Below are 56825 nucleotides of genomic sequence, written 5' to 3' on the forward strand. Positions count from 1 at the left end.
TACGCTTAGACGCGGCGCGCAAATGAAGATCCGCGTGCCGCACACGTACACAGCAGGGAGCATCGTTGGCGCAGCAGCCGGTTGGAACCAAGGGGCCCGGCCCCGGCCTGAAGAAATCGCTGACCCCTGCCCAGATGGCGATGATCGCCCTGGGCAGCGCCATCGGCACCGGACTGTTCGCCGGCAGCAAGCTCGCCATCGCGATGGCAGGCCCCTCGGTCATCTTCAGCTACGTGCTGGGGGGAGTGATCGCGCTGCTGGTCATGGGAGCGCTCGCCGAAATGACCGTGAAGCAGCCGGTGGCCGGCTCCTTCGGCGTGTACGCCGAACGCTACCTCGGCCGCTACGCCGGCTACCTGACCAAATACATGTACTGGTCAGCGCTGATCTTTGCGGTCGGCACGGAGGTCAGCGCCATCGGCGAATACATGCAGTTCTGGTTCCCCGAGGTGCCCGGGGTGCTGTGGGTGCTGCTGTTCTCCGCCGCCCTGCTCGCGGTGAACTTCTCCAGCGTGAAGGTCTTCGGCACCACCGAATACTGGTTCTCCGCCATCAAGGTCTTCGCGGTCATCGCCTTCATCGTCATCGCCGCCTGGCTGGTGTTCCACGACCCGGCCGACGGCTTCGGGTTCGCGAACTACAGCGTTGATTCGGGCTTCTTCGCCAACGGCCTGTCGGGCACCTGGAGCGCGGTGATCGTGGCGATCTTCTCCTACATGGGCATCGAAGCGATTTCCATCGCGGCCGCCGAGGCCCGCAACCCGCAGCTCGCGGTGCGCAAGGCCTTCAAGGTCTCCTTCCTGCGCCTGCTGCTGTTCTACGTGCTGACCATGGCGCTGATCCTTGCCATTGCGCCGACCAGCGAGCTGATCTCCGGCGGTTCGCCGTTTGTCACCGTCATGGATCAGGTGGGCATCCCCTTTGCCAGCTCGGTGCTGAACTTCGTGCTGATCATCGCGGCCCTGTCGGCGATGAACGCCCAGCTCTACGCGGCGACCCGCATGCTGCACTCGCTGGCAGATGCAGGCCATGCCCCGAAGCTGGCGCACCGCACCAGCCGCAACGGCTCCCCGGTGCATGCAGTGTGGATGTCAGGCGGAGGCATCGCCGTGGCGGCGATCGCCGTTGCGGTGCTCCCCGAGGGAGGCTTCGGCCTGATGATGTCGCTGGCCACCTTCGGCGCGCTGACCACCTGGTTCATGATCCTGTTGACCCACGTCAGCTTCCGCCGTCAGGCCGCCCGCGAGCGCAGCCCGCTGGAATTCAAGCTGCCGGGCTACCCCGCGGCTTCCATCCTCGGGGCGGCGCTGCTGGGCGGGCTGCTGCTGACCACGTTGTTCGTCGAGGAATTCAAGTTCACGCTGGTCTTCGGCCTGCCGTTTGTGGTCGTGATGTCGCTGCTGTACTGGCTGGTTTTCGCCCGCCGGCAGCCCGTGGCGCGCAGCTGACTACGCGCGCAGCCGGAAGAACGAGCTGCCCGCCACCAGATGCGATCCGGGGATCAGGGCGATCTTCAAATCGGGATTGAACTGGCCCACGATCTGGGTTCCCGGATCTACGGCGGCGCCCAGCGCCGTCGGATCGAGCGGTTCCAGGATCCATTCGCGCGGGCCCGCGCCGATATGCAGCAGCCCGGTGCCGCCGTCCAACTGCAGCCAGGCGCTGATCCAGTCATTGGCGAAGCGGGGCAGGGGGTTGGCTGTCAGCGGCTTCGCGGCCAGGCCGAGATGGGTTTGCTTGCTCATGAGTCCACGCCTTTGCAGGTTGTTGTCCTTGCCCGAAGCGCCGGATGCGCCGCGAGCCGCTTCGTCATCCGAGCCACCCGCCGTACAACTGTGTGGGGTTGGCGCCTGATCGGTCGGAGCCTTGCCGGAACCCGTGGGGTTCCCAGCGATCAGATCTCGTGAAGCTGGCTCCATGCTATAAAACCGTTTCGGTGCAGGGGAAGCGGCGGCGGCGATCCGCACGCCGCTCGGTCACAATTGGTCGCGGAACGACATGCAGTGTCATGGAGGAATGGGCCCCGGGCGCTAAAATCGTAGGTGGTCTGCCGTTGGCAGGCCGATGGATTCGACAAGGGGCGACTGTGGCCAAGCTGTATTTCCGATACGGGGCAATGAACTCGGGCAAATCGACGAGCTTGCTGCAGGCCGCCTTCAACTACGAAGAGCGCGGGCAGCGGATCCTGCTGGCCAAGCCCGGGGTGGACACCAAGGGGGAGAGCTCGATCGTTTCCCGGCTCGGGCTGAGCCGTGCGGTGGACCTGATTGTGTCGCCCTTGGACAACGTCCGCGAGCAGTTCGCGGCACTGGCTTCGGGCGACGACCCGGACGCGCTCGTCCCGCACATCGACGCTCCGCCCGTGGCCTGCCTGCTGGTGGACGAAGCCCAGTTCCTGAGCCGGCAGCAGGTCGACGACCTGTTGCGTATTGCAGTGCTCGATGACGTTCCGGTGCTGGCCTACGGCATCCGCACGGACTTCCGCACCCATGCGTTCCCCGGCTCGGCCCGGCTCATGGAGCTGGCGCACTCGCTTGAAGAGTTGAAAACGATTTGCCGCTGCGGGCGCAAGGCCATGTTCAACACCCGGCGCATCGGCCAGAACGTGGTGTTCGACGGGGACCAGGTGGCCATCGACGGCGAGGACGTTTGGTACGAATCGCTGTGCGCGGCCTGCTATTTGGAGCTTTCCGGGGGAACGCTCGGTTAATCCTGCGCGGGGGCTGGCGCCGGGGAAAGCAGCCCGGCGACGGCCCGCTGCAGGCCCCAGTCGTAGCCGTCGCTTTCCTCCGAGTCCACGTCCAGCTGGATGAGGTTCTGGCGGTAGGCGACCGAGCCCAGCACGTGGTTGAGCAAAAGCTGCTGGCCGAAGCGCGCCTGCTCGGCAGTCAGCCCGGCCCGTTGCAAGAGGGCACGCAGGAGCAGCACCGGCTGAAGGTCCTTCACCTGCATGGCGCTGGCAACCTCGATGACCTCGGGGCTGTCCTGGATGGGAAGCAGCGCCAGATAGAGCTTGCGCATCAATTGCAGCACCGCCTCGCCCGGCGAAGCGAAGTCCTCGGCCCGCACCGCGAGCGCCGGGGTGTTCAGCAGCTTCGCCGCGACCTGGGCCAGCAGCTCCTGCTTGTTCTTCACGTGCCAGTACAGGGCGCCGACCTGGACATCCAGTTCCTTGGCCAGTCGACGCATCGACAAATCAGCCAATCCGAACTGTTGCAGGATGTCGACCGCGGTATCCACGACCGTTAACTGAGTCAATGCCATGCCTCAAGTCTAGACGTACGCCCTGTCCCACGGACCGGCGGCTATGCGCCGGCGAACTGGTGCTGCAGGATTTCAGCCTCCCCTGCGGCCGGTTGCGCGTGCTGGTGCGCCAGCCGCCGGATTAACGGACCCAGCTGGGCAGCAGCAGTCTGCGAGTGCTCCGGGTGCCACTGCACCGCTGTGGCCTTGGCGGAGTCGTGGACCACTGCCTCGATCACGCCGTCGCTGGACATGGCCGCGATCTGCAGCCCCGCCCCGAGGGCGTGGATGGCTTGATGGTGCGAGCATAGGTGGAGGTCCCCGGACGACAAGTCTTCGGCCAGCGCTTCGGCGACAAAGCCCACACGGGTCTGCGCAAACGGATCCGTCCCTTCGCACCGGTGGTCCTGCACGTTGTGCAGGTGCTGCACCAGGGTTCCTCCCAAGGCGACGTTGAGCAGCTGCATGCCCCGGCAGATGCCCAGCAGGGGAGTGCCGGTGGCCATTGCGTAGCGGATGGCGGCGATCTGAATGCGGTCGGCCTGCGGCTCGTGGGTTCCGGATCCCGGGTAGTCTTCAGGGCCGTTGTAGAATTCCGGGTCCACATCTTCGCCGCCCATGATGATGACGGCATCCGAACAGTCCACGAGCTGCTGCACCTGTTCCAAGGACAGCTGCCAGGTCGCGACAAGGTCCGGTTCATGCCCCTCCGCGAGGATCTGTGTGGCGGCGCTGGCATTGAGCTCGTCCAGCTCCAGCTGGAATCCGGGGTCGTGCTCGCGAGTGTCGCGGATATGCAGGACGGCAATTTTCATCGGTTCCATGTCGGGCTCCATTTGGCTTTGGCCGCTCCCGGCAGATGCGTCGGAGCGGTAAATTCGCGGGTGCCCTGCCAGTGTAAAACCGCGTGATTTCGTGATTAGGTCAGGATTGTTTCATCGGGATTTCCGGAAATTCTTCAATAGCCTTCCGTTAACAATCCCGTGCTGGCGTGTATGAATGTGCTCTCGAAAATACTCCCGGAGTGAATGCGAGGCAAAAATTATTTCGGGCAGCGACGCGCAATTTACATAAATGTCACGACCGCGATATGTGGCTCGAATAATGAAACATTCTGTTTCTTCGCAGAAACAAAATCGAAAGCACCGCGGAATCTCACGTCGATAGTTTGAACCCACTCGCACTCAAACTCTTCGAAAGGGGTCCCGAGATGGAAGCTGCTGACATGGCTTGGCTGCTGGCTGCATTCGCCATGGTCCTGCTGATGTTTCCTGGGCTGGCAATGCTGTACGGCGGCATGCTCAACGGACGCAACGTATTGAACATGATGCTCATGGTGCTCAGTTCACTGGCCGTGACCGGCGTCGTCTACGTCGTGGTCGGCCACGGGCTTGTACTCGGCGACTCGGTCGGCGGACTGGGGCTCATCGGCAACCCGCTGGACTTCTCGTTCTACACCGACTTCATGAGCGATGACGAGGCCGGCGGAACCTTCTGGGCGGCGTTCTACGTCTTGTTCGCCGCGATCTCCGCCGCCCTGGTGGCCTCGGGCGCCGCAGGCCGCATGAAATTCGGATCCTGGCTGGTTTTCGTGGCGTTGTGGGTTCTGGTGGTCTACAGCCCGCTGGCGCACTGGGTCTTCGCCTTCGACAATCCGGAAGCCGGGACCGTGGGCGGTTGGATGCGCAACCAGCTGGACTTCCATGATTTCGCCGGCGGCACCGCGGTGCACATGAACGCCGGCGCCGCCGGCCTGGCGCTGGCGGTGGTGCTGGGCCGCCGCAAGGCGCAGGCCGGACGTCCGCACAACCTCCCGTTGATGATGATCGGCGTGGGCCTGCTGGCCACCGGCTGGATGGGCTTCAACGGCGGCACGGCCGGGGGCGCGAATTTCCTGGCCCAGTACGTGGTGCTCACCACCTTGCTGTCGCTGTGCGGCGGCATGCTCGGATTCATCGCGATCGAACGGATCCGCGACGGGCATGCCACCATGCTGGGCCTGGGAACCGGCGCGATCGCCGGCATGGTCGGCATCACCCCGGTGGCCGACGTGGTCGGCCCGGTCGGCGCCATCATGGTCGGCTTCTTGGCTGCGGCGGCCGCGGCCTGGGCCATCACCTGGAAACGCCGCCACCGCATCGACGACTCGCTGGATGTCTTCGCGGTGCACGGCATCGCGGGCATCACCGGCTCGCTGTTCGCCACGTTCTTCGCCAACCCGGCGGCTCCCGGCGAGATGGCGGGCATCGTCTTCGGCGGGGCGTTCTCTGAGCTGGGCAGCGAGCTGATCGCCATTGCGGTCACGCTGGGCTACAGCTTCGGCATGACCTTCGCGATCCTGTGGGTCATGAACAAGATCCGCCCGATCCGTGTGGACGAGGCGGACGAGGAAGCCGGACTTGACCGTTCGGTCCATGCCGAAACCGCCTACGACAGCCGTCCGTTCTAAGTCCCGCATCGAAAGGCAGGCAAATGAAACTCGTCACCGCAGTGATCAAGCCGATCCGGCTCGAAAGCGTGTGCGCCGCATTGGAGAAAGCCGGATTCACAGGAATGACCGCCACCGAGGTGCAGGGCCGCGGCGTCCAGGGCGGGCGCACCGAATACTACCGGGGCCAGGAATACTCGGTGAACTTCCGCACCAAGATCCGGCTGGAACTGCTCGTTCCGGACGCGAAGGTGGACAGCGCGCTGGACACCATTCTGGAGGCCGCGCGGACAGGCCCGGATGGCGAAATCGGCGACGGCAAGGTCTGGGTTGCCTCGCTGGAGCAGATCATCCGCGTCCGCACCGGCGAAACCGGCGAAGCGGCCATCTAGAAATCCACCAACCACCAGCTTCCGCACTTCATTCACGAAAGGTCCACCAATGACCGCAATCAACTTCCGCTACCTCAGCGAACAGGACATGATCGCCGCCGGCGTCACCGACATCGCCCGCTGCACCGACGTCATGGAAGAGGCATTGATTCTGCTCCGCAACGGGGACTACATGATGGCCGGCGAAAACGGCAACTCCCACGGGGCGATGATCACCTTCCCCGAGGTGCCGGTCCACGAGGGCATGCCCTGCGACGGCCCGGACCGCCGCTTCATGGCGATGCCCGCCTACCTCGGCGGCCGCTTCGGCACCACCGGGGTCAAGTGGTACGGCTCCAACACCGCCAACCGCGCCAAGGGCCTGCCCCGCTCCATCCACCTGTTCACCCTGAACGACACCGATACCGGGGCGCCGATGGCGATCATGAGCGCCAACCTGCTCAGCGCCTACCGCACCGGGGCGGTGCCGGGCGTGGGCGTCAAGCACCTGGCCAGGGAAGATGCGAAGATCGCCGCCGTGGTGGGGCCGGGGGTGATCGCCAAGTCCGTCATCGACGCCACGCTGACCCTGCGCCCGGGCATCGACACCGTGCGCATCAAGGGGCGTTCGGCCGCCGGCGTGGAAACCTTTGCCGCGTACATCCGCGAGAACTTCCCGCAGGTGGCCAACGTCATCGCAGCGGAAACCATCGAGGAGGCCATCAAGGACGCGGACATCGTCATGGCTACCACCAGCACGGACATCGAGGGTTCCGGGGCCTTCCCGTACTTCCCGGCCTCCGCCATCAAGCCCGGGGCGCTGTTCCTGCTGCCGGCCGCGGCCAGGTTCGACGACGACTTCGTGATCAACCAGGCCCGCCTGGTGCTCGATGCCCGGGGGCTGTACGACGCCTGGGCCGAGGAATACGACACCCAGGCCTACGAGCTGCTGGGCATCCCCGGTACGCACTTCCACGACCTGATGCGCGAGGGCAAGCTGCCCGAGTCCAAGCTGGAGGAAATCGCGGACGTGGCCACCGGCAAGGTCCCCGCGCGCCGCAATGACGAGGAGATCATCCTCTACTCGGTCGGCGGCATGCCGATCGAGGACGTGGCGTGGGCGACGGACCTGTACCGTTCGGCGGAGCAGAAGGACCTCGGCCAGGTGCTGAACCTGTGGCAGGCCCCGGTGCTCGCGTAGCGGCACCCGGCAAGAGACCCGGGCTTCGGAAACGGAGCCCGCATGGATGTAGTTCCCCGGACGGCGGAGTGTGGCCCCCGTCCGGGGAACTGCTATTTAACTGCTATTTAACGTCCGCGCCCGACCGCGTGGCGGGTGGGGCCGGATGCGCCGGGCGGCCGATAGCATGGGGTCCTAGTGATGCACGGGGAGGTGCTTGTTGATGAGGCCAGCGGCCGAAGTTCTGGTTTTTGCGGCATCCGGCGCGGGGATTCTTTTGCTGCCGGGCTATGCAGCGGGCTGGCCGCAGCTGGCCCTCGCGGTGGTGTACTGGCTGGCGACACGCAACGCGGCGCGTTCCCAGCCGCGGTCGGTGGCGAGAGTCTACCGCCGCAACACGCTGATCCTCTTTGCCGCATGCTTGGCGGCCCTGCTGGGATTCACCACGGCCGCGGGGCTGCTGCTGCTCGTGCTCGGCCTGGTGGTCGCGGTACGTGCACGAAACTACGGGCACCCGAATCCCGACCGGAACGATGTCCCGGCGCTGTTGAAGTCCTTCTGACTGGAACGAGCCTCGGGTTGCCGGTGGCAGCTTCGGCGGCGCGGGCGAAAGCCCGGGGCCGCATCCGGAATTCTCCGGATGCGGCCCCGGGCTTTCGCGCAGGGGGTTCGTCTGGCGCGGGGATCAGCTCAACAAGCCCTGCAGCGCGTCAGCCAGTGCCAGCGCGCCGAGCTCGGCATCCGCATCCTCGACGTATTCCTCGGGGGAGTGGGAGATGCCGCTGGGATTGCGGACGAACAGCATGGCGCTGGGAACGTGCCCGGCGAGCACGCCCGCATCATGGCCCGCTCCGGTGTCCAAGACGGGAGCGTTGCCCAGCGACGCGCCCAGCTTGCGGGACAAGTCGGCGTCGAAGCCGACGGTCGGACTGAGCGACTCCTGCGAGAATTCGAAGCCGCAGTCTTCTTCCGCCGCGATCTGCTGCGCGGCGCGGTGGATGTCCTGGACCACGGCTGCGGTGACCGCGTCGTCCGGGTGCCGGACATCCAGCCAGAAATCCACGCGCGAGGCAATGACATTGGTGCCGCCGGGAACGGGGTGCAGCCTTCCGACGGTGGCGCGGGCGTTGTCCTGGGCGCGGGCAATCTGCTGCACGGCGGCGATGGTCCGGCCGGCGGCGACCATGGGGTCGCGGCGGTCGCGCATGAGCGTGGTGCCGGCGTGGTTGCCCTGCCCGGACATGGACAGCTTCCAGCGCCCGTGGCCCAGGATGGATCCGCCCACGGCCACCGGATGCTGCAGCTGTCCAAGCCCGAGCCCCTGTTCCACATGCAGTTCGACAAAGGCGCCGAGCTGTCCGAGCAGCGCCGGATCCGCTCCGATGCGCCGTACGTCCAGCCCATGGTGCGCGGCGATTTCGGCGAAGGTGTTGCCGTCCGGATCGCGCAGGTTCAGCGCCTTGTCCCGGTCGAGGGCGCCGGTCAGCAGCCGTGAACCCAGGCAGGCCACCCCGAAGCGGGATCCCTCCTCCTCGGGAAAGACTGCCAAGACCAGTGGGCGGGTGGGTTTCAGGTTCCTGGACCGCAGGATGTCCACGGCGGCCAGCGCGCTGGCTACCCCCAGCGGCCCGTCGAAGGCCCCGCCGCCGGGGACCGAGTCCAGATGGCTTCCGGTGGCCACGGCGTCCGCGCGGATCCCGGAGGGAAGGTCCCACCAAGCCCACAGCGCGCCGTTTCCGTCCTGCTCCACGCTCAGCTGCCGCGCGGCGGCCTGCTCGGTGAACCAGCCGCGCAGGTCCAGCTCTGCAGTGGAATACACGGGACGGGTGTAGCCGCCGCGCAGCCGGTCCCGCCCGATGCCGGCGATCTGCCCCATCAGCGAGGCGACGGTGGAAGCGGGGATGGTGCTGGCGGTGTCAAGATGATGCATGCGATTTCTCCTGCGGGTTCGCTCTAGGCCAGGGCCTTGGCATGGGAGGACAGACGGAAGAGCTCCGGAACCGTGCCGGTTCCGGTGGCCAGGTCTGCGGCCAGGTCACCGAGCAGCGGGCCGAACTTCGCCCCGTGTCCCGAGCAGGGGGACATGATGGTGATGCCCTGGGTTTCGTCCATGATGAAGTCCTCGGTGGGCGTGGACGTGAAGATGCAGGTGGTCTCCGCATACGGGGTCGGGTCCAGACCGGGCAGGTAGCGCTTGACGTAGTCGATGACGCGTTCGCGGTTGGCCGGATCGATGCGCCCGTCCTGCGCCGCGGCGCTGTCCATTCGGCGCCCGCCCATGTATTCGGCGACCTTTTGACCGCGGAACCCGGCATCGCGTCCGCCAGGCAGGCCATAGGACTTGAATGCTGGATCCTTGTGAATATACGTGGGCCAGGCCAGGCGGGCCTCGGGATCCTGGTTGCGGTAGGGGAAGTGGTATGCGTTTTCCTGGTAGACGTCCATCGTCGGCACGCTGCCTGCGAAGCCCGCGGGCAGCGGCAGGTTGCCCAGCAGCCCGGGCAGCCACCCTCCGGCGGCCACGACGATTCTGGACCCGAGGTAGGAGCGCCCGTCCGCGCTGTTGACCCGGTAGCCGCTGCCGGCTGCTTCAACGGATGCGACGGGCCAGTTGGTTTCGATCCGAGCACCATGCGCCTTGGCCTGGGCGACCATGGCCTGCACCGACCGTTCGGCATCGATGACGCCGGCACCCGGATGCCAAAGCACCTCGGTGTCGAAGTCGATGCCCGCGAAGCGGTCGCGCGCTTCGGCTGCGCTGAGCAGTTCGTGCTCGACTCCCGCGGATTCCAATACCGACGCCAAATGGCGGGGGTTGCGCAATGCCCCGTAGTCGACCGAGCCGTGCGGGGAGATCAGCTGCTGCCCGCTGGCCAGCTCAAGTTCGTCCCAGGCGGTCCGCGCCCTGCAGACCAGATCCGTGTAGAAGCTGTCAGGGTAGGCGTAGCGGAAGATGCGCGCCGAGCCATGCGAACTGGCATCGGCCGCGGCGGGAACCTTGCGCTCGAGCAGTGTGACTTCGTGGCCGCGCTGGGCGAGCTTCCATGCGGCTGCGGCACCGCTCAAGCCCGCTCCGATGACAATGTATTCGGCGGATGGGGCGTGGGTCTTCTGGCTCATTGTGTGCTCCTGGACGGCGGTGTGCGATTGTTCCGCTTCCAGTAACCCACAAAAATTATTATCTAGTCCAATACTATTTTCAAAGAAATTATTAGTGTTCGTGCAACAATAGATGCATGGAACTTCGACAGCTTCAGTACTTTCTCGTGGTGGCCGAGCACCTGCACTTCGGGCGCGCCGCCGACTCGCTGCGGATGTCGCAACCGCCCTTGACCGTGGCGATCAAGAAGCTTGAGCAGGAGCTCGGGGTGCGGCTTTTCAGCCGCACCACGCGCAGCGTCGAGCTGACCCCTGCGGGGCGCGCCTATCGCGATCGGATAAGCCCGCTGTTGGCGGATCTTGAGCGGGCCAACCATGAGTTGACCGAGGCCGGGCTTGGGCTGCGGGGCAGGATCGCCGTGGGTTTCGTCAGTTCGGCCAGTTATGCGGCCCTGCCCGGTGCCATTAGGCTATTTCGCGAGCTGCGGCCCAGTGTGGATCTTGCGCTGCGCCCGTTGACCACCGATGAGCAGATTGACCAGCTGCTGGATGGGAAGCTGGATCTGGGAATCCTGCGTGACCCGGCTCCGGTTCCGGGACTCGTGCTCACCGAGGTGCTTGCCGAGCCGCTGGTAGCGGTGATCCAAGCGGACCACCGCCTCGCGGGGCAGGCGGAGCTGGAGATTGAGCAGCTTTTGGGTGAGGACTTTGTGCTCTTCCCCTACAAGTACATGAATGGTTTCTACACCTTGGTGCATTCGTTGTTCGAAGGCTTTTCCCCGCCACGCATCGTCGAACGCGCCATCCATCAGGAAACCATCCTGGGGCTCGTGGCCTCCGGGCTCGGGGTGTCGATCCTTCCGGCCTCGGTGTCGCGTTTCCAGATGCCGGAGGTGGTGTTCCGGCCGATCGCCGGCAATCCGCGCAGCGCCCTCTATGCGGCGGCGAGCTCGGATAATCCCGCGGCGGACGTGTTTCTGCGATGCCTGAAGGAAGCCGCGGGAACAACCTAGACTGATCGGTCTAACTAGACTAGTCTGTCTATTTAGACCGACCTGTCTACTTGGAGGTTCCCTTGTCCCCGCGCCTTGATGCCAGATCCAAGCTCCTGGATGCCGCGGCGCGGCTCTTCTATGCCCACGGCATTTCCGCCACGGGCATCGATGCAGTCATCGCGGAAGCCGGAGTGGCCAAGATGAGCCTCTATAACAATTTCGAATCCAAATCGGGGCTGGTGGCGGCCTACCTGCAGGCCCGCCACGAGGAATGGCTGGAACTATATCGCGCCCGCCTCGGTGCGTCCTCGGATCCGGTCGGCGGCGTGCTGGCCATCGTGGACGCCTACCTCGACCATGCCGAGGCCGGTTATGAGCATGGTTTCCGCGGCTGCGGGCTGCTGAACGCGGCCGCGGAGCTGCCGGCGGGAGACCCCGGACGGTCCATCGTGGCCGGGCACAAGGCCCAAGTTGAAGACCTGCTCCGCGAACATCTTGAATCGCTGACCGATTCCAGGCAGGCCGCCGCGCTCGCCGAACAGATCTCTTTCCTGCTTGAGGGCGCCATCTCGCGGGCCGGCCTGGAAGGCCACAGCGAACTGCTGCACCGAGCCAAGTCGCTGATCACCAGCATGGTGCGTGCCCTGTGAAAAATCCGGCCGGCGGTGCGCAGGGCACAGCGGTGCTGATGCTGCTGGCGGCTTCGGTGCTCTGGGGAACCACCGGCACCGCCGCGGCGCAGGCCCACGGCGTCTCGCCCCTGGCCATCGGGGCTGCGTCGCTCGGCATCGGCGGGCTGCTCCAAGCGGTGCTCGGCGCACGTTCCCTGAAGGCAGCCCGAGTCCCGTTGGTGATCAACCGACGCCTGGTCATGCTCGGGGCCGTGGGCATCCTGGTTTATCCGCTGGCCTTCTATTCGTCCATGCATCTGGGCGGCGTCGCCCTGGGAACCGTGATTTCGCTGGGGACCGCACCGCTGTTCTCCGGACTTCTTGAGCGGCTCATCGACGGAATCAAGCTCACCACCCGCTGGTACCTGGCCGCGGCGCTGGGCATCTCCGGCAGTACGCTGCTGGGATTCGCCAGGGCCGCGGGGGACAACGCCAATGCCGAAACGGTCTTTGCCAGCTGCCTGCTGGGACTTGCCGCCGGTGCCAGCTACGCAGTCTATTCCTGGGCCGCCGGACGGCTGATGGCCAACGGGATTCCACGGAAGGCAGCGGTGGGAGCGGTTTTCGGCCTGGGAGGTTTGCTGCTGATGCCGGTGTTGCTGGCCACCGGGGCGCCGCTGGTACAGGATCCGCTGAATTTCGCGGTCGCCGCCTATCTGGCTTTGGTCCCGATGTTCCTGGGATACGTCCTGTTCGGGATCGCCCTGTCCCGGGTCCCGGCCAGTACCGCAACCACCGTCACGCTGAGCGAACCTGCCGTTGCCGCGGCGCTCGCCGTGTTCCTGCTGGGCGAGCGCGTGGGCCTGATGGGGTGGATTGGCATGGTGCTGATCGCCGCGGCGCTGGTTGTCCTGCTTCTGCGGCCCCGGTCCCGGGTGCCGCTGCGAGCCGGCGTGCTGCTGGACGTCGACTAGCTCCGCGCGTAGGGCTGCTGCAGTTCGGTGACCCAGTCGGACTGGTCCTCCGGTTCCGAGCGTACGTACAGTTCCCGGCACGGGCCGCTGGGGGCCGAACCCCGGTCGAGGATTTCCTGGTGCACCGCCTGCCAGCTTTCGTGGATGCGGTCCATGGACCCCAGATGCACCCCGCATAGCGCCGCCGGCTGCGCGCCAAGCTCAACGATGTCGCATCCGGCCACCGCCGGCCCTGCATATTCGAAACCCGCCGTGACTTCCAGCCCGTCTTCGACCGGACGGTACTGGGCAATGGCCATGGAGTCGGGAATTTCGGGAAGCGCGGCCTCGACTTGGGCGAACATGCCGCCGATGACGGTCGCGATTTCGGGCTGGGACTGCACGGTACGTGTCAGCGCGGCGAGTCGCAGCGCCGGCAACGGCTTGTCGATCAGTTCGATCCTGGACATGTGGTGCTCCTGTTCGATGAGATCCAACCGGCGTTGGACATCCGCCAGCCGGGTGGTTGCCAGTTCGTACTCGGCGGCGACATCAGACCTGCGGGCTTGAAGCAGGTCCTTGAGCCGTTCGAGATCTGCTGCGCCTTCGAGCATCAACGAGATTTCGGCCAGGCCGAACCCCAGCTGCCGCAGCGCGACGATCCGGTGCAGCCGATGCAGCTGCGAGGGATCGTAGGATCGATAGCCGCTGGCCCGGTCCACGTGAGCGGGGACCAAGAGGCCAGCGGTGTCCCAGTGCCTCAGCATGCGGTGGGTCACCTGGCCGATCTGCGCGAACTGCCCAATGGTCAACATGTCTTCAGTTATCCCATCTGACACGGTGTCAGGGTCAAGAATGAGGCAGATTTTCTTGCTGTCACTTGACGGAGACGCTGAGCATCATCGCCTTCAGGGTTCGGTATTCCTGCGATTTCATGATTTTCTTGGCCGCTTCGATTGTTACGTGGTCGTCGTCGATGCCCAATGCCTCTGGCAGATCGCCATCGGACTCGAAGATGGTATAGAAGTCGGCGACGGGCATGAAGTAGGACAACGCAGGGTCCGTGCCGCGGTCCTCGGCCCTTTCTTTGGTGCTCAGGAACATGACGAACTTTTCGTCATTCGAGTCGTCTCCGGATTCGGTCTGGACGAAGTGCTCCGCCACGAACACTGCGGGGGTGTGCAGCTTCGCCGGAACCTTTTCGGTTTCCAAGGTGGTGCGCTTGTAGGTGGCAAGATCGCCGTCGGTGTCCTTGGCTGAATTCGCCTCGAACGTGGCGATGGAGTGGCCTTTTTCGGTGACGATGTCCCAATCCTGATAGGGATTATCCGGATCGGGAGACGGGTCGTCCAAGTCATCCACGCGGATGGTCCAGTTGCTTGGATACTTGAAGGAAATGCCGTGGACGGCAAAGGTCTTCCAGTCGCGGGTGTCGACCTCGGCGGCTGACTCGGTTTCGGTGGTGCTTGGCGATTGCCGCGCTGGCGTAGCGCTCGGGCTATTTGTCATGGTCGGGCTTGATGATGCGGCCGTAGGAGTGCTGGAAGCCGTGGCCGAATCGCCCGCCGGCGCGTCCGGGGAGCCCGGCGTGCACGCGGCGAGAAGTGCCGCGATTGGAATGAGAGCCAGAAGACGAGGCTGCGTTTTCATCGGTTGTCCTTGCGTTGTGTACGGTCCTGTCGGTGCGGTGCAAACGGTGCGTGCCACGTGGTGCAAATGACTATCCGGCGCCGTCCATCCATACTGCCGTAGCTGCAGGATTAATCAAGGCTATGGAGTGAATTGAAGCCCAATGCATACCGTTTTTCCGGGCTTCTCGACGCGTGCAGAACCAGCCCACCACGCGCCGGGAGGCTTCCCGGCTCGCACTTCCGCTAGCGGTTCGGTAAACTTTGGTCGTAAGAGCCCCTAACTCTTGCGATGCCCGGCTCGGGCAAGTGAGCAGGACAGGGGCATATTTTTTGCCCGGTACCGTGCCGGGCCGGCGCGAAGCACGCCGCAACCGCTGCTTTTTATGCAAGGGGGAGGATCCCATGCCAGCAATCGTGATCGTCGGAGCCCAGTGGGGCGATGAAGGTAAAGGAAAGGCCACCGACCTGCTCGGCGGCAAGGTCGACTACGTAGTGAAGCCCAATGGCGGCAACAACGCCGGGCACACCGTGGTCGTTAACGGCGAAAAGTACGAGCTCAAGCTCCTGCCAGCCGGCATTCTTTCCCCTGACACCAACCCGATTATCGGCAACGGCTGCGTGGTGAACCTGGAAGCCCTCTTCGCGGAAATCGACGGCCTGGAATCCCGCGGTGCGGACACCTCGCGCCTGCGCGTCTCGGCCAACGCCCACCTGGTGGCCCCGTACCACCAGACCATGGACAAGGTGACCGAACGCTTCCTGGGCAAGCGCGCCATCGGCACCACCGGTCGCGGCATCGGCCCCGCCTACATGGACAAGGTCGGACGCCTGGGCATCCGCGTGCAGGATGTCTTCGACGAATCCATCCTGCGCCAGAAGGTCGAAGGCGCGCTGCGCCAGAAGAACGAACTGCTGGTCAAGATCTACAACCGCCGCAGCGTCATCGCTGAGGACATCGTGCAGTACTTCCTGTCCTACGCCGACCGCCTGCGTCCGCTGGTCATCGATTCCACCTACGTGCTGAACAAGGCGCTGGACGAGGGCAAGGTCGTGCTCATGGAAGGCGGCCAGGCCACCTTCCTGGACGTCGACCACGGCACCTACCCGTTCGTGACCTCGTCGAATCCGACCGCCGGCGGCGCATCCGTGGGCTCGGGCATCGGCCCGACCCGCATCACCCGCTCCATCGGCATCATCAAGGCCTACACCACCCGCGTGGGCGCAGGTCCCTTCCCGACCGAGCTGTTCGACGAAATGGGCGAGTACCTGCAGAAGACCGGCGGCGAATTCGGCGTGAACACCGGCCGCCCGCGCCGCTGCGGCTGGTATGACGCGGTACTGGCCCGCCACGCCTCGCGCGTGAACGGCTTCACCGACTACTTCGTCACGAAGCTGGACGTACTGACCAATATCGAGCAGATCCCCGTCTGCGTGGCCTACGACGTGGACGGCGTGCGCCACGATGAAATGCCGATGACCCAGACCGACTTCCACCACGCGAAGCCGATCTTCGAGTACTTCCCGGGCTGGACCGAGGACATCTCCGGAGCCAAGACCCTTGAGGATCTGCCGGAGAACGCCCGTAACTACATCCTGGCCCTGGAGAAGATCAGCGGCACCCGCATCTCCGCCATCGGCGTGGGTCCGGACCGCGACCAGACCATCGTGCGCCACGACCTGCTGAGCGACAAGCTCTAAACAGGAGAAAAGCATCGAGCCACCTGCCCCTCCCGGGGCCGGTGGCTCGATGCTTTTGCGGTGGCTGCGCAGGCTAGTTGCGGGTTTCCGCCATGACGCCTTCTTCCTGCGATTTGCCCGAGACGCGCAGGTTCCAGTGCGCGAGCACCCCGGAATCGGTGGGCTTGGAGGCCAGCGACACCACGATGAAGGTCAGCGCGGAGGCGATCAGGCCGAAGTAGATCGGCTCGTTGGCGTAGACGCCGTCGAACTTGTTCTCGGCCTGGATCTCCAGCACGATCATGGTGCCCAGGGTGACCAGCGTGCCGGCCGCCATCGAGGCGGTGGCTCCGAGGCCGTTGCCGCGCTTCCACAGCAGGCCGCCGATGATCGCGACCAGCAGTCCGCCGACCAGGATGTCGTAGGCGATGGTCAGCGCCGCAACCACGTCGTCCACCAGGATCGCCAGCGATACCGTCACCACGCCGAGCGCCAGCACCCAGATGCGGTTCGCGCGCACGTCGTGCTCCGGGTTTTCGTTCGAGTTCACTTCGATGGTGCGGCCGAACCAGCCGGCGACAAACGGGGTGACGTCGGTGCGGGCCACGGTCGCGGCGGCGATCAGCGCACCGGAAGCGGTGGACATCATGGCCGCCACGGCGGCCGCCATGACCAGGCCGCCCACGGCCACCGGCAGCAGCTGCGTGGCAACTTCCGCGTAGACGACATCCTTGTTGGTATCGGCCCCGGTGATGTCCGGCAGCGCCACTCGGGCGGCCATGCCGATCAGGGCGCCGGCGATGCCGTAGATGATGCAGTAGAAGCCGGCGGTGGTGCCGCCCCAGCGGGCGACCTTCGGGGTCTTGGCGGTGAACACGCGCTGCCAGATGTCCTGGCCGATCAGCAGGCCCAGGGTGTAGACCACGAAGTAGGTGATGATGGACTGCAGCCCGATGCCGGTGATGTCGAAGAACTCGGCGCCGATGCGCTCGCGGATGCCGTCCATGCCGCCGGCCGCGTTCAGCGAGAACGGCAGCATCAGCGCGAAGATGCCGATGGTCTTGATGACGAACTGGACCTGGTCGGCCAGGGTGATGGACCACATGCCGCCGATCGTCGAGTAGACCACCACGATGGCGCCGCCCACGGCGATGGCCACCCACTTCTCCCAGTCGAAGAGCACCACGAAGATCGTGGCGTAGGCGCTGGTCGAGGTCGCGCACAGCATCAGCGTGTACGCCAGCATCACGATGCCGGAGGTGTTCGTGGCCGATTTGCTGCCGTAGCGCAGGCTCAGCATCTGGGAGACAGTGAAGACCTTCAGCTTCTGCAGCGTCGGGGCGAAGGCCAGGGACAGCAGGATGACGCCGGCGCCGATCGCCGCGACAAGCCACATGCCGGAGATGCCCCACTTGTAGCCCAGGCCCACGCCGCCCACGGTGGACGCGCCGCCCAGGACCACTGCGGCCATGGTGCCGGTGTAGAGCACCGGACCAAGTCGGCGCCCGGCTACCAGGTAGTCGCTGCTGTTTTTGGTCCGGGACTTGCCCCACCAGCCGAAGGCCAGCATGGCCGCGAGGTAGACCGCGACGATCGTTCCGTTAATGAATTCCATGGGAGAACCTCACTGGAGAGTTTGACTAGCCGGTGATTCCTGCCAGTAAACATTAGTTTTCTAATAGAATATTGTTTCAACGTGATCTGGTCAACATTCCGGGGTTGCGCGACGTCGTTTGGCGGGAGTGGATTTCAGTGATGAAGGACACTGTCCCACTGTTCGGAATTCTGTAGACAATATGAGCAAGGATATGCATGAAGTCGCGCATCATGTCATACTCGCGTAGCAATAGGTATTCATGCTGTGCAATTGCTCTGGTTTTAGTAGTGTTTTTTGACGACGCAACGTTGCATCGCACGATCACAATGATCTTTTAACTCGTTGTTGCGTCTGACGACCTAGAAAAAGAAAGACGCCCCTAGAACATGAGTGAAAACGGTCAAGCGCAGATGCGGAAATCTGCCGGACATGTAATTGTCGATACGCTCGCCGCGCACGGTGTTGAGCGCACCTATGTCGTTCCGGGGGAGAGCTACCTCGATGTCCTTGACGGACTGCATAATTCGCCGATCGAGACAATCGTCTGCCGCCACGAAGGCGGGGCGACCTACATGGCCGAAGCCGACGGAAAGCTGCACCAGCGCCCGGGCGTCGCCATGGTGACCCGCGGCCCCGGCGCGGCCAACGCCCACGTCGGGCTGCATACCGCATGGCAGGACTCCACCCCGCTGGTGCTGTTCGTCGGCCTGATTCCCTTCGAGCACCGGGAAAAGGAAGCGTTCCAGGAATTCGATCCGAAGGCCTGGTTCGGCACCGGCGCCAAGCGCGTGATGATCCTCGACCATGCGGAGCGCGCCAGCGAAATCGTCGCCGAGGCAATGTTCGCGGCGATGTCCGGCCGCCCCGGCCCGGTGGTCGTGGGTCTGCCCGAGGACATCATCCGCCATGAAATCTCCGCCGAGCTGCACCCGGAGATTCCGGTGGCCACCGGCGGCATGACCGTGACCGACTGGAAGGCGCTGAACTCGGCCCTGCAGGAAGCCGAGAAGCCGCTGTTCGTCTTCGGCGGCAACGACTGGTCGCACGAGGGCGCCGCGGACTTCACCCGCTGGCTCGAAGAGCACGACCTGCCGGCGGCCGCGGAGTGGCGCTGCGAGGGCACCGTCCCGTTCAGCTCGCCGTCCTACGTCGGCCCGATCGGCTACGGACGTCCGAAGCCGACTTACGACCTGCTCGAAGAAACCGACCTGCTCGTCTTCGTCGGCACCGTTCCGGGCGACGTGATCACCGACGGGTTCAACGTCCGCCAGAACTGGGAAAAGAAGAACTTCATCGTGACCATCGACCCCGCCCTGCGTGGTCGTTCAGGTCCGGTTTCCCATCAGATCGTGGCCAAGCCGGACGTGTTCGTCCGCGACCTGCTGCTGATGGACCTGCCGGTCAAGGATTCCTGGAAGGAATGGACCTCGCGGATGCGCGGCGAGCAGGAGAAATTCGCGCAGCTTCCGCCGGCAGCTCCATCCGAGGGCCAGGCCAAGATGGCCACCATGATGGCCAATCTGGTGCAGTCGCTGCCCGAGGACGCCATGGTGACCTTCGGCGCCGGCGAGCACACCAACTGGGCTCACCGCTACTTCCCGACCAACGGATACGCCTCGATGATCTCGGCGCGCAACGGCTCCATGGGCTACTCCGTGCCGTCCGCCGTGGCGGCGTCGCTGAGCTACCCGGGCCGCCGCGTCGTCACCATCGCCGGCGATGGCGAGTTCCTCATGAACGGCCAGGAACTGGCTACCGCCGCGCAGTACGGCGCCACCCCGCTGGTGATCATCATGGACAACCAGCAGTACGGAACCATCCGCACCCACCAGGAGCGCCAGTATCCGGAACGCGTCTCCGGCACCCAGCTGGCCAACCCCGACTTCGCGCTGATGGCCCAGGCCTTCGGTGGATTCGGCGTGCGCGTGGAGCAGGATGCCGAGGTTCCGGCGGCGCTGGAAGCGGCGTTGAAGGCCATCGACGAGGACAAGAAGTTTGCGCTGATCCACCTGATCGTGGAGCAGGGCGTCAAGGCCTACTAGGGGCTCCGTTCCGCGCGGCTGGTGTCGTGCGGAGGGGATTTCCCCGGCTCAATAGTCGTATAATTCCAGCGGGTGTCCTTTTTGGGCGCCCGCTGGATGCCTTTAAAAAGGCATTGCTCTGCTGTGCAGGAATCCGCGGCAGGGACGACGAGACTCGGGGAGCCGACAAACCGTGAACGAAGCCCTAATTGCCAGCCTGCAGCGCGCCGTTGAGCAGGCCCCCGAAGATCTGGAGCTCGGGCTGCACCTCGCGCAGCTGCTCCACGGAGCCAACCGCCAAGCGGAAGCACTGGCTCAGCTGAATCTCGTAATCCAGAAGGACCCCGGAAACGCGACTGCGCTGGGCCTGCTGGGCCAGGTGACCGCGGCACTGGTCGGCGGCACGGTCGCCGCCGAGCGCCCCGTGCAGCCGCCGCAGCCAACAGCGCCGGCCCCCTCCGCATCTGAACCCGACCCGGGATCCGGAACGGATGCAGCGGACGGCGGCTATGACTGGACCGCGGCCGCCGCGCAGTTCGGCGACGCGCTGGCCGCGCCCTTCATCGAGCAGCCCCTCCAGATCAGCGAGGACTCCGGCGCGCTGGAGCCGCCGCTGGAGCCGGCGGGCGAACCGGTGACGTTGGCCGACGTGGGCGGGCTGCAGGCGGTCAAGGACCGGCTGAACGAATCCTTCCTGGCTCCCATGCGCAACGCGGCCATCGCCAAGGCCTTCGGCAAGTCGCTGCGCGGCGGGTTGCTGCTCTACGGCCCGCCGGGCTGCGGCAAGACCTTCGTGGCCAGGGCGGTTGCCGGCGAGCTGCAGGCGAACTTCATGGCCGTGACCATGACCGACATCCTCGACTCGCATGTGGGAGGTACCGAGAAGAACCTGAAGGCAGTGTTCGACAAGGCCCGCGCGAACGCCCCGACGGTGCTGTTCCTCGACGAAGTCGACGCGCTGGGCCTGCGCCGCGGCTCGCTGACCGGTTCCGCCTCCTGGCTGCGCCAGATGGTCAACCAGCTGCTGCTGGAAATGGACTCGCTCTCGGCCAACAACGACGGCCTCTACGTGCTGGCCGCCACCAATCATCCATGGGATCTGGACGAGGCGCTGCTTCGCCCCGGACGACTGGACCGCTCCGTGCTGGTCACCCCTCCCGATGCCGAGGCCCGCGGGTCGATCCTGCGCCACCACCTGCAGCGCCGCCCCATCGCCGGTATCGATCTCAAATGGATCACCTCCCGCACCGACGGGTTCTCCGGAGCCGACCTGGAGCATCTGTGCACCACGGCCGCGGAGAAGGCCATGATGCAGTCCATCGAACGCAATGAGGTCGTTCCCGTGGACATGGGCCATGTCCAACAGGCCATCGGGGAGGTCAAGCCCTCCACGTTGCCGTGGCTCGAATCCGCGCGGAACGTGGTCCGCTTCGGCAACGAGCACGGCCGCTACGACGACCTGGCCGACTACCTGCGTTCGCGGAAAATGCTCTAGGGCGCACAGGAAAACTCGTCTGATGGAATTCGACGTACTGCGTACCCGGGTCAGCCACCACCTGGCGACCGGCCGCGCCGCGGAAGCGGTGGACCTGCTTAAGGAAAACCTGCAGCAGCACCAAGAGAATCCCGCATTTTGGGTGCACTACGCCTCCGGGCTGCTGCATCTGGACCGCCACGCCGAAGCAGCTGATGCCGCGCGTGCAGCGCTCAATCTGGATGTCGAGCAGCCCGAAGCGGGACTCTTCCTGGCCTTCGCGCTGATGCGGCTGGGGCAGCGCGACGAAGCCCTGCAGACGGTGTACTGGCTGATCGAGACCTGGCCGGAATTCGCTGATGCCCACTACCTGCTGGGCCTGATCCTGGCCGGTTCCGTGCGCAGCGCCGAAGACCGCATGCTGTCCCGGCAGGCCACCGAGCATGCGCTTCGGCTGCAACCGGAGAACCCCGAGTACTATCTCGGTGCGGCGATGGCCGCCCGGGTCTCGGGGGACCACCGCGCCGCCCTGGCCCACCTGCAGGCGGGCCTGGGCATCGACCCGCACCACCAGGGGATGCTGCGCTACGCCGCCGAGGTGGAGAACGGCCAGCAGCTTGTCGGCGACCGCGGGCAGCTGCTGCGCGGCCTGCTGGCCCGCGACCCCCTGAACCAGGGGCTGCACGAAGACTTCGCCGAAACCTTCATCGAAAAGCAGCGCGTCTACCGCAACCGCTTCTGGATCTTCATCCCGCTGCTGGCCTGCCTTGCCATGTTCGACTCGCTGGCTGAGGCTGCGGTCTTGGTCATCATGCCCGCGTTGATCGTGCTGGTGTCCGGCGCCTTCGCGCTGTGGAACCGGAAAACCTTCAAGAAAGCGTCCGAACCCCTGCCGGCAGGGTACGCCGGCGACATCCGCGCCCGGCACCCCTGGGTCTTTCGGGGGCTGCGGCTCTACCGGGCAAGCTGGGTCGCCGGGCTGGTTGGCGCGCTGCTGGCCTGCTTCGATGCCGCAAGCCTGCTGGGGACCGTTGTGCTGCTGCTTGGCGTGGCGGGCAGCCAGCTGGCCGCCGCGTGGGTCGACCGGGAGGCCGCCGGTGTTCCGCAGGATCCCGCGGACCGCGAGGCGCATCGGCTGTTCCTGCTGCGCCGCAGCGGGTGGCTGGCCTCCGGGTTCTGGATGCGGGTGCTGATGGTGTGCATCAACCTGGTGCTGTTCGGCTACTGCGCCGCCGGCGGCAGCAGGCTGGCCACGGTGCCACTGGCGGCGCTGGGCTTGGGCCTGCTGTCAGTGGCGGTGCCCCTGATCGTCGCGCACATCCGGTTGGGCGCGGCGGGCAACGCATTTGCCTACGGCCAGGTCGTGGGAGCCTCCTCCAAGCACCGTCGCGCGGCGCTGGTCCGCGGCAACGTGGCGGGGATCTACTTCATCGGGTTGCACCTGGTGCCCGGCCTGTTGGCGACTGGATTCGCCGCCGCGCTGCTGGTCGTGGGCCCTTCCGCACTGGCCCCCACTGACCCGTTGCCGATGGATCCCAAGCGGTCCGAGCTGGATTTAAACCTGCTCGACGAGAGCCTTGACGAGCTGCGCACCCAACGCCCGGAGATCGTTGAACTGCCCTCGCTGCCGGCCGTTGAGCTGCCCTAGCGGCCGTTGCCGCGAGGCATGGATCACGATGGCCCGGGTCGTCTTGGCACATGGAACGCCACAGCTTAAGATGAAGTGCTACCGAACTGCGCGCGCAGTTCACTTCCCGAGCACGAGGTGGAAAAACAGATGGCACAAATGAGCGAGGAGCTCATTGAGCAGTGGGCAGATGCCACTGCCGAAATCTACAATGAGTCCCTGACCGGTATTAATCTGACCAGGTTGCCCGATGCCGTGGCTCAGTACACTGATCTCTTCGCCCAGAGCGAGGACCTGACGTTCAATGAGGGCGCCACCCCGACCGACTACTTCGAGCACCATCCGTTCGTGGCGATCACCGCGATCCTCAACAGTCCCGATGCGCTCGAGGTGCTGGACTCGGACGCGCAGGACGCCTTGGACTCCATGGCCGACTTCGCCGAGGCCTGGTACAACTTCGACCTGGAGCAGGAGCCTGAACTCGGCATCTCCGAGGCGGACGAAGACGAAGACTGGTAGATCATCCCTCCCGCCCGGCCACCACGCCGGAAGGAAGGGCCGCAGGCCGGTTCACGCAGCGCCCCGGGCGCCGCGCGAGTCGGCCTGCGTTCTCTGAGCTTACGCCGCAGCGTCCCGCGGCAGGGGCCGCGGGGCTTCCAGCCCTTGGCAAGACGGGCCGCGGATGGGACGATGCCGGTATGAGCCAGTTCAGCGTGTTCGAGAGCACCGTGACCATCCATCTTCCGGTGCATCGCGTCTGGGAGCTGCTGACCGACTGGGCGGCGGCACCCCTGTGGATGCACGGCATCGGATCCATGCATTCGGATGACCCCCAGCTGCGGGTGGGAACCACCTTGACCTACCGGGTCGCCGGGCACGAACGCCGGTACGAGGTCCGCGACCTCATCGAGAACCGGCTGCTGGTGCTGCACACCTCGCAGAACCCCGACGGGTTGTCCTACCGCTACGACCTGAAGGACGACGCCGGGTACACCGAAGTGGTGCTCCAGGTGGCAATCATCAATCCGGACCTGAGTGTGGAGGAGTGCGAGGAGCTGGCCGGGCATGTGCGTGAAAGCGAGGAAGACAAGCTCGACCAGCTGCGCATGTACGCCGAAACCGCTCCCTGACCCGACTCAGCCCTGCGCCGCCGCCGGGTGCGCGCCGCGCTCATAGGCGGCGCCGGGAACGAAGTCGGTTCCGGCGAAGAGCTGGTCGACGGTCACCAGGGTGTAGCCCTGCTCCTTGAGCTTTCCGACCAGGTCCGGGACCGCCTGGACCGAGCTCTCATGGATGTCGTGCATCAGGATGATCGAGCCGGGCTTGACCTCTTCCATGGCGATCTTCACGGTCTTCACCGGATCGTGGTGCTTCCAGTCCAGCGTGTCCACGTCCCACAGCACTAGCGGGTAGGGGACCAGCCGGTCGTAGACCACGCCGTGGCTGCCATAGGGCGGGCGCAGCACATCGGGCTTGCGCCCGGAGGCCTTCTCGATGGCCTCGTCGGTCCACTGGACCTCGTGCTCGATCTTCTCCTTGGTCAGCGTCGTGATGTCCGCATGGTCCCAGGTGTGGCTGCCCAGCTCGTGCCCCTCGGCGACCATGCGCTTGACGGTGTCAGGATATCTGCCCACGTTCTTGCCCACCATGAAGAAGGTGGCCGGGGCGTCGGCTTCCTTCAACTCATCCAGCAGCCGGTCGGTGAATTCGCCCGGCCCGTCGTCGAAGGTGAGCGCCACGCACTTGGCAACGGTGCAGTCGACCGGCGCGGCGCTTTCCTCCGGCGGGGCGCTCGCCGTCTCGGAGGGGGCGGGGCCGGAAGCGCACCCGGTGAGCAGGCCGAGGCTCAGCAGCACTGCGGCGGCGCGCGGCAAGATGGTGGACGAAGACCTCATGCGTCCACCATCTCGCTTTTCGCTCCGCGCCGCATCAATGCCACGCATCCGGTGCTGGATTTTCGGTGAACAACTAGCCGTTCTCCAGCTCAGCCACGGGATCCGGGGTATCCAACGGATTGGCCAGCTCGTCCTTGGCGAATTTCCCGGCTTTCCAGGCGATGATCCCGAAGACCGGGGAGATGACCCCGGCGCAGATGAAGATCGCCTGCAGGCTCAGCAGCTGGCTCAACGGCCCGGCCACCGCCATGGACACCGGCATCAGCGCCAGCGAGACGAAGAAGTCCAGGCTGGAAATCCGTCCCAGCAGGTGCTTCGGCACCCGCCGCTGCAGCAGCGTGCCCCATATGACCATGCCCGCCGCGTCGGTCAGCCCGAAGACCACCAGGATGGCGAAGAGCATCCAGGCGGCGTCGACATAGCCGACGAGGGCCAGCGGCAGCGTGCCCAGGCACCAGCAGGCGGTCATCAGGCTGAGGTAGCGCCGCGGGAACCGGGAGGAGGCGATCAGCAGTGATCCCGCCGCCGAGCCGATTCCGAAGAACGCCAGCGCGTAGCCGAACAGCGTGGCGTCCCCGTGCAGCTGGTCGCTGACGATGAACGGCAGCAGCACCTCGAAGGGCCCGATGAAGGAGAACACCGAGACTGCCGAGAAAAGCAGCGTCCAGCGCAGCCAGCTGGTGCGCATTGTGTAGCCCACGCCTTCGCGCAGCTGTGTCAGGATGCCGGGCTGGCCGTGTTCGTCTTCCGGGGCCGCGGTGTCGTATTCCGGACGCCGCCGGATGAACTGCAGCACCGCCAGGGCCGTAAGATGGCACAACGCCACCCCGAGGATCGCATGGGCGGGGGAAATCAGCGCGACCAGGAAGCCCGCGGCCATGGGCCCCAGCGCGGTCTGCACGACCGGGCGGACAGTTCCCTCCAGCCCGTTCGCGGCCAGCAGCTGTTCCCCGGGAAGCATCCTGGGCAGCAGCGCGGAATACGCCGGGTAGAAGAAGGCCGCCCCGGCCCCTGCGAAGAAGCCGGTAACGCTCAGGTGCCACAGCTGCACCGCGCCGGTCAGCGACAGCACCGCGGTGCCGGACATGACCAGCAGGTACAGCCCCTGGATGCCGATCACGATCCTGCGGCTTGAATAGCGGTCGGCCGCGATCCCGCCGACCAGCACCAGCGCCAGCAGCCCGACGCTGTTCACGGTGGCGACCACCGACAGCTCCATCGGCCCGCCGCCCAACGCGCGCACCTGGTAGACCATTGCCACGGCCCACATGCCCGAGGCGAAGGTTGATGCCACCATGGCGCTGGCCAGCAGCGCATAGTCCCGTTGTGAAAATGGCCTGACCAGGCGCTGCATGGAAGTCGTCAAGGTGCTCATGACGTGCTCCTGTCCCGCATGTGTAGAAATCAATCATCAGGCCACTGATTGAATTTTGTCAATCACTATTTTTGCGATCTTTCGGGCAAAACAGCGGCGCCGGCGGCCCCGGGAAAATCGGGGCCGCCGGCGCCGTGGCCAGCTGCTGGAACTACTCGGAGTCGTGGTCGGTTTCCAGAACCTTGACCAGTTTGTCCAGGGCTTCCTCGGCGCCCTCGCCCTCGGCGCGCAGGATGACGGTGGTGCCGTATTCGGCGCCAAGCCCCATGAGGGAGAGGATGCTGGAGGCGTCCAGCGCGTCTTCGGCCGGTTCGCCTTCCAAGGCGATGGTGACCTCTACGGGGGCCTCGGCCGCGGCTTCGGCGAAGATGGCTGCCGGGCGGGCGTGCAGTCCCACGCGGCTGCCGATGATTGCTTGACGTTCTGCCATGACAGGCTCCTTTGATCTGGTGGTTTGTTTTCTTGGTTCTATAGGCCGAAGCGGTCCAGCTCCGGCAGTTCGGCGCGCACGAGCCGCCGGGCCTCGGAGGCCGAGTCGGCGTCCAGGGCGAGCGCTGCCAGACGTCGGGCGGCGGGCAGGTCCACCGTGCGCAGCACCGCCGCGACCGGGGACAGCGCCCGCTTGTTCATGGACAGTGTGTTCACGCCCAGGCCGACCAGCACCACGGCCAGCGCCGGGTCGGCCGCGGCCTCGCCGCACACGCCCACCGGCTTGCCTCCGGCGCTCCGGGCACCCTCGGAGGTGGCCTTGATCAGGTGCAGCACCGCTGGCTGCCACGGGTCGTTCAGCTCGGCCATGGCGCCCAACTGGCGGTCGGCGGCCATCGTGTACTGGGTCAGGTCGTTGGTTCCCAGCGAGACGAAGTCGCAGCGGGACAGGATGCCGCCGGCCAGCACCGCCGCGGAGGGAACCTCGATCATGGCGCCGCCGGTGGGCAGGCCCGCCTCGGCGACCATGGCCGCGAACGCGCCGGCCTCGGCCGGGGTGGAGATCATCGGGGCCATGGTCCAGACCTCGGCCTGGTGCTCCCCGGCCGCCTGCGCGATGGCCGCCAGCTGGCGGGACAGCACGCCGGGGCTGGCCGCGTCAGTGCGGTAGCCGCGCACACCCAGGGCGGGGTTCGGCTCGGTGGTGTCGGTCAGGAAGGGCAGCGGCTTGTCCGCGCCGGCATCCAGCGTGCGCACCACGACTTTCTTGCCGGCGAAGGCCTCGAAGACCGCGCCGTAGGCGGCTACCTGCTCCTGGTGCGTCGGCTCGGCGTCGCGGCCCAGGAAGCAGAACTCGGTGCGCAGCAGTCCCACGCCCTGGGCACCGGCGGCCGCGGCCGCCTGGGCATCAGTCCCGCTGCCCACATTGGCCAGCAGCGGAACCAGATGCCCGTCGGCCAGCATGCCGTTGCCGTCGAAGTCCGGCAGCGGTTCGCGGTTTGCGTAGGTGGCTGCCAGGTGCTCCTGCTCGGCGCCGGGGTTCGTGGTCACGGTGCCGCTGATGCCGTCGGCGAAGACCAGCATGCCGTCATCCAGCGCGGTGGTGCCGGCGGCGGCGACGATGGCGGGCAGGCCCAGCGAGCGGGCGATGATCGCGGTGTGCGACTGCGGCCCGCCGTCGGAGGTGACCAGGGCCAGCACCTTGGCCGGATCCAGGGTGGCGGTGTCGGCCGGGGCCAGATCCACCGCGGCCAGCACGAACGGCACGTCCGAGTCCGGGATGCCCGGGGCGGGCACCCCGCGCAGCTCGGCCACGATGCGGGCGCGCACGTCCAGCACGTCGCCGGCGCGTTCGGCCATGTAGCCGCCCAGCGCCGCGAGCTGGGTCGCCACCGCGTCGGCGGCTTCCCAGATGGCCGATTCGGCGCAGGTGCCGCCGGAGACCAGCTTGCTGGCGGACTTGAGCAGGGTGCGGTCGCTGGCCATCAGCGCGGTGGCCTTCAGCACGGCCTGCGCGTCTCCGGTGGCGGTGGCCGCGCGGGCCTTGAGGGCTGCGGCGACGGACTGCGTGGCCGCGGCCAGGCGCTCGATTTCAGCGTCGGCGGTGGAGCCTTCAGGCAGCGGGGCGCCGTCGGCCGGGGCGGTGATCGGATCGGGCATGCGCAGCACCGGCCCGATCACGCGCCCGGCGCTGACGCCGACGCCGTGGTAGGAAACCTGCTGCGTGCTCATGCTGCGACTCCTGCCGATTCGGCGGCTGCCGGCTGGGCCTGGACGGCCGGGGACTTGCGGACGAACTTCTTCAGGATGATGACCAGCAGCGCCGAGATCACCGTACCAATCACGGTGGCAAGCAGGAAGAGCGGCCAGGTGTTGTTCATCGCGAAGAAAACGAAGATGCCGCCGTGCGGGGCCTGGCTGACCACGTTGAAGACCATGACCAGCGAGCCGGTGACGCCGGCGCCCACCATGGAGGCGGGGATGACGCGCAGCGGGTCGGCCGCGGCGAACGGGATGGCTCCCTCGGAGATGAAGGCGGCGCCCAGCAGCCAGGCGGCCTTGCCGTTTTCGCGCTCGGCCCCGCTGAACAGCTTCGGGGCGATCACGGTGGCCAGGGCCATGGCCAGCGGCGGCACCATGCCGGCGGCCATCACTGCGGCCATGATCATCAGCGGGGCGGGGTTCTCCACCAGCGAGCCGGCGCCCAGGCCAGCCACGGCGAAGGAGTAGGCGACCTTGTTGACTGGACCGCCCAGGTCCACTGCCATCATCAGGCCCAGGATCAGGCCCAGGCCGGCGGCGGCCACACCCGACATGCCCGAGAGCCAGTCGTTCAGCGCTTCGGTCAGGCGCGCGATCGGCCCGCCGAGCACCAGGAACATCAGCCCGGAGGCGATGATGGAGCCCAGCAGCGGCACGATGACCACCGGCATCAGCCCGCGCAGCCAGCGCGGCACGGACCAGGAGTTGATCCAGCGGCAGGCCAGGCCGGCGATCACGCCGCCGACGATGCCGCCGATGAAGCCTGCGCCCATGAATCCCGCCACCGCGCCGGCGGTGAAGCCAGGGGCGATGCCCGGACGGTCGGCGTAGGCGTAGGCGATGTAGCCGGCCAGCGCCGGGACCAAAAAGCCCATGGACAGCGAACCGATCTTGAAAGCGGCGGCGCCCAGGTAGGCGAGCAGCCCTGCCTCGGGCAGGTTCCAGAGCGTGTTCTCGCCCAGGTAGGTGTCGGCCACGTCGGTAATGGCGTAGCCGCCGAGCAGGAAGCCCAGCGCGATCAGCAGGCCGCCGCCGGCGACGAACGGGATCATGTAGGACACGCCGGTCAGCAGCGCGCGCTTCAGCCCTCCGCCGAAGCTTTCCTTCGTGGCGTCCGGACCCTGGGCGGGATCCTCGGCCGAAGCTGCAGGGACCCGACGGGCGTGCGGGTCGGTGGAGGCCGCCACCGCGTCGGTGAGCAGCTTGGCCGGCTCGTCCACGCCGCGCTTGACCGGCACCTGGATGACAGGCTTGCCGGCGAAGCGGCCGCGGTCGCGCACGTCCACGTCCACGGCGAAGATCACCGCGTCCGCGTCATTGATCAGCGCCGCATCCAGCGGGGTGGAGCCGGAGGAGCCCTGGGTTTCCACGGCGAAGTCGATGCCCAGCTCAGCGGCGGCCTGGGCCAGCGCGTCGGCAGCCATGTAGGTGTGCGCGATGCCGGTCGGGCAGGCGGTGACCGCGACGACCTTCGCGCGCTTGGTGACGGCCGGTTCAGCCGCGGCCGGGGCTGCTGCTGGCGCGGCCGGGGCGTCGGAGATGACCTCGGCGACCAGGTCCACGATTTCCCGGGAGCTCTTGGCCTCGCGCAGCGCGGCGGTGAAGCTCTTCTTCACCAGCGCGCGGGCCAGCTTGGAGAGCAGCTTCAGGTGGTCCTTGTCCGCGCCTTCCGGGGCGGCGATGAAGAAGATCAGGTCGGCCGGGCCGTCCTTGGCGCCGAAGTCCACCGGATCGGCCAGCCGGGCCATGGCCAGGGTCGGGGCGGTCACCGCGGCCGAACGGCAATGCGGGATCGCGATGCCTCCGGGCACGCCGGTGGCGGTTTTCGCTTCGCGGGCCAGCGCGTGCTCGGCCAGTTCCGCGGCATCGGTAGCCCGGCCCTGCGCGGTGATCTGGTTGGCCAGATGCGTGATGACGTCATGGGTGGTGGTGCCCAGGGAGGCATCCAGGGTGACGAGCCCGGGGGTGATCAGATCGCTCATGGTTAGGATCCTTGTCTTGGCGTGAGAGCGGTGACGGCGACAGCGTCAGTGCGGAGGTCGTGGCGGGTGGGAATGGTCGAACCGGGCAGCGAGGCCGCGGCCGTTCCGTAGGCGATGGCCAGGCGCAGTTTCTGCGCCGGGTCCGCTCCCGCCGTATCTGCCAGCAGATAGCCGGCCAACGATGAATCCCCGGCGCCCACGGTGCTGCGCACGGTGATCGGGTCATGGATTCCATGCCAGGAGCCGTCCGCGGTGGACAGCACCGCCCCGGCGGCGCCCAGCGTGGCGAGCACGGCGCCGGCTCCGCGTTCCAGCAGCGTGGCGCTGGTGCGGGCAGTGAGTTCGGGGGAGGCTTCCAGCTCGTCCTCGGTGAGCGTGGATCCGGCCAGTTCGGCCAGTTCCTCGCCATTGGGCTTGAGCAGGTCCGGGACGTGCTGCGGGCCGTGGGCGAACAGCTGGCGCAGCGGGGCTCCGGAGGTGTCCACCGCGATCTTCGGGCAGCCGGTGCCCAGCCTCTGGCGCAGCCGCGCGGTCAGCTTGGCGTAGTAGTCGTCCGGGACCCCTGGGGGCAGCGAGCCTGCCATGACCAGCCAGGACGCCGAGGTGGCGGCCAGCTGCTCGGTGATCAGCTGTTCCAGCTGGGCCAGGGTGGCGGCGCCGAGCACCGGGCCCGGTTCATTGATCTTGGTGGTGACGCCTTGGCGGTCCACCAACGTGATGTTGGTGCGCAGCGGGGCCGCGATGGGCAGCGCGCGGTGCGGGAGCTTGTCGGCGGCCAGCGCCATGACCAGCGGGTCGCTGGCGTCCCCGGGCAGCAGGGCCAGGGATCCTGATCCCGCGGCGGTGATGGCTCGGGTGACATTCACTCCCTTGCCGGCCGCCTGCACGCGGCTGGAGTCGGCGCGCTGCACGGCCCCCGGCACCAGCGCGGCGCCCAGCTCGATGGTCTTGTCCAGCGCCGGGTTGCAGGTCAGGGTGACGATCATGCCACGATCACCTCGACGTCGGCTGCTTCCAGCGCCGCGGCCAGCTCGGCGCCCGGCTGCCGGTCGGTGACCAGGGTGTCGATGGCGTGCAGCGACGCGAAGCGGACCAGGGTTTCCTGGTCGAATTTCGAGCCGTCGGCCAGCAGCACCACACGGCGGGCGCTGGCCACCAGCGAGCGCTTGACCGCCGCCTCCAGCGGATCGGGGGTGCTCAGCCCGAAGTCCGCGGCGAGCCCGTTGGTTCCGATGAAGGCGATGTCCGCGCGGTAGTTGGCGTATTCCTGGGCGGTGCGGGCGCCGCTGGCCGCGCCGGTGATGCCGCGGACGCGTCCGCCGATCAGCTCCAGGGCGATGTGCTGGCTCTGCACGAGCACCGAGGCAATGGGCAGCGCGTGGGTGATGACCACCAGGCTGTTTCCGGTGTTCGTCTTGAGCATGCGCTCGGCCAGGATTTCGGTGCTGGTCCCGGCGTCCAGGATGACCGAGGCCTCGGAGACCGGGATCAGGCTCAGCGCGCGCTGGGCGATGCGGGCCTTGGCCTCGGCATGGATGGCGGTGCGCACCACGTAGCTTTCCTCGCGGGTGCTTGCTTCGCTGGTGGCTACGGCGCCGCCGTGCACGCGGCGCAGGTGGTTCTCGGATTCGAGCTGCGCCAGGTCCCGGCGCACGGTTTCACGGGTGATGCCGAAGCGGTCGGCGAGCTGCGCCACGGTGACTTTTCCGTCGACCGCGAGCTGCTCTACGATCAGCCGGTGTCGTTCTTCGGCGAACATTTCTGCCTCCGCTGGGATTCATGACCTGCAACACATGGATCTGTGTTTAGATGACTTTATGCCCGATTGCGTGGCTGGGTCAAGTGAAATGCGGAGAAACTTTTGGCTTTATCTGTGTTTGAGTGGGTTTTGCGGGCCGCGGGTGCGCCGGACTAGCGGATCTGGTTGCGGTTGGCGTAGGCGGTCGAGCTGTTGAACTCCTGCCCGTCGAACAGCTCGTCGATGGTGACTGGGGTGTAGCCCTGCTGCTTCAGCCGCTTGATGAGCTCGGGCACGGCCTTGACCGTGCTCTCATGGATGTCGTGCATCAGGATGATCGATCCGTCGCGCACTTCCTCCATGGCGATGCTCGCGACCTTCGCCGGGTCGCGGTGCTGCCAATCCAGCGTGTCCACGTCCCACAGCACCAGCGGGGCGTCGATGAGCGCATCGACCTGGGCGTTGTGCGCACCGTAGGGAGGACGCACGGTGCCGGGATGGACGCCGGTCAAATCCTTGATGATGGCCGCCGCCGTGTCGATCTCGTGGGTGATCTGCGAGCTGCTCAGCGCGGTGAGCGCCTTGTGGTCGTGGGTGTGGCTGCCCAGCTGGTGCCCTTCGATGACCATGCGGTGCAGGGTTTCCGGGTACTTCTGCGCGTTCTGCCCCAGCAGGTAGAACGTGGCCCGGACATCCGCGGCGGCCAGGTGGTCCAGCAGCCGCTCGGTGTGGCGCCCCGGCCCGTCGTCGAAGGTCAGCGCCACGCACTTGGACTGGTCGCAGTCGACCTCGGGGCGCGGATGCAGCCGCATCGGCCCGGCCGGCGCCACTACGGCGGGGATCTGTGGGGCGGCCTGCGCGAGAACTCCGGTGGACCCCGAAAGCCGAGGGCTTTCCTGACCGGGAAGCAGCATCGCCACCGCCTGCTTGGCGAAGCCGTCCTCGGCTTGGACCTGCGAGGTGCAGGAGGCCAAAAGCAGTGCGGACACGACGACAGGGAGCACCGCAAGGCGGCGGGAACGGGGAGGCATTAATCAACCTTCCCGCGCCGCCGCCGCGGTTTTCAAACTGGCGGACCGCGTCGTCCGCAAACTCCACCGAATTGTTATCAAAACCGCTGAAAACCACCGGAATTCCGGGGATAAATGTGCCTTGGGTCTCAGTCGGGCGTGCGGGGTGCTACCCGCGGACCTTCTGGGTTCCGCGATTGAGCAGGTACACCAGGTAGATGCCGCCGATGCAGACGGTGACCACACCTACCGGCAGCTGGATCGGGGCGAAAAGCCGCTGGGCCAGCAGGTCTCCCAGCGCCAGCAGGAAGGCCCCGGTCAGCGCCGTCGGGATCAGGTTCAACGAGCCCCCGCCCACCAGGCGCCGCGCCAGCTGCGGGGCGACCAGCGCAACGAAAGCGATCGGGCCGGCCAGGGCGGTCACCGCGGAAACCAGCAGGACCGCCAGCGTCACCAGCACCAGCTTGGTGCGCTCGACCTTCATGCCCAGGGCGCTGGCCAGGTCGTCGCCCATCTGCAGCATCTGCAGGGACTTCGAGCCGACAAGCACCGCGGCCAGGGAGGCCAGCACGACAATCGACACGGGAATCACCCCGGCCCAGGTCACGCCGTTCAGGGTGCCGGCGCCCCACACTGCGGCGGCCATGGCCACGTCCAGTTCCGCGCGCAGTACCAGGTAGTGGTTGAACGAGGCAAGCACCGCGGAGACGCCGATGCCCACCAGGATCAGCCGGAATCCGTGGGTGCCGTTGCGCCAGGCCAGCAGGTACACCACGAAGGCGGTCAGCAGGCCGCCGGCCAGCGCGCCGAGGCTGGTGGCGAGGAATCCGCCGCCGACCACCGTCAGCACCACCAGCGCCCCGGTGTAGGCGCCGGTGGAGAAGCCGATGATGTCGGGGGAGCCCAGCGGGTTGCGGGTCAGCGTCTGGAAGACCGCGCCGGACACGGCCAGGGCGGCGCCGAAGACCAGTGCGGCGGTCGCCCGGGGCATGCGCCATTGCCAGACGACGGTGGTCTCCAGCCCCTCGCCGCCGCCGAAGAGAACCGTCAGGACCCGCCACGGGCTGAGGGAGTACTCGCCGCCGGATACCGCGAAGACGGTGGCCAGCAGGACGGCGGCCGCCAGGGCAAGCCCGACCGAGCGGGAGCGGGTGGAACGCTTGAGACTCCGGGTCTTGTTGGTCGATACGATGCTCACAGGGCCGCCGCCTTGGGACTGCGGGCCAGCATGATCAGCAGCGGCGCGCCGATGAACGCGCAGACCACGCCGGCCTGCAGCTCGCCGGGAAGCATGACGCGGCCCAGCACGTCCGCGACGAGCAGGAGCATGGGTGCCAGCAGGCAGGTGTAGGCCATGACCCAGCCGGTGCCGGAACCTGCCAGCCGGCGCGCGGCATGCGGCGCCATCAGGCCGATGAAGCCGATGGCGCCCACCGCGGCGGTGGCCGAGGCAGCCAGGATGGTGATGGCGATCAGCACCAGGATGCGGGTGTTGCGCACGTTCACGCCCAGCGCGGTGGCCGCGTCGTCTCCGAGCGCCAGCCCGTCCAGCGACCGCGCGCAGAGCGCAGCGAGCAGGATTCCGACGGCGGTCAGCAGCGCCAGCGGAACGATGATGGAGGCGTCCCGGCCCTGCAGCGAACCGATGGTCCAGGCGCGCAGCTGGTCGAAGGCCTGCGGGCGCACCAGCGACAGGGCGGTGCCAAGTCCGGTGAAGATCGCGCCGATGGCTACACCCGAGAGCACCAGACGCACCGGGTCCGAGGAACCCGCGCGGGGACGGCCGATCAGGTAGACCAGCGCTGCGGTGAGCAGGGCGCCGAGGAAGGCGAAGGGGACATAGCCGGCGAACCCCGAGACGCCCAGGAACCCGACAGCGGTCACGATGGCCAGCGAGGCGCCGGCGTTGACACCCAGGATGCCCGGTTCGGCCAGCGGGTTGCGTGTCAGCGACTGGGCCAGCAACCCTGCCACACCCAGCCCGGCGCCGGCGAAGACTGCCAGCAGCGCGCGCGGCAGCCGCGAGGACAGGATGAGGCTGCGCTCAACGGACTCCACGGGATCTGCCAGCGCGGAAAAAATTTGTTGCAGGCTCAGGGATTTTGAGCCGATGGTCAGCGACACGGTGGCCAGAGCGACCAGCAGGACCGCCAGCATCCCGAGAATCAACAAATGTTTGCTCGGTGACTTGCTACGTTGCAAATCATCGGGTGGAGATAAGGTCTTCACGGTGTGGGGGTCGCACTTTCACGCTGAGAATGGTGACTGGAACACCTTATCGTGAATGTTGCAGTAGATGATGCTTACCTATCAAGGTGCGCAACTGAATACGGTATATTGGCGTTGTGAATTTCTTGAACACTCGTACTTCGTGGGGCCGCACCATCCTCGGCGCCACCGCTGCACTCATGGTTGCAGTCACCGCCGGCTGCGGCGCAGCCACCAGCACCTCGGACTCCAACGCCGGTAACAAGGACGTTGCCGTAGGCGGCCAGAGCTTCACGACCGCGGATGAGGAAACCGCCAAGTTCGGCTCGGATGCCGAAGCCGGCCAGTTCCCCCGCACCGTGACCCACGCCAACGGCACCACCGAAATCCAGGCCAAACCGCAGCGCGTGGTCGTGCTGGATACCGGTGAGCTGGACGCGGTGCTCTCCCTGGGCGTCACCCCGGTAGGCATCCCGTCCACCGAGGGCGCGAACTCCGTGCCGAGCTACCTGGCCGACGAGGTCAAGGATGCCAAGACCGTGGGCACCATCCAGGAGCTGAACCTGGAGGCCATCGCCGCGCTGAACCCGGATCTGATCATCGGCTCCCAGCTGCGCGCAGACAAGCTGTACAGCCAGCTCAACCAGATCGCCCCGACCGTCTTCTCCATCCGCCCGGGCTTCCCGTGGAAGGAGAACTTCCTGCTGGCCGGCGAGGCGCTGGGCGAGGAAACCAAGGCGGTTTCCGTGCTGAACGACTACCAGGCCAAGGCCACCGCGCTGAACGAAGACGTCGAGGGCGATCCGAAGATCTCGCTGCTGCGCTTCATGCCGGAGAAGATCCGCCTGTATGCCAACAAGTCTCTGATCGGCGTGATCCTGGCCGACGCCGGATTCTCTCGTCCGGACAACCAGGACATCGACGACCTGGCCGCAGAAATCTCCGCGGAGAACCTGGCGGATGCCGACTCCGACTGGCTGTTCTACACCTCCTACGGAACCCCGGAAGCCACCGGCGAGAAGGCCGCGGTGGAAGGTCCGCTCTGGGGCCAGATGCAGGCGGTCAAGGACGGCCAGGCCATCCGCGTGAACGACGACGTCTGGTTCCTGGGCCTGGGCCCGACCGGCGCCAACCAGATCCTGGACGACCTGCGCGGCTACTTGGTCAAGTAGCGCCGAAAAAGACAACACAGCGGTGCCGCCCTTCATTCAGAAGGGCGGCACCGCCGTGTTCGTCCCGGAGATTCCCTAGGCCAGCAGCTGGCGCTTGGAGGAAATCACGCCGGTGTTGAATCCGGCCAGGCGCAGCCCGCCGTGGAAGCGGGCATGCTCGATCTTCACGCAGCGGTCCATGACCACGTTCAGGCCCGCGGCCTCGGCACGGTGGGCCACTTCTTCATGCCAGGTGCCCAGCTGCAGCCACAGGGTCTTCGCCCCGACCGCCAGCGCCTCGTCCAGCACGCCCGGGATGTCCTCGTGCTTGCGGAACACCTCGACCAGGTCCGGGGACTCCGGCAGGTCGGCCAGCGACTTGTACACCGGCTGGCCCAGGATCTCGTCCAGCACCGGGTTGATGAAGTACACCTTGTACTTCGAGGAGGACAGCAGGTAGGTGGCCACGAAGTAGCTGGCCCGCGAGGGCTTGTTCGAGGCGCCGACAATCGCGATGGTCTTGGTGTCGCGCAGGATGTTCAGGCGCTGCGCGGCGCCCGGGCCCTGCCAGGTGCGTTCAGCGGTGCTCATTAGTTCGCTCCCTTCGAAGCGGCGGGAACGGCGCAGGATGCTCCGTCGTAGGCCGGTGCCGCGAAGTCGGACTCCAGCGTGCCTTCCTGCGAGGCGGCCAGCGCCTGGTCGAGGTCCCAGAGGATGTCCTCGACGTCCTCCAGGCCGACCGACAGGCGGATCAGGTCTTCCGGAACGCCGGCGGCGACCAGCTGTTCGGCGCTGAGCTGCTGGTGGGTGGTTGAGGCGGGGTGCAGCACCAGGGTGCGGGCGTCGCCGATGTTCGCCAGGTGGCTTGCCAGCTGCAGCGCGTCGATGAACTTGGCGCCGGCCTCGCGGCCGCCCTTGACGCCGAAGCTGAAGACCGAGCCGACGCCCATCGGCAGCAGCTTGGCTGCCTGCTCGTGCTGCGGGTGGGATTCCAGCCCCGCGTAGTTCACGTAGGTGACTCGCTCGTCGGCTTCCAGCCAGGCGGCGACCTGCTTGGCGTTGGAAAGGTGGTTGTCCATGCGCTGGGGCAGGGTCTCCAAGCCCTGCAGCAGCTGGAAGGCCGACTGCGCCGGCAGCGCCGGGCCGAAGTCGCGCAGCTGCTCGCTGCGCAGCTTGGTCAGGAAACCATATTCGCCGAAGTTGGCCCACCAGGAGACGTTGCCGTAGCTGGCCACCGGCTCGGTCATGGTCGGGAACTTGCCGTTGCCCCAGTTGAAGGTGCCTGATTCGATGACCACGCCACCCAGGGTCGTGCCGTGGCCGCCGATGAACTTGGTGGCCGAGTGGATCACGATGTCCGCGCCGTGCTCGATCGGGCGCAGGATGTACGGCGGAGTCAGCGTGGAGTCGACCACCAGCGGGATGTCGTGGCGGTGCGCCACCTCGGCCAGTCCGGCCAGGTCCGCGATGTCTCCGGAAGGGTTGGCCACGACCTCGGTGTAGACGGCCTTGGTGTTCTCGCCGATCGCCGCCTCGAAATCGGCCGGGTCGTTGGAGTCGACGAAGGTGGTGTCGATGCCGAAGCGGCGCAGCGAGACGTCCAGCTGCGTAATGGTGCCGCCGTAGAGCTTGGCCGAGGCCACGATGTGGTCGCCGGCCTGGGCCAGCGCGGCGAAGGTGACGAACTCCGCGGCCATGCCGGAGCCGGTGGCTACCGCGCCGAGGCCGCCTTCCAGCGAGGCCATGCGTTCCTCGAACGCGGCAACGGTCGGGTTGCCGATGCGCGAATAGATGTTCCCGTACTTCTGCAGGGCGAACAGGTTCGCGGCATCGTCGGCGTCCTTGAAGACGAACGAGGTGCTCTGGTAGATCGGCACCGCGCGGGCGCCGTGCTCGGCATCGGGGGTGCCTCCGGCGTGCAGCGCGCGGGTGCGGAATCCAAACTTGTGGTCTGCCATGGTGGCTTATGACTCCTTGTCGATACGTTCTTGGCCTCCGTGCCGAACACAGAAGCCATCGAGGCAGGAATCCCGGTCAATGTCGCTTGAACGCCGGGTAGGCGGAAAGCAGCTCCATCGTTTCTGGCGGTAGCACCGTATCCACCGGCTGTGGCAGGTTGCTGCGGCGTCATCGAACCAGATCTCTCGGCCGCTCGGGATGGTTGTAACAATCTTCGCAACATGACCGAAAATGACCCAACTATGAGTCGTAACGTTGCGTATTGCTTCCCTCGCCACAGATTCTTCGATACCTTTGCGCTGCGCTTATGCTCGAGTCATGGACACCGCGCTGGCATTGGTACGACATGGGCAGACCGACTGGAACCTGGCTGGCCGCCTGCAGGGCCGCACCGATATCGAGCTGAACGAGACCGGACGCCACCAAGCACGCAGCCTGGGGCGCTTCCTGAAGGGCAAAGGCTGGGATCTGCTGCTGGCCTCCCCGCTGGCCCGCGCCCAACAGACTGCGGCGCTGATCGCCGAGCAGCTTGGGGCGGAGACCGGACCGGCGGTGCACACCCTGACCGAGCGCAGTTTCGGCCCGCTGGAGGGGCGCATCATGGCCGAGGTCAGCGATCTGGAAGCCGCCGAGGTGCAGCACGAACTGGAAACCCACCAGCAGATCCTTGACCGGGCGCTGCCTGCGCTGCTCCAGCTGGTGCAGGAGCACGCGGGGCGCAGGATCATGGTCGTCAGCCACGGCGCGACCATGCGCACTATCCGCGACGCGCTCGCCGGAAGCCGGCAGCCCCAGGGCGTGGAGAACGGCGAAGTGATCGACATCGACCTGAAGCGGCTGGAAGAAATCGCCGCTGACTTGGACACGGTGCGCCTGTAGCTGGCTTCTCCGATTGCGCCTTGGCGCCGCGGAGCAAAAAATTTTCGCTCCCGACCTCACAAACGGCGCCTGCGGTACGTTTACAAGGTGAGAGCCCGCAAGGGGAAGCAGCTGCCGGGAGAGCCATGCAGATACCGTTCGAACGGATTGTCCAGGACCATGGGCTGGCCGTGCTGCGTGTGTGCCGTGCCCTGCTGGATGAGCATCGCGCCCAGGATGCGTGGTCGGAAACGTTCCTAGCCGCGCTCAAGGCCTATCCGGATCTGCCGGATGATGCCAACGTGCAGGCCTGGCTGGTCACCATCGCCCATCGCAAGGCCATCGACGAACTGCGCAAGAACCCGTCCGAGGTGTTGGCCGAGGTGCTGCCCGAGACAGAAGTCGGGCAGGCGGGACGGCCCGAAGCCAGGATCATGGATGGAGAACTGTGGCAGGCGGTCAAGGCGCTGCCTCAGAAGCAGCGTTTCGTGCTCGCCTACCGGTACCTGGGCGGGTTGAGCTACGCGCAGATCTCGCAGATCCTTTCAGGTTCCGAAGCGGCCGCCCGCCGCGCGGGCAGCGACGGAATCAAGAACCTGCGTGCCCATTGGAAGCACGCGCAGATGCTGGAGGAGTTGTCATGAGCGAACGGACTACCGCCTTCCCGGCGACGCAGGACGAAGAGCGGATCCTGGCCGAATTGAACAAAAAATTTGTTCATGATGCCCGCCGCCAGCAGTTGATCGAGATCTCCTACCGCATTGTCGACAGCCCGATCGGAGGGCTGCTGCTGGCCTCCACGGAGGCCGGGCTGGTCCGGGTGGCCTTTGAAACCGAGGGGCATGAGCGCATCCTCGATGTCCTGGCGCACAAGGTGGGCCCGCGGATCCTGAAGGACGACAGATCGCTCGACGACGCGGCCAGGCAGCTCGACCAATACTTCTCCGGCGCGCTGCAGGAGTTCAGCCTGCCGCTGGACCTGCGGCTTTCCACCGAGTTCCGTCGGCAGGTGCAACTGGAGCTGGGCCGCATCGCCTACGGGCAGACCCAGAGCTACGCCCAAGTGGCCGAGCACATCGGCAAGCCGAAGGCGGTGCGGGCCGTCGGCTCGGCCTGCGCCACGAACCCGCTGCCCATTGTGCTTCCGTGCCACCGCGTGCTGCGCACGGACGGTTCGCTGGGCGGCTACCTCGGGGGACTGGGCGTGAAAACGCAGCTGCTGAAGCTGGAGAACCCGGAATTCGGCGGCGGCGAAGCCACCCTGTTCTGAGCATGCCGCCAACACTGTGCCGGCAGCAACTGCAAATGAAGAGACCGGTGGCCGCCGCCTTCCCGAAGGAAGGCGGCGGCCACCGGCTTCTCAGCTAGAAGCTAGCGCAAGGGAACTAGTTCTTGCGGGCCAGCTCGAAGCGGTCTGCGTCCATGAGCTTGGCCCAAGCCGCTGCGAAGTCCTTGACGAACTTCTCCTTGGCATCGTCCGAAGCGTATACCTCGGCGAGGGCGCGCAGCTCGGAGTTGGAACCGAAGACCAGATCCACGCGGCTGCCGGTCCAACGGCCGTCGGTGGTGGTGTAGGTCTGCTCGTCTGCCGACGGGGTCCACTCCAGGCCGAGCTCCAGCAGGTTCGCGAAGAAGTCGTTGGTCAGTGCGCCCGGGGTGTCGGTGAAGACGCCCAGGTTGGAGCCGTCCCAGTTATTGCCGATAACGCGCAGGCCGCCGAGCAGCACGGTCATCTCCGGAGCCGACAGGCCCAGCAGGTTCGCGCGGTCGATCAGCAGGTACTCGCTTGGCAGGTCCAGGAAGCCCGAGTCGTAGTTGCGGAAGCCGTCGGCGACCGGCTCCAGCCAGGCGAACTGCTCGACGTCGGTCTGCTCCTGGGTGGCGTCTACGCGACCCGGGGTGAACGGAACTTCTACCTGCTGGCCTGCGGCCAGGGCAGCCTGCTCGACACCCACGTTGCCGGCCAGGACCACGACATCGGCGAAGGAAGCCTTGATCTCGGAGGTGGCGTTGAACTGGTCAACGATTTCCTCGAGCTTGGCGATCACCGGCTTCAGCTGCGCTGGCTGGTTGACCGACCACGAAACCTGCGGCTCCAGGCGGATGCGGCCGCCGTTGACGCCGCCTCGCTTGTCCGAGGAACGGAAGGTCGCTGCGGCCTTCCACGCGGTGGAGACCAGCTGCTGCACCGACAGTTCGGCGCCGTTGATCAGGGACTTCAGCTCGGCGATTTCCTTGGCACCCAGGGTGACCTCAGGAGCTGCCGGCAGCGGATCCTGCCAGAGCAGATCCTCGGCCGGAACCTCCGGGCCGAAGTAGCGGGACTTCGGGCCCATGTCGCGGTGGGTCAGCTTGAACCAGGCACGGGCGAAGGCATCGGCGAACTGGTCCGGGTTCTCCTTGAAGTTCTTGGAGATCGGGCCGTAGATCGGGTCGAAGCGCAGAGCCAGGTCGCTGGTCAGCATGCGCGGTTCGCGGTGCTCCAGGGTATCGAATGCCGGCTGGACCAGGCCTGCGCCGCCGCCGTTGACCGGGCGCCATTGCTTGGCACCTGCCGGGGACTCGAAGAGCTCCCACTCGTAGGCGAAGAGGATGTGGAAGAACTCGTTGTCCCAACGGGTTGGGTGGTAGGTCCAGGTGACCTCGAGGCCGGAAGTCACGGTGTCCGCGCCCTTGCCGGTGCCGTGGCCGTTCTTCCAGCCCAGGCCCTGCATTTCCAGCGGGGCTGCTTCCGGATCCGGGCCGATCTTGTCATCGGCGTGGGCGCCGTGGGTCTTGCCGAAGGTGTGGCCGCCGGCGATCAGGGCTACGGTCTCTTCGTCGTTCATGCCCATGCGGCGGAAGGTTTCGCGGATGTCGATGGCCGAAGCCAGCGGATCCGGGTTGCCGTCCGGGCCCTCAGGGTTGACGTAGATCAGACCCATCTGGACTGCAGCCAGCGGGGCTTCCAGGTCACGCTTGCCGGTGTAGCGCTCGTTGTCCAGCCACACCTTCTCCGGGCCCCAGTAGACGTCGTCGTCAGCTTCCCAGACGTCCTTGCGTCCGCCGCCGAAACCGAAGGTCTCGAAGCCCATGTCTTCGAGAGCCACGTTGCCGGCAAGCAGGATCAGGTCGGCCCAGGAGATGGCCTGGCCGTACTTCTTCTTCACTGGCCACAGCAGACGGCGAGCCTTATCCAGCGACACGTTGTCCGGCCACGAGTTCAGTGGCGCGAAGCGCTGCTGGCCTGCGCCGCCGCCGCCACGGCCGTCGTGGGAGCGGTAGGTGCCGGCGGAGTGCCATGCCATGCGGATGAAGAACGGACCGTAGTGTCCGAAGTCTGCTGGCCACCAGTCGTGGGACTGGGTCATGATTTCAGCCAGATCGGCCTTGACGGCCGCCAAGTCGAGGGCGCTGAAGGCCTCGGTGTAGTCGAAGTCCTCGTCCAGCGGGTTCGAAACCTGCTGGTTCTTGGCCAGGATCTTCAGGTTCAGCTTGCTCGGCCACCACTCGGTGTTGGCGTTGCCCTGGGTTGGGTGCACTCGGCCAGCGCCGACTACTGGGCACTGACCTGCTGTCGTCTCAGACATATGCTCTTCCTTCCGGTTTAAGGGGTTTTTGGGGCAGCGTCCGCCGGGAGGCTTTCAGCCCATCCGGCGGGGCTTGGGAACTAAGGGGTGCTTTTCAGCTGTTCAAGGCTTGGCAATCCGGGCATTTGCCCCAGTAGATCACTTCGGCTTCATCTATCTGGAAGCCGTGATCGTCTGAGGCGTGCAAACACGGAGCTGCCCCGACCGAACAATCGACATCCGCCAAATGCCCGCAGGAGCGACACACCACATGGTGGTGATTGTCGTCAACGCGGGTCTCATAGCGGGCGATGTGCCCCTGAGGCTGGATCTGCCGCACAACACCCAGACTCGTGAAGAGCTTGAGCGAGTCGTATACCGCCTGGTGGGACACATGCGGATGCTCCTCATGCACAGCCGAAATAATGGTTTCGGTGTCGGCATGGGGGTTCGCAGTCACCGCCGCGAGTACCGCAACACGAGGTTGCGTCACCCGCATGGATGCCTCTTTCAGCACCTGCTCGATCCCTGCCTTTGATGTCATGTCTCAAGCATGCCTACTTATTTTGAATGAGTCAAGATAAGAATTGGTGTGTTGCGGGTTACTTTTTTCCGAACAAGGGATGAATGTTCTCGAATATCGCTTGACATGTATATATGCGTCTCCATGGATGTAATTGGTTTCAGGGATCCCGACTCTCCTTGATCCATGTGGTGGCCACGGAACTGCGCGCTTCGAGGTGGCGGGCGCCGCTCTCGGGCGTAGCGGGGCATCTTTGAGCGGTGTGAATTTCTTGAATTCACGATCATGAGAAAAAGTTTTCTGCAATCTTTCAAAAATCCTTTGTCGAAAATATCCGAATATATCCAACTTTATTGCGGTATAAATTAGACAAATTCAACCGGCGACGAAGCTCACATTTGATGCCTGCATCCCTCTAGTCACGGGAAACATCGATTGTAATTCCGTGGAATAGAAGCGCTGACTGATTTGTGAAGTTTGACCTTGCTGTCGATCTCGCTAAAGATGGAAAAGCCCTAATTGGGCCCGTTTGAGCCAAGGTTCGACAAATAATTTCCGCCAAATTGCCTGGTTTGTACGTAGAGTATGGGCACAAGCACGCAAGCTTTCATCGTGTGCCGCGGGTCGATCTTGGATTCAGTGAACCGAAGCAGTCAAAGCAATCCTCAACCGAATGCACTAGCCGGATGGCGTTCCCCCGCAAGGGAGCTGGCGCCCCCGATAGTCAGGTGGCCGATATGCTCGGCCCCTGCCTGGCTGGTGGGGAAAGAACGCAATGAAGCAGAGTGACCAATCAATAGAAGAGATCGTTGGCGAGCTGCACTCAGCTCGGCAGCGTAAGCCGAAGAAGTACAAGCTCGAAGGCACCGACTACTGGGTGTTCGGCATTGCCGGAGCACTCGCACTGGCCTTCATCATCTGGGGTTTCATCACGCCCGATGGACTGGGCACAGTAGCGGACGCAGCCCTTGACTGGGTCATTACCAATACGGGCTGGCTGTTCATCATCGCCGCCTCGGTCTTCGCCGTCTTCGCCATCGTCGTGGCGGCCAAGAACTTCGGCCGCATCCCGCTGGGCAAGGACGACGAGAAACCTCAATTCAGCACGGTGTCGTGGATTTCCATGATGTTCGCAACCGGCATGGGCATCGGACTGGTGTTCTACGGTGTCGGCGAACCCCTGTTCTTCTACATGTCCCCTCCACCGGGAACCGTCGAGGGGCAGACGGATGCGGCGCTGAGCACCGCCATGGGCACCACGCTGTTCCATTGGACCCTGTTCCCGTGGGCCATGTATGCAATCGTGGGCCTGGGCATGGCCTACGGCAGTTTCCGCCTGGGGCGCCCGCAGCTGTTCTCCTCGATGTTCACCCCGATCTTCGGCGACCGGGCCATCCATGGATGGGGCGGCCGCGTCATCAACATCCTGGCCATCATCGCCACGCTGTTCGGCTCGGCCTGTTCCCTGGGGTTGGGCGCGTTGCAGATCGGCGGCGGCATCCAGGCCACCGGCATGATGGAAAAGGTCGGATCCGGAGTCCTGGTCGTGATCATCGCGATCCTTACGGCGCTGTTCGTGGCCTCGGCGGTCTCCGGCATCGAGCGCGGCATCCAATGGCTGTCGAACACCAATATGGTGCTGGCAGTGATCCTCGCCCTGATCGTGTTCATCGGCGGGCCGACCCTGTTCATCCTCAACGTCATCCCGAACGCCATCGGTTCGTTCATCGGCGACCTGCCGCAGATGGCCTCGCGCACCGCGGCCTCGGGCGATGAAGCGGTTTCCTCCTGGCTGTCCTCGTGGACCGTGTTCTACTGGGCCTGGTGGGTCTCCTGGACCCCGTTCGTGGGCCTGTTCATCGCGCGTATTTCCCGCGGCCGCACCATCCGCCAGTTCGTGACCGGCGTGCTGCTGGTGCCTTCCACGGTGACTCTGCTGTGGTTCGCGATCTTCGGCGGCGGAGCCATCGGCATCCAGGAGCGCGCGGAGCGTGCCGGGGATACCTCGGCGCAGTTGGCGCAGATCGTGGACGGCGCGCCGGACATCAACTTCGACCTGATTCTCTTCGACATGCTGGGCCAGCTTCCGGTTGCCGGATGGGTGTCGGTAGTGCTGATGGTGCTGGCAGTGCTGCTCATCGCGATCTTCTTCGTCACTGGAGCGGACTCCGCGTCCATCGTGATGGGCGCCCTGAGCGAGAAGGGCGCCGAGAACCCCACGCGGAAATCGGTCGTCTTCTGGGGTGTGGCCACCGGAGCGGTGGCTGCCGTGATGCTGCTGGCCGGCGGCGACAATCCAGCCGAAGCGCTGAACGGCCTGAAGAACATCACCATTGTGTCGGCGCTGCCGTTTGTCGTCGTGATGCTTCTGTTGTGCGTGGCCATCTGGAAGGACCTGAGCAAGGATCCGCTGGTGCTGCGCAGCACCGTGGCGCGACAGGTCCTGGAGAATTCGGTCTCGCGCGGCGTGGACCGCCATGAGGGCGGCGGATTCAGTCTGATGACCACCGAGATTCCGGTGGTCGAGGCGGCGAAGCTGGGCACCGAGGACGGGACGGTGGTGGAAGAGCGCGAAGTGCTGCTGGCCACCGAACCAGCTGACCCAACCGAGCCAACCGACACGGCCGGGCCGAAGCCCGGCGATCCGAAGAAATCCTGACACCGACTGATGGGCTGCCCCGGCAAGGCAACCGGAACTGAACAAGCTGGCCGGGCCCGTGCATGGTGCACGGGCCCGGCCAGCTTCTAATCAGTGCGGACAGCGGCTGCGGTCAGCCCCGGGCGCGGCAGATCTCGTTGATTTCCGGGATGCACGGCTCATTTTGCAGGCTTGTCGTGTCGCCCAGCGTGGTGCCCTCGAAGAGCTGGGTGAGCAGGCGCCGCATGATCTTCCCCGAGCGGGTCTTCGGGACGTCCGGAACCAGCACCACATCGCGCGGCTTGGCGATCGGGCCGATCTGAGCGGCCACGGTGCCGCGCAACTGGGCGATGAACTCGGCCTGGCGTGCGGCGGTGGCCTCATCGGGATCCAGCGCGATCAGCGACTTGTCCAGCGGGACCACGAACGCGGTGGCCGCATGCCCGGTCTTGGCATCCTGGGTCGGGCAGACCCCGGCCTCCACCACGCCGGCGTTGGTGACCAGTGCCGACTCGATCTCGATGGTGGACAGCCGGTGCCCGGAAATGTTGATCACGTCGTCCGTGCGGCCGAGGATGTAGATGTCCCCGTCCTCATCGAAGCGCGCGCCGTCCCCGGCGAGGAACCAGCCCTGCTCGACGTATTGCTGCCAGTAGCTGGTGTAGTAGCGCTGCGGGTTGCCCCACACGGTGCGGGCCATGGACGGCCCGGTCTCGGTGATGACGATGTTTCCCTGCTGGTTCGGCCCCACGGTGTTCCCCGCTGCATCCACGATGTCCACGCTCACCCCGGGCAGGGCGCGCGCGGCGCAGCCCGGCTTGAAGTGGGTGTCGGTGGGCAGCGGGGAGAGGATGGTCGCCCCGGACTCCGACTGCCACCAGGTATCCACCATGGCGATGCCTTCGGCGGTGTCGCGGCCTACCTGGGAGCGCAGCCAGCGCCAGGCCTCGGGGTTCACCGATTCGCCTACGGTGCCGCCGATCTTGATCGAGGACAGGTCATAGCTGGCAGGGATGCCGTCCGGGAACCAGCCCATCAGCGAACGGACCAGGGTCGGCGCGGTGTAGTAGCTGGTCACGCGGTAGCGTTCGATGATCTCGAAGTGGCGTCCCGGGTGCGGGGCATTCGGCACGCCCTCATAGATGACCTGGGTGACGCCGTTGGCCAGTGGACCGTAGATCTCGTAGGTGTGCGCGGTGACCCAGGCCAGGTCCGCGGTGCACCAGTGCACGTCGTCGGCGCGCTGGGTCCGGTCGGGGTTGGCGAACAGCAGGTTGTAGCTGTAGGCCGCCTGGGTGAGGTAGCCGCCGGTGGTGTGCACCAGGCCCTTGGGCTGGCCGGTGGTTCCGGAGGTGTACATGATGAACAGCGGCGTCTCGGAGTCGAAGAACTGTGGGGTGTGCTCGGTGGACTGGGTCTCGACGACCTCGTGCCACCACACGTCGCGGCCTTCGGTCCAAGCGATGTCATCGCCGGTGCGGCGGATGACCAGCACCTTCTCGATGCTGTTCTCCCCGGACACGGCCTGGTCGGCATTGTCCTTCACCGGCACCGAGGTGCCGCGGCGGAACTGCCCGTCGGTGGTGACCAGCAGCTTCGCCTTGGTGTCTTCCACGCGGAATTTCAGGGCCTCTGCGGAGAACCCGCCGAAGACCAGCGAGTGGATGGCGCCGATGCGGGCGCAGGCCAAGGTGATCACCACGGTTTCGATGAGCACCGGCAGGTAGATGACCACGCGGTCGCCCTTGGTGATGCCCAGCTCCAGCAGCGCGTTGGCGGCCTGCGAGACGCGTTCTTGCAGGTTCTTGTAGGTGACCGCGATGCGGTCGCCCGGTTCGCCCTCGAAGTACAGGGCCACCTTGTCCCCGTTGCCGGCGGCCACGTGGCGGTCCGCGCAGTTCACTGCGGCGTTCAGCGTGCCGCCCAGATACCAGGAGATCTGCGGGCCGCGCTGGGCCTGGGGATCCGCCGGAATGATCTGGCTGGTAGTGTGCCAGGGGGTTTCCCAATCCAGAAGGTTTGCCGCCTCGTCCCAGAATTCGTGGCGGGCTTTGTCCCGGTTGGTGAGATCTTGGTCGGATGAAATTTTGTCTAATACAGGAGCGGACAAGATGTCAGCCATATTTTCTCCAGGTTGGGTGGACGCGAGCTAGTGGCCCGTTGGAAGGGTGTGAATCGCGTGCGTGATGCGGTTATACGGTTTGTGCCGTTGGGGCCGGTGAATCGGTTTCGGCAAATCCATCTGGCGATTCGGTGGACTGTTCCTTGCGGGCAGTGGATTCGGTGCCGAAGAACAGTGCCATCGAGCTGCAGAAAACAACAATGAAGATGCCCATACCGACCAGGCCGTAGCCCTTGAGCCAGTCGTAGCTCAGCAGTAGGGCGACCAGTGCGGCCACGGCGCCCGCCGTAAACCGAAGCGAGATACGGCGTCGGGATGGAGCCGCATTCAGCTGCCAGCGGGTGGTTGCCAAGGTCACGAGAACCAGAGTCGTCAGGTTTGCGATCATGCCGACCCAGACCGGATGCGTCCCCAAGAAGAATGCCGTGGCGGACCAGCCGCCGACATGGTTCCAGAGTACGCCGGCGGTGAAACCGGTAATCATGGAAGCGTAGACAGCCTTTCGGGTGGCCAGCGGCCAGAAGAACACGGCAAGTACCGGGGCCAGAGTTGCGCCGTTGCGCAGGGTCCAGGCAAGGATGTTCCACCAGGCCGACTGCTCGGTGCGCAGGATGCTGAAGATGATCATCAAGGCGGTCAAAGCCACCAATGACCAGCGGGTATAGCGAATGAGCTGTGCTTCGCTCGCCTTCGGATTGACCGCGCTGCCAAAGTCCTTGCCCATCGACGTGGCGCCGGAGAACTGGCATGGTCCAGCCCAGCCCATGGCGCAGGCCCAGACCCCCAGGAAGAACAATCCAACCAGCGGCGCAGGGAGCACCTGTTCAAGGTAGTGCGGGATCGCAACCAGCGGAAGCTGCTGGTTCGGGTTGATGACGGCGGCGGAAGTGCCGATGAGGGCACCGATCAGAATGAACGGAATACCGAAAATAGCGGCCGTGTACAGGCCCTTCTGGCCGTCTGCCGGGGTGCGGCAGGACAGCGTCATCTGGAAGGCTGCCTGCGCCAGCGGGACATTGACGATGAAGGTGCCGAACCATGCTGCAATGAGCGAGACTCCGGCGTTGCCGAGATCGAACATTGCCGGGTCAGCCGCGGCGAAATCCTTGAGGCCTGCAATGCCAGGCTTGGCCAGAATTGCGTAGGCGCCCACCAGGAGCATGCCGATAAATGCGATGCAGTTCATGGTTTGGTTGAATGCCACCGAGCGCATGCCGCCGCCTGATAGATAAGCCAGCAGCAACAGGGCCGTGAAGATCACTGCCAGATGCAGGCTGATGCCGGTGAAGGCGCTCAGTGCGGAGGCGAAAGCAATGGTAGTTGCCACCGACCACATAGGGAAGGTGAAGGCGGTGATAAGTCCCGAGATGCCCTTGGCCGCGCGGCCGAACCTGTCGCCGATGATACCCGTGACCGTGACCACCAGTTTTTCGCGCAGGGGCTTGACCAGTAACAACGCGATGAGGAGGATCTGTACGGTTTCGGCGACGCCGTACCACAACGCGGAAATACCCGTGCGGTAGCTCAACTCCATGATGGCGATATAGGACGAACCCGAGAACAACCCGGTGATGCAGAACGCAACTGTCCAGGGGCTGAAGGACCGTCCGCCGACGAAGAATCCGCCGCTGGCTGCGGCATTTCTGCGCTGCACAATACGTCCGCCGAACAGGACGAGCACGGTGTAGATCAGGGCGAAACCGATAGTCCAGAATCCTGCGGCGCTCATACCCGCGCCTCCTTCTTCAGCGTTGCGTAACCCAACGCGGCGTTGCATGCTGTCTCCGCGTCATCTTCATGAACTTTCTCGGCGAAAACCCATGCGGTATCCAGTGAGACGCCGGCAGCGAGCACCAGATTGATTGCAGGGCAGCGTTTGTGGACCTGAGCTTTCAGCTCGTCAAGCAGAAGCGCATCGGCTAGTGATGTTTCGAGGTGGATTTCAAGCCGGCAAGAGTGGAAGAACGGCGAAACATCCGCAGTTCCCGCGAAGCCTCGCGTGTCCTGCGTGGCGATGGCGTAGGTCTGCAACGCGGTGAAGGGAACGCCGAGTTCTTTGGCGACTTGCTCTACCACGACGGAGACGCACCCGTTCAGTGCTCCGATGACGAACTCCATGGGTGTCGGGGCCGTATCAGTACCGCCGACTGGCACAGGTTCGTCGATGTCATAGCTGAAATTGCGTGTTTCGACGGTCGTTCGCATGGATCCCTGCCAAGTTCCTTTGGCACGAATTCGTTTGTTGAACGAAGCGTTTTCTGAGGGCGCGGAATGGCGCAGATCGGCAGAAGCCATGATCATCTCCATCGGTCCTGGCGGTAGCACCGGCCGTGAATTCCGGGAATTCAACGGTGGTTGCTGCGGCGTCGTAGAGCCAGATCTCTCGGCCGCTCGGGATGGTTACGCATCCATTACACGCATTCGAACGATTTCATTGCAAATCCTGCGTAACATGAAAAATATTCGATGTAAGCGCGTAATCTGTGGGATATTTCGTTATTTATTTCATTGAGCGTTGGTTTGATCGATCTTTGCCCCTCTTCTTTGGGTCATCTTCGGCGGTTCGCGGCAATCGGCACTCGCGAGCCCCTGCCACCCGTGCGTTTTCAGCGACGAAATATGACTTCGGGGCTTGGAGCCGCCCGATTGTTACGGCTACAAATGGTTACGACCCATCCAGAGCGGCTGAGAGATCTGGCTCCACGACGCCGCAGCAACCACCCATGACAGGGACGGTGCTACCGCCAGGATCGATGGAAAGAATCGAGGACTTTTTATGTCTTTTGGCGCACCCCAAAATGATTTTGAGGTGGACTTCAACACGCTGAGCACCCCGGGCACCGGCAATGCGCTGGAGCTCGACGAGTTCACCGAAGACCGTCCGACCCGCCAGCTGCTCAAGGTGACTCCGGGGCCGGGGGCCGACGAAGACTACGAGCGCCTTGCAGCGATTTTCCGTCCGGTGTTCGCCCAGATCGCCGCCGGCGCCAAGGAGCGCGACCGCAACCGCATCCTGCCCTTCGAGCAGGTGGGCCTGCTGAACCGCGACCGCTTCGGGGCGCTGCGCCTGCCGGTCGCCGACGGCGGCCACGGGGCCCGACTCAGCGACGTCTTGCGCCTGCTCATCGAGCTTTCCGAGGCCGATTCCCATATCGGCCAGCTCTGGCGCGCGCACATTGCCTTCGTCGAGGACGTGCTGCGCCTGCAGGACGAGCAGCTGAAGGCCAAGTGGTTCGCCCGCATCGCGGCCGGGCAGATCGTCGGCAACGCCTACACCGAAAGCGGCGGCAACGCGCTGGGCACGCTGAATACCAAGGCCAGCCAGGTCGACGGCCGCTGGGTGGTCAACGGCGAGAAGTACTACTGCACCGGCACCATTTTCGCTGACTGGACCACCGTCGCGGTGGCCCATCCGGAGCGCCCGGGACGCCAGATCGCCGTGGTCTCCACCCAGCACAGCGGGGTGAAGATCCTGGACGACTGGGACGGCTTCGGCCAGGGGCTGACCGGCACCGGAACCACCGAGTTCCACCAGGTGCCGGTGGACAGCTTCATGCCGGAGGATCCCAACGACCCCGAGGCCTCGATCTTCCAGCTGGTGCTCATGGCGGTGCAGGCAGGCATCGGCCGCGCGGCGCTGAACGACATGCGCAGCTCGGTGCAGGCGCGCACCCGCAGCTTCACCACCGGCACCGGCGTCCCGGTGCACCGCGAACCGCAGGTGCTGCAGCTGGTGGGGGAGGTCTCCGCGGAGGTCTTCGCCGCGGACTCGGTGGTCATCGGAGCGGTGCTGGAGGTCGAAGCCGCGCTGCAGGACGCGCAGCTGAACGCGGAGGAGCGATTTGCGGTCTGCGAGCTGGCCGCCAACCGGGCGCAGACCATCGTGCAGCCGCTGGTCATCAGCGCCACCAGCAAGCTCTTCGACGGGCTGGGCGCCTCGTCCACCCGCAGCAGCTGCAACATGGACCGGCATTGGCGCAACGCGCGCACCATCGCCACCCACAACCCTGCCATCTACAAGGCGCGCATCGTGGGGGACTACGAGATCAACGGGGTCCAGCCCCAGCGCCTCTCGGTCACCGGCGACCTCGCCGCACCCACCGGGCACCACGCCGGCTAGCGGCCGCCGCGCCGCGCACCCACCAGACTTCCACTTCTCAACCACGAACAAGGGGCACATCCATGAGCGAGAACCAGCCACACAACGCGAAGCGGGAAATCCTCTTCAACGCCTTCGACATGAACTGCGTCGCCCACCAGTCCCCGGGCCTGTGGCGCCACCCGAAGGACAAGGCCGCCGACTACAAGACCATCGGCTACTGGACCCACCTGGCCAAGGTGCTGGAAAAGGGCAAGTTCGACGGCCTGTTCATCGCCGACGTGCTGGGCACCTACGACGTGTACAACGGCACCAACGAGTCCCCGCTGCGCACCGGCGCCCAGGCCCCGGTCAACGACCCGTTCCTGCTGGTCTCCGCCATGGCCGCGGTGACCGAGAACCTCGGCTTCGGCGTCACCGCCGGCACCGCCTACGAGCACCCGTATCCCTTCGCCCGCCGCCTGGCCACCCTCGACCACCTGACCAACGGCCGCGTGGGCTGGAACGTGGTCACCGGCTACCTGCCTTCGGCCGCCCGCAACATGGGCCAGGAAGACCAGATGGAGCACGATGAGCGCTACGACCATGCGGACGAATACCTCGAGGTGGTCTACAAGCTGCTCGAAGGCTCCTGGGAAGACGACGCGGTGCAGGCCGACAAGGAAACCGGCGTCTACACCGACCCGGCCAAGGTGCACCCGATCAACCACGATGGCAAGTACTTCAAGGTTCCGGGCATCGCCATTACCGAGCCGAGCACCCAGCGCACCCCGGTCATCTACCAGGCAGGCACCTCGCCGCGCGGCCTGAAGTTCGCCGCGCAGAACGCGGAGGCGGTTTTCGTGACCAGCCCGACCCGCGAAATGCTCAAGGACACCGTCACCAAGATCCGCGACCATGCCGAGGCCGCGGGCCGCGGCCGCTACGACATCAAGATCTTCGCGATGCAGACCATCATCACCGCCGAGGATTCGGCAGCAGCCCAGGCCAAGTATGAGGACTACAAGTCCTATGCGGACATCGAGGGCGCCATGGTGCTGATCTCCGGCTGGATGGGCATCGATTTGTCCACCTTCAACCCGGACGAGGTCATCGGCGCCGACGTGAAGTCCAACGCCATCCAGTCTTCCGTGGCCACCTTCCAGAAGGCCAGCGGCGACGAGGGCAACCCGTGGACCGTGCGCCAGCTGGCCGAATGGGTTGGCGTGGGCGGCTTCGGCCCGATCACCGTGGGCTCCGGCGCCGAGGTCGCCGAAAAGCTCATCGACTGGGTCAACTACACCGACGTCGACGGCTTCAACCTGGCCTACGCCATCACCCCGGGCACCTTCGAGGACATCGTCGAGTACGTGGTTCCCGAGCTGCAGGCCCGCGGCGCGTACAAGACCGAGTACGCCGACGGCTCGCTGCGCAACAAGCTGTTCGGCGCAGGCGACCACGTCAAGGACACCCACCGCGCGGCGTCCTTCAAGGTCTCCAACCGCTTGGCCGCCCAGGTCTGATCCCGGAACTACCGCACGGCCTACCGGCCCCGCAGCCCAGTCAAGGGCGGCGGGGCCGGTCGGCAGTTAACCAGCGGTTGTGCTGCGCCACAGGTCAGTGGATCGGCACGCCGGCGCTGTCCACGACCCACCACACGTAGCTGACCGCCTGGCCCTTGGTGTCTCCGGGTTTGCTGTCCGAAACGTAGTAGTACATGGGCCAGCCGTTCAGCGTCAGCTGCGGCTTGCCATCGGCGCCGGTGATGGTGCCCAGCTTCCCGGTGATGCCCTTGGCATCGCTCAGCGAGGCCGGGCCCGAGGGGACCGGAGGCCACAAGTCGAGGCATCCGCCGGTGCAGGAGGAAGCCCCGGAGTTCTGCGTGTCCTCGTCGAACTGGTAGATGCTCATGCCCCGCTGGTCGGTGGCGATGCTGCCCAGCTCGGTCTGCCGCATTTCAAGGATCGCTCCGTTCTGCTTGAGATTCGGCACCGGGCTGCTGCCGGTATTCGGCACCCCGTAGTTCGAGGTTCCGGAATTGCCCTGGCCTGGATTGTCCTGGGCTGAACCGTTCGGGCCGGAGCACCCGGCCAGAACCAACGTCAAGGCTGCGGTGAGGACCGCGGCTTTCGAAAATGCCTTGCCCATGATCGTGCTCCTTGTTCGTCCTGGTTCCTCCCGCAGCGCCGAGGGCGGGAGCGTGGAAAACCGTACAAGGTGAGCACGAGACAGAGCCCGCTCCGGTTCAGCATCCCGCAAGCTTTTTTGCGCGGGCAGCCAGTGGCTTGGAACGCTGTGCCCCGTCCGCAGGCCGGACGGGGCGCAGGAGCGGCGCAGCGGGCGGCGCCCGCCGGGCTACTTGGCCGGCTTCACCACCATCGCGGAGCCGCCGCCGCGGCGCACTGGTTCGGCCGCCGCGGTGAGCTTGCCGTGGGAGTCGACCTCCACGGCCGCCACCGCGCCGATTTCAGCCTGCGGGGTGAACGAGTCCCCGGCAGGGGTCAGCTTGTGGCCGAAGGCCTCCAGCGCGGAACCGTAGGCGGTGATGAACTCCGGTTCGGCCGTGACCGCCGTGGTATTGCGCTGCGAGGCGCGCGGGGCGGCGATGGACTGGCCGATGTCCATACCCAGGTCGATGCGGTTGACCAGGGTCTGCAGCACCGTGGTGATGATGGTCGAGCCGCCCGGCGAGCCGATGGCCAGCGCCGGCTGCCCGTCGCGCAGCACGATGGTCGGGGACATCGAGGAACGCGGGCGCTTGCCCGGGTCGATGCGGTTCGGATCCTCGGGGTTGTACACCGTGGAGAAGTCCGTCAGCTCGTTGTTCAGCAGGAAGCCGCGCCCCGGAACCATCATGCCGGACCCGCCGGTCTGCTCGATGGTCAGCGTGTAGGAAACCATGTTGCCCCAGCGGTCCACCACCGACAGGTGCGTGGTGGACACGTTCTCGGTGTCCTGCTCGTCCACCGGTGCGCCGGTTTCCGCCGGGCACAACCCGTCGAAGTTCTCGACGTCCCCGGGAGCCACCGGCTTAACGGCCGCACGGGTCGGATCCAGCGCGCAGGCTCGTTCAGCGCCGAAGAGCTGGCTGGTCAAGGTCCTGGTCGGCACATCCACGAACGCCGGGTCGCCGACGAACTTGCCGCGGTCGGCATAGGCCAGCGCGGTGGCTTCCAGGTAGTGGTGCAGCGCGGCAGGGGTCTGCATGGCCGACAGGTCGAACTGCTCCAGGATGTTCAGCGATTCGCCGATGGTGGTGCCGCCGCTGGAGGACGGGGCCATGCCGAAGACCTCGAAACCGCGGTAATCGACCTTGGTAGGCGCCTGCTCCACCACAGTGTAGTCGGCCAGGTCCTTTGCGGTGATGAAGCCGGCCGGAACCGGCAAGGTCGTATCAGGGCCCTTGGGCGGCGCGGTGACGGTGTCAGCGATCTGCTGCGCAAGCTCTCCCTGGTAGAAGGCCTTCGGCCCGCTCTTGGCCAGCAATCGGTAGGTGGCCGCCAGGTCGTGGTTCTTGAAGATGCTGCCGACCTTCGGGGCATCCCCGCCGGGCAGGTAGAGCTCGCTGGTGTCGGGGAACGCCTCGAAGCGCTTCTTGTTGTCCAGCGTCTGCTCGCGGAAGGTCTTGTCCACCACGAACCCGCGCGACGCGGTCTGGATGGCCGGCTGCAGCACCTTCTTCAGGTCCTGGGTGCCCCAGTTGTCCAGCGCCCGCTGCCAGGTGGCCAGGGTTCCCGGAACGCCGACCGCGGCGCCGCTGGTGACCAGCTCGGGGGTGAAATTATAGGGTTTGCCGGTGGCCGGGTCGATGAACGCATCGTGCGGCATGGCCGCCGGGGCGGTCTCGCGCCCGTCGATGGTGCTGACCTTTCCGGTCTTGGCGTTGTAGTACATGAAATACCCGCCGCCGCCGATGCCGGCGCTATAGGGTTCGGTGACGCCCAGGGCCGCCGCGGTGGCCACCGCCGCGTCCACGGCGTTGCCGCCCTTGCGCAGGATCTCGATTCCCGCCGCGGAGGCCTGCGGATCCACGGAGGCGACGGCGCCTCCGCTGCCCTGGGCGACGGGGTCCTTCTCGGTCTGTCTGGGATCGGCGCTCGCCGGTACTGCGGATGCTGCTCCCAGTCCTAGGGCCAGCGCTGCGGCGCAGGCAAGGGCCCGGATACGTGGTCGTGACATACCTGAATCTCCTCAGAAGATGGGGATGAAGTATGCGCCAATGTACGGGACAAACATCATTCCAGCGCCGCGTGACACGCGCCACATGCTGATTTCGGCCGATTATTAAACCGGCCGCGGGCATGGAAACGCCCGGGCGCACGCACCGCGGCGTGCCCCCGGGCGTCCTGCCGGTCCGTGCTTCGGCTACTTGATCGGGGTGCCGGCGGCATCCAGCACCCACCAGACGTCTTTCACGCCCTGGCCTGCGGTGTCGCCGGCCTTCTTGTCGCCAGCGAAGTAGTACAGCGGCCACCCGTCCAGCGTCAGCTGGCTTTCGCCGTTCACCCCGGTAATGGTGCCGGTCTTGCCGGTGACCCCGTCAACCGTGACATCGGTTCCGCCCGGGACCGCTGGCCACTGGTCTTCGCAGGGTCCGGTGCAGGCCGAGGAATCGGCGCCCTGGGTGTCTTTGTCGAACTGGT

50 protein-coding genes and 3 riboswitches (1 of these 53 cut by a window edge) are annotated in these 56825 nt (G+C 65.8%); of the genes, 22 read left to right on the forward strand and 28 right to left on the reverse strand.

Annotated features, from left to right (window positions below; genetic code table 11):
• The first annotated feature begins 65 nt into the window (after positions 1 to 65).
• The gene (locus RF641_RS12160; RefSeq protein ID WP_424573284.1) at positions 66 to 1448 is read left to right on the forward strand and encodes an amino acid permease; all 1383 of its coding nucleotides are present in this window, start codon (positions 66 to 68) and stop codon (positions 1446 to 1448) included.
• Here RF641_RS12160 and RF641_RS12165 read toward each other — a convergent pair whose 3' ends face one another.
• Positions 1449 to 1745: a hypothetical protein gene (locus tag RF641_RS12165; protein WP_047118151.1), complete on the reverse strand. Its 297-nt coding sequence runs from the start codon at positions 1743 to 1745 to the stop codon at positions 1449 to 1451. It abuts the gene before it with no gap.
• 341 nt (positions 1746 to 2086) lie between these two features.
• Here RF641_RS12165 and RF641_RS12170 point away from each other — a divergent pair, with 341 nt between their 5' ends.
• A complete protein-coding gene (locus RF641_RS12170; RefSeq protein ID WP_047118150.1) occupies positions 2087 to 2710 on the forward strand; it encodes a thymidine kinase in 624 nt (207 codons plus the stop codon).
• Here the strand turns inward: RF641_RS12170 and RF641_RS12175 are convergent.
• Both RF641_RS12175 and RF641_RS12180 read right to left on the reverse strand, forming a co-directional pair.
• Positions 2707 to 3264 (reverse strand): TetR/AcrR family transcriptional regulator, encoded by a 558-nt coding sequence (locus RF641_RS12175; RefSeq protein WP_047118149.1) that lies wholly within the window; start codon positions 3262 to 3264, stop codon positions 2707 to 2709. The two genes, RF641_RS12170 and RF641_RS12175, sit on opposite strands and share 4 nt — an antisense overlap.
• A gap of 41 nt (positions 3265 to 3305) precedes the next feature.
• Positions 3306 to 4067: a gamma-glutamyl-gamma-aminobutyrate hydrolase family protein gene (locus RF641_RS12180; protein ID WP_424573285.1), complete on the reverse strand. Its 762-nt coding sequence runs from the start codon at positions 4065 to 4067 to the stop codon at positions 3306 to 3308.
• A gap of 386 nt (positions 4068 to 4453) precedes the next feature.
• Between RF641_RS12180 and RF641_RS12185 the strand changes: the two genes are divergently transcribed.
• The 4 genes from RF641_RS12185 (at position 4454) to RF641_RS12200 (ending at position 7784) form a co-directional block, all read left to right on the forward strand.
• Complete coding sequence (locus RF641_RS12185; RefSeq protein WP_424573286.1) at positions 4454 to 5692, forward strand: ammonium transporter; 1239 nt, start codon at positions 4454 to 4456, stop codon at positions 5690 to 5692.
• A gap of 23 nt (positions 5693 to 5715) precedes the next feature.
• Positions 5716 to 6063 (forward strand): P-II family nitrogen regulator, encoded by a 348-nt coding sequence (locus RF641_RS12190; protein WP_047118147.1) that lies wholly within the window; start codon positions 5716 to 5718, stop codon positions 6061 to 6063.
• Between the two features lie 49 nt (positions 6064 to 6112).
• Positions 6113 to 7243, forward strand: coding sequence for a tyramine oxidase subunit B (locus tag RF641_RS12195; RefSeq protein ID WP_424573287.1), 1131 nt, complete (start codon positions 6113 to 6115; stop codon positions 7241 to 7243).
• A 202-nt stretch (positions 7244 to 7445) separates the two neighbouring features.
• Positions 7446 to 7784: a hypothetical protein gene (locus tag RF641_RS12200; protein WP_146956063.1), complete on the forward strand. Its 339-nt coding sequence runs from the start codon at positions 7446 to 7448 to the stop codon at positions 7782 to 7784.
• A 123-nt stretch (positions 7785 to 7907) separates the two neighbouring features.
• Here RF641_RS12200 and RF641_RS12205 read toward each other — a convergent pair whose 3' ends face one another.
• Both RF641_RS12205 and RF641_RS12210 read right to left on the reverse strand, forming a co-directional pair.
• Complete coding sequence (locus RF641_RS12205; RefSeq protein WP_424573288.1) at positions 7908 to 9152, reverse strand: allantoate amidohydrolase; 1245 nt, start codon at positions 9150 to 9152, stop codon at positions 7908 to 7910.
• A 23-nt stretch (positions 9153 to 9175) separates the two neighbouring features.
• The gene (locus RF641_RS12210; protein ID WP_424573289.1) at positions 9176 to 10342 is read right to left on the reverse strand and encodes an FAD-dependent oxidoreductase; all 1167 of its coding nucleotides are present in this window, start codon (positions 10340 to 10342) and stop codon (positions 9176 to 9178) included.
• 116 nt (positions 10343 to 10458) lie between these two features.
• On the opposite strand from RF641_RS12210, the gene RF641_RS12215 reads away from it, so the two are divergent.
• The 3 genes from RF641_RS12215 (at position 10459) to RF641_RS12225 (ending at position 12901) form a co-directional block, all read left to right on the forward strand.
• On the forward strand, positions 10459 to 11334 hold the full coding sequence (locus RF641_RS12215) for a LysR family transcriptional regulator (RefSeq protein ID WP_120991567.1): 876 nt from the start codon (positions 10459 to 10461) through the stop codon (positions 11332 to 11334).
• A gap of 62 nt (positions 11335 to 11396) precedes the next feature.
• Entirely contained in the window at positions 11397 to 11966 is a 570-nt protein-coding gene (locus tag RF641_RS12220) for a TetR/AcrR family transcriptional regulator (protein WP_231736029.1), read from the forward strand.
• The gene (locus RF641_RS12225) at positions 11963 to 12901 is read left to right on the forward strand and encodes a DMT family transporter (RefSeq protein WP_244910902.1); all 939 of its coding nucleotides are present in this window, start codon (positions 11963 to 11965) and stop codon (positions 12899 to 12901) included. Before RF641_RS12220 ends, RF641_RS12225 begins: the two co-directional genes overlap by 4 nt.
• Here RF641_RS12225 and RF641_RS12230 read toward each other — a convergent pair.
• Both RF641_RS12230 and RF641_RS12235 read right to left on the reverse strand, forming a co-directional pair.
• Positions 12898 to 13695: a MerR family transcriptional regulator gene (locus tag RF641_RS12230; RefSeq protein WP_113607569.1), complete on the reverse strand. Its 798-nt coding sequence runs from the start codon at positions 13693 to 13695 to the stop codon at positions 12898 to 12900. The genes RF641_RS12225 and RF641_RS12230 overlap by 4 nt on opposite strands.
• Positions 13696 to 13756: 61 nt before the next feature.
• A complete protein-coding gene (locus tag RF641_RS12235; protein WP_424573290.1) occupies positions 13757 to 14389 on the reverse strand; it encodes a hypothetical protein in 633 nt (210 codons plus the stop codon).
• A 524-nt stretch (positions 14390 to 14913) separates the two neighbouring features.
• On the opposite strand from RF641_RS12235, the gene RF641_RS12240 reads away from it, so the two are divergent.
• Complete coding sequence (locus tag RF641_RS12240; RefSeq protein ID WP_047118139.1) at positions 14914 to 16209, forward strand: adenylosuccinate synthase; 1296 nt, start codon at positions 14914 to 14916, stop codon at positions 16207 to 16209.
• Between the two features lie 73 nt (positions 16210 to 16282).
• Here the strand turns inward: RF641_RS12240 and RF641_RS12245 are convergent, their stop codons facing one another.
• The gene (locus RF641_RS12245; protein WP_047118138.1) at positions 16283 to 17803 is read right to left on the reverse strand and encodes a sodium:solute symporter; all 1521 of its coding nucleotides are present in this window, start codon (positions 17801 to 17803) and stop codon (positions 16283 to 16285) included.
• A 368-nt stretch (positions 17804 to 18171) separates the two neighbouring features.
• On the opposite strand from RF641_RS12245, the gene RF641_RS12250 reads away from it, so the two are divergent.
• The 5 genes from RF641_RS12250 (at position 18172) to RF641_RS12270 (ending at position 24037) form a co-directional block, all read left to right on the forward strand.
• Positions 18172 to 19827 carry a thiamine pyrophosphate-dependent enzyme gene (locus RF641_RS12250; RefSeq protein ID WP_113607572.1) on the forward strand — a complete coding sequence of 552 codons (1656 nt, stop codon included), beginning with the start codon at positions 18172 to 18174 and terminating at the stop codon, positions 19825 to 19827.
• 172 nt (positions 19828 to 19999) lie between these two features.
• The gene (locus RF641_RS12255; RefSeq protein WP_424573291.1) at positions 20000 to 21301 is read left to right on the forward strand and encodes a tetratricopeptide repeat protein; all 1302 of its coding nucleotides are present in this window, start codon (positions 20000 to 20002) and stop codon (positions 21299 to 21301) included.
• A gap of 22 nt (positions 21302 to 21323) precedes the next feature.
• The gene (locus tag RF641_RS12260) at positions 21324 to 22928 is read left to right on the forward strand and encodes a tetratricopeptide repeat protein (RefSeq protein ID WP_424573292.1); all 1605 of its coding nucleotides are present in this window, start codon (positions 21324 to 21326) and stop codon (positions 22926 to 22928) included.
• A gap of 129 nt (positions 22929 to 23057) precedes the next feature.
• Complete coding sequence (locus RF641_RS12265) at positions 23058 to 23426, forward strand: hypothetical protein (RefSeq protein ID WP_146956065.1); 369 nt, start codon at positions 23058 to 23060, stop codon at positions 23424 to 23426.
• A 179-nt stretch (positions 23427 to 23605) separates the two neighbouring features.
• On the forward strand, positions 23606 to 24037 hold the full coding sequence (locus RF641_RS12270) for an SRPBCC family protein (protein WP_047118133.1): 432 nt from the start codon (positions 23606 to 23608) through the stop codon (positions 24035 to 24037).
• A gap of 6 nt (positions 24038 to 24043) precedes the next feature.
• On the opposite strand, the gene RF641_RS12275 is transcribed toward RF641_RS12270, so the two are convergent.
• The 10 genes from RF641_RS12275 to RF641_RS12320 all read right to left on the reverse strand — a co-directional run bounded on the left by RF641_RS12275 (position 24044) and on the right by RF641_RS12320 (position 35254).
• Positions 24044 to 24802 carry a polysaccharide deacetylase family protein gene (locus tag RF641_RS12275; protein ID WP_047118132.1) on the reverse strand — a complete coding sequence of 253 codons (759 nt, stop codon included), beginning with the start codon at positions 24800 to 24802 and terminating at the stop codon, positions 24044 to 24046.
• Positions 24803 to 24875: 73 nt separating this feature from the next.
• A complete protein-coding gene (locus RF641_RS12280; protein WP_120991563.1) occupies positions 24876 to 26177 on the reverse strand; it encodes an MFS transporter in 1302 nt (433 codons plus the stop codon).
• Between the two features lie 151 nt (positions 26178 to 26328).
• On the reverse strand, positions 26329 to 26607 hold the full coding sequence (locus RF641_RS12285; RefSeq protein ID WP_047118131.1) for an HPr family phosphocarrier protein: 279 nt from the start codon (positions 26605 to 26607) through the stop codon (positions 26329 to 26331).
• A gap of 38 nt (positions 26608 to 26645) precedes the next feature.
• Positions 26646 to 28337, reverse strand: coding sequence for a phosphoenolpyruvate--protein phosphotransferase (ptsP, locus tag RF641_RS12290; protein ID WP_113607575.1), 1692 nt, complete (start codon positions 28335 to 28337; stop codon positions 26646 to 26648).
• Entirely contained in the window at positions 28334 to 30349 is a 2016-nt protein-coding gene (locus tag RF641_RS12295; RefSeq protein ID WP_424573293.1) for a PTS fructose transporter subunit IIABC, read from the reverse strand. Before RF641_RS12295 ends, ptsP begins: the two co-directional genes overlap by 4 nt.
• Positions 30350 to 30351: 2 nt before the next feature.
• Complete coding sequence (locus RF641_RS12300) at positions 30352 to 31335, reverse strand: 1-phosphofructokinase family hexose kinase (protein WP_047118128.1); 984 nt, start codon at positions 31333 to 31335, stop codon at positions 30352 to 30354.
• On the reverse strand, positions 31332 to 32108 hold the full coding sequence (locus tag RF641_RS12305) for a DeoR/GlpR family DNA-binding transcription regulator (RefSeq protein ID WP_053797218.1): 777 nt from the start codon (positions 32106 to 32108) through the stop codon (positions 31332 to 31334). The genes RF641_RS12300 and RF641_RS12305 overlap by 4 nt, the downstream gene beginning before the upstream one ends.
• Positions 32109 to 32260: 152 nt before the next feature.
• Positions 32261 to 33118 carry a polysaccharide deacetylase family protein gene (locus RF641_RS12310; RefSeq protein WP_424573294.1) on the reverse strand — a complete coding sequence of 286 codons (858 nt, stop codon included), beginning with the start codon at positions 33116 to 33118 and terminating at the stop codon, positions 32261 to 32263.
• 148 nt (positions 33119 to 33266) lie between these two features.
• Entirely contained in the window at positions 33267 to 34295 is a 1029-nt protein-coding gene (locus RF641_RS12315) for a FecCD family ABC transporter permease (RefSeq protein WP_424573295.1), read from the reverse strand.
• Positions 34292 to 35254 (reverse strand): FecCD family ABC transporter permease, encoded by a 963-nt coding sequence (locus RF641_RS12320; RefSeq protein WP_161450147.1) that lies wholly within the window; start codon positions 35252 to 35254, stop codon positions 34292 to 34294. The genes RF641_RS12315 and RF641_RS12320 overlap by 4 nt, the downstream gene beginning before the upstream one ends.
• A 188-nt stretch (positions 35255 to 35442) precedes the next feature.
• Here RF641_RS12320 and RF641_RS12325 point away from each other — a divergent pair, with 188 nt between their 5' ends.
• On the forward strand, positions 35443 to 36477 hold the full coding sequence (locus RF641_RS12325; RefSeq protein ID WP_047118124.1) for an ABC transporter substrate-binding protein: 1035 nt from the start codon (positions 35443 to 35445) through the stop codon (positions 36475 to 36477).
• A 75-nt stretch (positions 36478 to 36552) separates the two neighbouring features.
• On the opposite strand, the gene RF641_RS12330 is transcribed toward RF641_RS12325, so the two are convergent.
• Positions 36553 to 37047, reverse strand: coding sequence for a CoA-binding protein (locus RF641_RS12330; RefSeq protein WP_047118123.1), 495 nt, complete (start codon positions 37045 to 37047; stop codon positions 36553 to 36555).
• A complete protein-coding gene (locus RF641_RS12335) occupies positions 37047 to 38414 on the reverse strand; it encodes an O-acetylhomoserine aminocarboxypropyltransferase/cysteine synthase family protein (protein ID WP_047118122.1) in 1368 nt (455 codons plus the stop codon). The genes RF641_RS12330 and RF641_RS12335 overlap by 1 nt, the downstream gene beginning before the upstream one ends.
• A 111-nt stretch (positions 38415 to 38525) precedes the next feature.
• A riboswitch (SAM riboswitch) is annotated at positions 38526 to 38620 on the reverse strand.
• A 113-nt stretch (positions 38621 to 38733) separates the two neighbouring features.
• On the opposite strand from RF641_RS12335, the gene RF641_RS12340 reads away from it, so the two are divergent.
• The 3 genes from RF641_RS12340 (at position 38734) to RF641_RS12350 (ending at position 40543) form a co-directional block, all read left to right on the forward strand.
• The gene (locus tag RF641_RS12340; protein ID WP_047118121.1) at positions 38734 to 39294 is read left to right on the forward strand and encodes a histidine phosphatase family protein; all 561 of its coding nucleotides are present in this window, start codon (positions 38734 to 38736) and stop codon (positions 39292 to 39294) included.
• A gap of 125 nt (positions 39295 to 39419) precedes the next feature.
• Positions 39420 to 39917, forward strand: coding sequence for an RNA polymerase sigma factor (locus RF641_RS12345; protein WP_047118120.1), 498 nt, complete (start codon positions 39420 to 39422; stop codon positions 39915 to 39917).
• The gene (locus RF641_RS12350) at positions 39914 to 40543 is read left to right on the forward strand and encodes a methylated-DNA--[protein]-cysteine S-methyltransferase (RefSeq protein ID WP_424573296.1); all 630 of its coding nucleotides are present in this window, start codon (positions 39914 to 39916) and stop codon (positions 40541 to 40543) included. The genes RF641_RS12345 and RF641_RS12350 overlap by 4 nt, the downstream gene beginning before the upstream one ends.
• Positions 40544 to 40658: 115 nt before the next feature.
• Here RF641_RS12350 and katG read toward each other — a convergent pair whose 3' ends face one another.
• Positions 40659 to 42842, reverse strand: a complete 2184-nt coding sequence (gene katG / locus RF641_RS12355; RefSeq protein WP_047118118.1) for a catalase/peroxidase HPI — start codon at positions 42840 to 42842, stop codon at positions 40659 to 40661.
• Positions 42843 to 42936: 94 nt separating this feature from the next.
• Positions 42937 to 43365, reverse strand: coding sequence for a Fur family transcriptional regulator (locus tag RF641_RS12360; protein WP_424573297.1), 429 nt, complete (start codon positions 43363 to 43365; stop codon positions 42937 to 42939).
• 754 nt (positions 43366 to 44119) lie between these two features.
• On the opposite strand from RF641_RS12360, the gene RF641_RS12365 reads away from it, so the two are divergent.
• Positions 44120 to 46003, forward strand: a complete 1884-nt coding sequence (locus RF641_RS12365) for a BCCT family transporter (RefSeq protein WP_047118117.1) — start codon at positions 44120 to 44122, stop codon at positions 46001 to 46003.
• Positions 46004 to 46115: 112 nt separating this feature from the next.
• Here RF641_RS12365 and acs read toward each other — a convergent pair whose 3' ends face one another.
• The 3 genes from acs to RF641_RS12380 form a co-directional block, all read right to left on the reverse strand.
• Positions 46116 to 48104 (reverse strand): acetate--CoA ligase, encoded by a 1989-nt coding sequence (acs, locus tag RF641_RS12370; protein WP_424573298.1) that lies wholly within the window; start codon positions 48102 to 48104, stop codon positions 46116 to 46118.
• A gap of 70 nt (positions 48105 to 48174) precedes the next feature.
• On the reverse strand, positions 48175 to 49833 hold the full coding sequence (locus RF641_RS12375; RefSeq protein ID WP_424573299.1) for a sodium:solute symporter family protein: 1659 nt from the start codon (positions 49831 to 49833) through the stop codon (positions 48175 to 48177).
• Positions 49830 to 50399, reverse strand: coding sequence for an OsmC family protein (locus RF641_RS12380; RefSeq protein WP_424573300.1), 570 nt, complete (start codon positions 50397 to 50399; stop codon positions 49830 to 49832). Before RF641_RS12380 ends, RF641_RS12375 begins: the two co-directional genes overlap by 4 nt.
• A 5-nt stretch (positions 50400 to 50404) precedes the next feature.
• Positions 50405 to 50507: riboswitch (SAM riboswitch) on the reverse strand.
• A 266-nt stretch (positions 50508 to 50773) separates the two neighbouring features.
• A riboswitch (SAM riboswitch) is annotated at positions 50774 to 50864 on the forward strand.
• A 49-nt stretch (positions 50865 to 50913) separates the two neighbouring features.
• Between RF641_RS12380 and RF641_RS12385 the strand changes: the two genes are divergently transcribed.
• A complete protein-coding gene (locus tag RF641_RS12385; protein WP_424573301.1) occupies positions 50914 to 52224 on the forward strand; it encodes an acyl-CoA dehydrogenase family protein in 1311 nt (436 codons plus the stop codon).
• 62 nt (positions 52225 to 52286) lie between these two features.
• Positions 52287 to 53705: an LLM class flavin-dependent oxidoreductase gene (locus RF641_RS12390; RefSeq protein ID WP_047118113.1), complete on the forward strand. Its 1419-nt coding sequence runs from the start codon at positions 52287 to 52289 to the stop codon at positions 53703 to 53705.
• Between the two features lie 94 nt (positions 53706 to 53799).
• Here RF641_RS12390 and RF641_RS12395 read toward each other — a convergent pair whose 3' ends face one another.
• The 3 genes from RF641_RS12395 to RF641_RS12405 form a co-directional block, all read right to left on the reverse strand.
• A complete protein-coding gene (locus tag RF641_RS12395) occupies positions 53800 to 54330 on the reverse strand; it encodes a hypothetical protein (protein WP_424573302.1) in 531 nt (176 codons plus the stop codon).
• Positions 54331 to 54537: 207 nt separating this feature from the next.
• Positions 54538 to 56361 carry a gamma-glutamyltransferase gene (gene ggt / locus RF641_RS12400; protein ID WP_424573303.1) on the reverse strand — a complete coding sequence of 608 codons (1824 nt, stop codon included), beginning with the start codon at positions 56359 to 56361 and terminating at the stop codon, positions 54538 to 54540.
• Positions 56362 to 56547: 186 nt separating this feature from the next.
• Positions 56548 to 56825: the 3' portion of a COG4315 family predicted lipoprotein gene (locus RF641_RS12405; RefSeq protein WP_113607585.1), read on the reverse strand. 250 nt of this gene lie beyond the right edge of the window; 278 of the gene's 528 nt are visible here — the last part of the coding sequence; the start codon falls outside the window, past its right edge — the gene reads right to left on this strand; its stop codon occupies positions 56548 to 56550.

The sequence above is a fragment of the Arthrobacter sp. 'calajunan' genome (assembly GCF_046940185.1).
Lineage (GTDB): Bacteria > Actinomycetota > Actinomycetes > Actinomycetales > Micrococcaceae > Glutamicibacter > Glutamicibacter soli.

Bases quoted from the DNA above. Each gene is read 5' to 3' on its own strand.
- RF641_RS12165 (WP_047118151.1), bottom strand. From the start codon at position 1,745: ATGAGCAAGCAAACCCATCTCGGCCTGGCCGCGAAGCCGCTGACAGCC.
- RF641_RS12175 (WP_047118149.1), bottom strand. From the start codon at position 3,264: ATGGCATTGACTCAGTTAACGGTCGTGGATACCGCGGTCGACATCCTG.
- RF641_RS12180 (WP_424573285.1), bottom strand. From the start codon at position 4,067: ATGGAACCGATGAAAATTGCCGTCCTGCATATCCGCGACACTCGCGAG.
- RF641_RS12185 (WP_424573286.1), top strand. From the start codon at position 4,454: ATGGAAGCTGCTGACATGGCTTGGCTGCTGGCTGCATTCGCCATGGTC.
- RF641_RS12190 (WP_047118147.1), top strand. From the start codon at position 5,716: ATGAAACTCGTCACCGCAGTGATCAAGCCGATCCGGCTCGAAAGCGTG.
- RF641_RS12195 (WP_424573287.1), top strand. From the start codon at position 6,113: ATGACCGCAATCAACTTCCGCTACCTCAGCGAACAGGACATGATCGCC.
- RF641_RS12200 (WP_146956063.1), top strand. From the start codon at position 7,446: ATGAGGCCAGCGGCCGAAGTTCTGGTTTTTGCGGCATCCGGCGCGGGG.
- RF641_RS12205 (WP_424573288.1), bottom strand. From the start codon at position 9,152: ATGCATCATCTTGACACCGCCAGCACCATCCCCGCTTCCACCGTCGCC.
- RF641_RS12210 (WP_424573289.1), bottom strand. From the start codon at position 10,342: ATGAGCCAGAAGACCCACGCCCCATCCGCCGAATACATTGTCATCGGA.
- RF641_RS12215 (WP_120991567.1), top strand. From the start codon at position 10,459: ATGGAACTTCGACAGCTTCAGTACTTTCTCGTGGTGGCCGAGCACCTG.
- RF641_RS12230 (WP_113607569.1), bottom strand. From the start codon at position 13,695: ATGTTGACCATTGGGCAGTTCGCGCAGATCGGCCAGGTGACCCACCGC.
- RF641_RS12235 (WP_424573290.1), bottom strand. From the start codon at position 14,389: ATGACAAATAGCCCGAGCGCTACGCCAGCGCGGCAATCGCCAAGCACC.
- RF641_RS12240 (WP_047118139.1), top strand. From the start codon at position 14,914: ATGCCAGCAATCGTGATCGTCGGAGCCCAGTGGGGCGATGAAGGTAAA.
- RF641_RS12245 (WP_047118138.1), bottom strand. From the start codon at position 17,803: ATGGAATTCATTAACGGAACGATCGTCGCGGTCTACCTCGCGGCCATG.
- RF641_RS12250 (WP_113607572.1), top strand. From the start codon at position 18,172: ATGAGTGAAAACGGTCAAGCGCAGATGCGGAAATCTGCCGGACATGTA.
- RF641_RS12260 (WP_424573292.1), top strand. From the start codon at position 21,324: ATGGAATTCGACGTACTGCGTACCCGGGTCAGCCACCACCTGGCGACC.
- RF641_RS12265 (WP_146956065.1), top strand. From the start codon at position 23,058: ATGGCACAAATGAGCGAGGAGCTCATTGAGCAGTGGGCAGATGCCACT.
- RF641_RS12270 (WP_047118133.1), top strand. From the start codon at position 23,606: ATGAGCCAGTTCAGCGTGTTCGAGAGCACCGTGACCATCCATCTTCCG.
- RF641_RS12275 (WP_047118132.1), bottom strand. From the start codon at position 24,802: ATGAGGTCTTCGTCCACCATCTTGCCGCGCGCCGCCGCAGTGCTGCTG.
- RF641_RS12280 (WP_120991563.1), bottom strand. From the start codon at position 26,177: ATGAGCACCTTGACGACTTCCATGCAGCGCCTGGTCAGGCCATTTTCA.
- RF641_RS12285 (WP_047118131.1), bottom strand. From the start codon at position 26,607: ATGGCAGAACGTCAAGCAATCATCGGCAGCCGCGTGGGACTGCACGCC.
- ptsP (WP_113607575.1), bottom strand. From the start codon at position 28,337: ATGAGCACGCAGCAGGTTTCCTACCACGGCGTCGGCGTCAGCGCCGGG.
- RF641_RS12295 (WP_424573293.1), bottom strand. From the start codon at position 30,349: ATGAGCGATCTGATCACCCCCGGGCTCGTCACCCTGGATGCCTCCCTG.
- RF641_RS12300 (WP_047118128.1), bottom strand. From the start codon at position 31,335: ATGATCGTCACCCTGACCTGCAACCCGGCGCTGGACAAGACCATCGAG.
- RF641_RS12305 (WP_053797218.1), bottom strand. From the start codon at position 32,108: ATGTTCGCCGAAGAACGACACCGGCTGATCGTAGAGCAGCTCGCGGTC.
- RF641_RS12310 (WP_424573294.1), bottom strand. From the start codon at position 33,118: ATGCCTCCCCGTTCCCGCCGCCTTGCGGTGCTCCCTGTCGTCGTGTCC.
- RF641_RS12320 (WP_161450147.1), bottom strand. From the start codon at position 35,254: ATGCTGGCGGTCCTGCTGGTCGCTCTGGCCACCGTGTCGCTGACCATC.
- RF641_RS12330 (WP_047118123.1), bottom strand. From the start codon at position 37,047: ATGAGCACCGCTGAACGCACCTGGCAGGGCCCGGGCGCCGCGCAGCGC.
- RF641_RS12335 (WP_047118122.1), bottom strand. From the start codon at position 38,414: ATGGCAGACCACAAGTTTGGATTCCGCACCCGCGCGCTGCACGCCGGA.
- RF641_RS12340 (WP_047118121.1), top strand. From the start codon at position 38,734: ATGGACACCGCGCTGGCATTGGTACGACATGGGCAGACCGACTGGAAC.
- RF641_RS12345 (WP_047118120.1), top strand. From the start codon at position 39,420: ATGCAGATACCGTTCGAACGGATTGTCCAGGACCATGGGCTGGCCGTG.
- RF641_RS12350 (WP_424573296.1), top strand. From the start codon at position 39,914: ATGAGCGAACGGACTACCGCCTTCCCGGCGACGCAGGACGAAGAGCGG.
- katG (WP_047118118.1), bottom strand. From the start codon at position 42,842: ATGTCTGAGACGACAGCAGGTCAGTGCCCAGTAGTCGGCGCTGGCCGA.
- RF641_RS12360 (WP_424573297.1), bottom strand. From the start codon at position 43,365: ATGACATCAAAGGCAGGGATCGAGCAGGTGCTGAAAGAGGCATCCATG.
- RF641_RS12365 (WP_047118117.1), top strand. From the start codon at position 44,120: ATGAAGCAGAGTGACCAATCAATAGAAGAGATCGTTGGCGAGCTGCAC.
- acs (WP_424573298.1), bottom strand. From the start codon at position 48,104: ATGGCTGACATCTTGTCCGCTCCTGTATTAGACAAAATTTCATCCGAC.
- RF641_RS12375 (WP_424573299.1), bottom strand. From the start codon at position 49,833: ATGAGCGCCGCAGGATTCTGGACTATCGGTTTCGCCCTGATCTACACC.
- RF641_RS12380 (WP_424573300.1), bottom strand. From the start codon at position 50,399: ATGGCTTCTGCCGATCTGCGCCATTCCGCGCCCTCAGAAAACGCTTCG.
- RF641_RS12390 (WP_047118113.1), top strand. From the start codon at position 52,287: ATGAGCGAGAACCAGCCACACAACGCGAAGCGGGAAATCCTCTTCAAC.
- RF641_RS12395 (WP_424573302.1), bottom strand. From the start codon at position 54,330: ATGGGCAAGGCATTTTCGAAAGCCGCGGTCCTCACCGCAGCCTTGACG.
- ggt (WP_424573303.1), bottom strand. From the start codon at position 56,361: ATGTCACGACCACGTATCCGGGCCCTTGCCTGCGCCGCAGCGCTGGCC.